The 57,671-nt window shown below is 37.8% G+C and carries 59 protein-coding genes (1 of these 59 running past the window's edge); 48 read left to right on the top strand and 11 right to left on the bottom strand.

Annotated features, from left to right (window positions below; all coding sequences use genetic code 11):
* The 17 genes from T529_RS0103340 to rpsR all read left to right on the top strand — a co-directional run.
* Positions 1–377, top strand: partial view of a replication initiator protein A gene (locus tag T529_RS0103340; protein WP_001205019.1) — the 3' end only. Its footprint begins 418 nt before the window's first position; 377 of the gene's 795 nt are visible here — the last part of the coding sequence; its start codon lies beyond the left edge, outside the window; it ends in the stop codon at positions 375–377.
* Positions 374–1,213: an ATP-binding protein gene (locus T529_RS0103335; RefSeq protein WP_033162204.1), complete on the top strand. Its 840-nt coding sequence runs from the start codon at positions 374–376 to the stop codon at positions 1,211–1,213. The genes T529_RS0103340 and T529_RS0103335 overlap by 4 nt, the downstream gene beginning before the upstream one ends.
* A 14-nt stretch (positions 1,214–1,227) precedes the next feature.
* A complete protein-coding gene (locus T529_RS0103330) occupies positions 1,228–1,416 on the top strand; it encodes a transposon-encoded TnpW family protein (protein WP_000427739.1) in 189 nt (62 codons plus the stop codon).
* Between the two features lie 111 nt (positions 1,417–1,527).
* On the top strand, positions 1,528–3,147 hold the full coding sequence (locus T529_RS0103325) for a recombinase family protein (protein ID WP_000945966.1): 1,620 nt from the start codon (positions 1,528–1,530) through the stop codon (positions 3,145–3,147).
* Between the two features lie 124 nt (positions 3,148–3,271).
* Positions 3,272–4,279 carry a DUF7601 domain-containing protein gene (locus T529_RS0103320; RefSeq protein ID WP_033162203.1) on the top strand — a complete coding sequence of 336 codons (1,008 nt, stop codon included), beginning with the start codon at positions 3,272–3,274 and terminating at the stop codon, positions 4,277–4,279.
* 99 nt (positions 4,280–4,378) lie between these two features.
* Positions 4,379–4,594 (top strand): hypothetical protein, encoded by a 216-nt coding sequence (locus tag T529_RS0103315; RefSeq protein WP_033162202.1) that lies wholly within the window; start codon positions 4,379–4,381, stop codon positions 4,592–4,594.
* A gap of 75 nt (positions 4,595–4,669) precedes the next feature.
* Complete coding sequence (locus T529_RS0103310; RefSeq protein ID WP_033162201.1) at positions 4,670–5,125, top strand: MarR family winged helix-turn-helix transcriptional regulator; 456 nt, start codon at positions 4,670–4,672, stop codon at positions 5,123–5,125.
* Between the two features lie 3 nt (positions 5,126–5,128).
* Positions 5,129–6,040 (top strand): thioredoxin-disulfide reductase, encoded by a 912-nt coding sequence (gene trxB / locus T529_RS0103305; protein ID WP_033162200.1) that lies wholly within the window; start codon positions 5,129–5,131, stop codon positions 6,038–6,040.
* A gap of 84 nt (positions 6,041–6,124) precedes the next feature.
* Positions 6,125–6,973, top strand: a complete 849-nt coding sequence (gene folD, locus T529_RS0103300) for a bifunctional methylenetetrahydrofolate dehydrogenase/methenyltetrahydrofolate cyclohydrolase FolD (protein WP_033162199.1) — start codon at positions 6,125–6,127, stop codon at positions 6,971–6,973.
* Complete coding sequence (locus T529_RS0103295; RefSeq protein WP_033162198.1) at positions 6,973–7,167, top strand: DUF951 domain-containing protein; 195 nt, start codon at positions 6,973–6,975, stop codon at positions 7,165–7,167. Before folD ends, T529_RS0103295 begins: the two co-directional genes overlap by 1 nt.
* A 59-nt stretch (positions 7,168–7,226) precedes the next feature.
* Positions 7,227–8,327, top strand: a complete 1,101-nt coding sequence (ychF, locus tag T529_RS0103290; RefSeq protein WP_033162197.1) for a redox-regulated ATPase YchF — start codon at positions 7,227–7,229, stop codon at positions 8,325–8,327.
* 58 nt (positions 8,328–8,385) lie between these two features.
* Complete coding sequence (locus T529_RS0103285; RefSeq protein ID WP_051646827.1) at positions 8,386–9,459, top strand: CapA family protein; 1,074 nt, start codon at positions 8,386–8,388, stop codon at positions 9,457–9,459.
* A gap of 9 nt (positions 9,460–9,468) precedes the next feature.
* Positions 9,469–10,101, top strand: a complete 633-nt coding sequence (ispD, locus tag T529_RS0103280; protein WP_033162196.1) for a 2-C-methyl-D-erythritol 4-phosphate cytidylyltransferase — start codon at positions 9,469–9,471, stop codon at positions 10,099–10,101.
* A gap of 82 nt (positions 10,102–10,183) precedes the next feature.
* Positions 10,184–11,602 carry a glycoside hydrolase family 1 protein gene (locus T529_RS0103275; protein WP_033162195.1) on the top strand — a complete coding sequence of 473 codons (1,419 nt, stop codon included), beginning with the start codon at positions 10,184–10,186 and terminating at the stop codon, positions 11,600–11,602.
* 446 nt (positions 11,603–12,048) lie between these two features.
* A complete protein-coding gene (gene rpsF / locus T529_RS0103270) occupies positions 12,049–12,342 on the top strand; it encodes a 30S ribosomal protein S6 (protein WP_033162194.1) in 294 nt (97 codons plus the stop codon).
* 13 nt (positions 12,343–12,355) lie between these two features.
* Positions 12,356–12,931 (top strand): single-stranded DNA-binding protein, encoded by a 576-nt coding sequence (locus T529_RS0103265; RefSeq protein ID WP_033162193.1) that lies wholly within the window; start codon positions 12,356–12,358, stop codon positions 12,929–12,931.
* Positions 12,932–12,947: 16 nt separating this feature from the next.
* Entirely contained in the window at positions 12,948–13,178 is a 231-nt protein-coding gene (rpsR, locus tag T529_RS0103260) for a 30S ribosomal protein S18 (protein WP_033162192.1), read from the top strand.
* Between the two features lie 328 nt (positions 13,179–13,506).
* Here rpsR and T529_RS0103255 read toward each other — a convergent pair whose 3' ends face one another.
* Positions 13,507–14,136 (bottom strand): TetR/AcrR family transcriptional regulator, encoded by a 630-nt coding sequence (locus tag T529_RS0103255; RefSeq protein ID WP_033162191.1) that lies wholly within the window; start codon positions 14,134–14,136, stop codon positions 13,507–13,509.
* Positions 14,137–14,203: 67 nt separating this feature from the next.
* On the opposite strand from T529_RS0103255, the gene T529_RS0103250 reads away from it, so the two are divergent.
* The 5 genes from T529_RS0103250 (at position 14,204) to T529_RS0103230 (ending at position 19,975) form a co-directional block, all read left to right on the top strand.
* Positions 14,204–16,129: an oxidoreductase gene (locus tag T529_RS0103250; protein ID WP_033162190.1), complete on the top strand. Its 1,926-nt coding sequence runs from the start codon at positions 14,204–14,206 to the stop codon at positions 16,127–16,129.
* Between the two features lie 608 nt (positions 16,130–16,737).
* Entirely contained in the window at positions 16,738–16,935 is a 198-nt protein-coding gene (locus T529_RS0103245) for a hypothetical protein (protein WP_033162189.1), read from the top strand.
* Positions 16,913–17,326, top strand: a complete 414-nt coding sequence (gene tnpA, locus T529_RS0103240; RefSeq protein WP_033162188.1) for an IS200/IS605 family transposase — start codon at positions 16,913–16,915, stop codon at positions 17,324–17,326. Before T529_RS0103245 ends, tnpA begins: the two co-directional genes overlap by 23 nt.
* Positions 17,319–18,929 carry a hypothetical protein gene (locus tag T529_RS0103235; protein WP_033162187.1) on the top strand — a complete coding sequence of 537 codons (1,611 nt, stop codon included), beginning with the start codon at positions 17,319–17,321 and terminating at the stop codon, positions 18,927–18,929. The genes tnpA and T529_RS0103235 overlap by 8 nt, the downstream gene beginning before the upstream one ends.
* 62 nt (positions 18,930–18,991) lie before the next feature.
* Positions 18,992–19,975, top strand: a complete 984-nt coding sequence (locus T529_RS0103230) for an ADP-ribosylglycohydrolase family protein (protein WP_162172985.1) — start codon at positions 18,992–18,994, stop codon at positions 19,973–19,975.
* A gap of 196 nt (positions 19,976–20,171) precedes the next feature.
* Here the strand turns inward: T529_RS0103230 and treR are convergent, their stop codons facing one another.
* Complete coding sequence (gene treR, locus T529_RS0103225) at positions 20,172–20,897, bottom strand: trehalose operon repressor (protein WP_033162186.1); 726 nt, start codon at positions 20,895–20,897, stop codon at positions 20,172–20,174.
* Between the two features lie 158 nt (positions 20,898–21,055).
* On the opposite strand from treR, the gene treP reads away from it, so the two are divergent.
* Both treP and treC read left to right on the top strand, forming a co-directional pair.
* Positions 21,056–22,993, top strand: a complete 1,938-nt coding sequence (gene treP, locus T529_RS0103220) for a PTS system trehalose-specific EIIBC component (RefSeq protein WP_033162185.1) — start codon at positions 21,056–21,058, stop codon at positions 22,991–22,993.
* Between the two features lie 8 nt (positions 22,994–23,001).
* A complete protein-coding gene (gene treC, locus T529_RS0103215) occupies positions 23,002–24,627 on the top strand; it encodes an alpha,alpha-phosphotrehalase (protein WP_033162184.1) in 1,626 nt (541 codons plus the stop codon).
* Positions 24,628–24,714: 87 nt separating this feature from the next.
* On the opposite strand, the gene T529_RS0103210 is transcribed toward treC, so the two are convergent.
* The 4 genes from T529_RS0103210 to T529_RS0103195 form a co-directional block, all read right to left on the bottom strand.
* Entirely contained in the window at positions 24,715–25,497 is a 783-nt protein-coding gene (locus T529_RS0103210; protein WP_033162183.1) for a PhzF family phenazine biosynthesis protein, read from the bottom strand.
* A gap of 42 nt (positions 25,498–25,539) precedes the next feature.
* Positions 25,540–25,875, bottom strand: a complete 336-nt coding sequence (locus tag T529_RS0103205; RefSeq protein WP_081823048.1) for an AzlD domain-containing protein — start codon at positions 25,873–25,875, stop codon at positions 25,540–25,542.
* Positions 25,872–26,582, bottom strand: coding sequence for an AzlC family ABC transporter permease (locus T529_RS0103200; protein ID WP_033162182.1), 711 nt, complete (start codon positions 26,580–26,582; stop codon positions 25,872–25,874). The genes T529_RS0103205 and T529_RS0103200 overlap by 4 nt, the downstream gene beginning before the upstream one ends.
* Positions 26,583–27,225: 643 nt before the next feature.
* The gene (locus T529_RS0103195) at positions 27,226–27,600 is read right to left on the bottom strand and encodes a winged helix-turn-helix transcriptional regulator (RefSeq protein WP_033162181.1); all 375 of its coding nucleotides are present in this window, start codon (positions 27,598–27,600) and stop codon (positions 27,226–27,228) included.
* 142 nt (positions 27,601–27,742) lie between these two features.
* On the opposite strand from T529_RS0103195, the gene T529_RS0103190 reads away from it, so the two are divergent.
* From T529_RS0103190 to T529_RS0103150, 9 genes are all read left to right on the top strand, one after another.
* Positions 27,743–28,087, top strand: coding sequence for a MoaF-related domain-containing protein (locus T529_RS0103190; protein ID WP_033162180.1), 345 nt, complete (start codon positions 27,743–27,745; stop codon positions 28,085–28,087).
* 13 nt (positions 28,088–28,100) lie between these two features.
* Positions 28,101–28,874 carry a 4,5-DOPA-extradiol-dioxygenase gene (ygiD, locus tag T529_RS0103185; RefSeq protein ID WP_033162179.1) on the top strand — a complete coding sequence of 258 codons (774 nt, stop codon included), beginning with the start codon at positions 28,101–28,103 and terminating at the stop codon, positions 28,872–28,874.
* 293 nt (positions 28,875–29,167) lie between these two features.
* Complete coding sequence (locus tag T529_RS0103180) at positions 29,168–30,079, top strand: DUF2232 domain-containing protein (protein ID WP_033162178.1); 912 nt, start codon at positions 29,168–29,170, stop codon at positions 30,077–30,079.
* A 1-nt stretch (position 30,080) separates the two neighbouring features.
* Positions 30,081–32,042 carry a GGDEF domain-containing protein gene (locus T529_RS0103175; RefSeq protein WP_033162177.1) on the top strand — a complete coding sequence of 654 codons (1,962 nt, stop codon included), beginning with the start codon at positions 30,081–30,083 and terminating at the stop codon, positions 32,040–32,042.
* Between the two features lies 1 nt (position 32,043).
* Positions 32,044–32,490 carry a 50S ribosomal protein L9 gene (gene rplI / locus T529_RS0103170; protein ID WP_033162176.1) on the top strand — a complete coding sequence of 149 codons (447 nt, stop codon included), beginning with the start codon at positions 32,044–32,046 and terminating at the stop codon, positions 32,488–32,490.
* 10 nt (positions 32,491–32,500) lie between these two features.
* Positions 32,501–33,865, top strand: coding sequence for a replicative DNA helicase (dnaB, locus tag T529_RS0103165; protein ID WP_033162175.1), 1,365 nt, complete (start codon positions 32,501–32,503; stop codon positions 33,863–33,865).
* 143 nt (positions 33,866–34,008) lie between these two features.
* Complete coding sequence (locus T529_RS0103160; protein WP_033162174.1) at positions 34,009–34,617, top strand: thymidine kinase; 609 nt, start codon at positions 34,009–34,011, stop codon at positions 34,615–34,617.
* Between the two features lie 356 nt (positions 34,618–34,973).
* Positions 34,974–36,299 carry a 6-phospho-alpha-glucosidase gene (locus tag T529_RS0103155; protein ID WP_033162173.1) on the top strand — a complete coding sequence of 442 codons (1,326 nt, stop codon included), beginning with the start codon at positions 34,974–34,976 and terminating at the stop codon, positions 36,297–36,299.
* 24 nt (positions 36,300–36,323) lie between these two features.
* Positions 36,324–37,847, top strand: coding sequence for a PTS transporter subunit EIIC (locus tag T529_RS0103150; RefSeq protein ID WP_033162172.1), 1,524 nt, complete (start codon positions 36,324–36,326; stop codon positions 37,845–37,847).
* Positions 37,848–37,859: 12 nt separating this feature from the next.
* Here T529_RS0103150 and T529_RS0103145 read toward each other — a convergent pair whose 3' ends face one another.
* Together T529_RS0103145 and T529_RS0103140 are read right to left on the bottom strand one after the other, a co-directional pair.
* The gene (locus T529_RS0103145; RefSeq protein WP_033162171.1) at positions 37,860–38,582 is read right to left on the bottom strand and encodes a MurR/RpiR family transcriptional regulator; all 723 of its coding nucleotides are present in this window, start codon (positions 38,580–38,582) and stop codon (positions 37,860–37,862) included.
* The gene (locus T529_RS0103140; protein WP_033162170.1) at positions 38,575–39,366 is read right to left on the bottom strand and encodes a MurR/RpiR family transcriptional regulator; all 792 of its coding nucleotides are present in this window, start codon (positions 39,364–39,366) and stop codon (positions 38,575–38,577) included. The genes T529_RS0103145 and T529_RS0103140 overlap by 8 nt, the downstream gene beginning before the upstream one ends.
* 83 nt (positions 39,367–39,449) lie before the next feature.
* On the opposite strand from T529_RS0103140, the gene T529_RS0103135 reads away from it, so the two are divergent.
* The 7 genes from T529_RS0103135 (at position 39,450) to T529_RS0103105 (ending at position 46,447) form a co-directional block, all read left to right on the top strand.
* A complete protein-coding gene (locus tag T529_RS0103135) occupies positions 39,450–39,923 on the top strand; it encodes a PTS sugar transporter subunit IIA (RefSeq protein ID WP_033162169.1) in 474 nt (157 codons plus the stop codon).
* Positions 39,924–40,020: 97 nt separating this feature from the next.
* Positions 40,021–40,314: an ArsR/SmtB family transcription factor gene (locus T529_RS0103130; RefSeq protein ID WP_033162208.1), complete on the top strand. Its 294-nt coding sequence runs from the start codon at positions 40,021–40,023 to the stop codon at positions 40,312–40,314.
* Positions 40,315–40,325: 11 nt separating this feature from the next.
* Complete coding sequence (locus T529_RS0103125; RefSeq protein ID WP_033162168.1) at positions 40,326–40,541, top strand: cation transporter; 216 nt, start codon at positions 40,326–40,328, stop codon at positions 40,539–40,541.
* A gap of 14 nt (positions 40,542–40,555) precedes the next feature.
* A complete protein-coding gene (locus tag T529_RS0103120; protein WP_051646826.1) occupies positions 40,556–42,442 on the top strand; it encodes a heavy metal translocating P-type ATPase in 1,887 nt (628 codons plus the stop codon).
* A 133-nt stretch (positions 42,443–42,575) separates the two neighbouring features.
* Positions 42,576–43,112 (top strand): PadR family transcriptional regulator, encoded by a 537-nt coding sequence (locus tag T529_RS0103115; protein WP_033162167.1) that lies wholly within the window; start codon positions 42,576–42,578, stop codon positions 43,110–43,112.
* Positions 43,113–43,265: 153 nt separating this feature from the next.
* Positions 43,266–44,504 (top strand): L-lactate MFS transporter, encoded by a 1,239-nt coding sequence (locus T529_RS0103110; protein WP_033162166.1) that lies wholly within the window; start codon positions 43,266–43,268, stop codon positions 44,502–44,504.
* Positions 44,504–46,447 carry an FAD-dependent oxidoreductase gene (locus T529_RS0103105; protein ID WP_033162165.1) on the top strand — a complete coding sequence of 648 codons (1,944 nt, stop codon included), beginning with the start codon at positions 44,504–44,506 and terminating at the stop codon, positions 46,445–46,447. Before T529_RS0103110 ends, T529_RS0103105 begins: the two co-directional genes overlap by 1 nt.
* Before the next feature lie 104 nt (positions 46,448–46,551).
* Here T529_RS0103105 and T529_RS0103100 read toward each other — a convergent pair whose 3' ends face one another.
* The 3 genes from T529_RS0103100 to T529_RS0103090 all read right to left on the bottom strand — a co-directional run bounded on the left by T529_RS0103100 (position 46,552) and on the right by T529_RS0103090 (position 49,498).
* Positions 46,552–46,863 (bottom strand): hypothetical protein, encoded by a 312-nt coding sequence (locus T529_RS0103100; RefSeq protein ID WP_051646825.1) that lies wholly within the window; start codon positions 46,861–46,863, stop codon positions 46,552–46,554.
* Positions 46,864–47,506: 643 nt separating this feature from the next.
* On the bottom strand, positions 47,507–48,460 hold the full coding sequence (locus T529_RS0103095) for an Abi family protein (RefSeq protein WP_033162164.1): 954 nt from the start codon (positions 48,458–48,460) through the stop codon (positions 47,507–47,509).
* 387 nt (positions 48,461–48,847) lie between these two features.
* On the bottom strand, positions 48,848–49,498 hold the full coding sequence (locus T529_RS0103090; RefSeq protein ID WP_033162163.1) for an HAD family hydrolase: 651 nt from the start codon (positions 49,496–49,498) through the stop codon (positions 48,848–48,850).
* Between the two features lie 123 nt (positions 49,499–49,621).
* Here T529_RS0103090 and prfA point away from each other — a divergent pair, with 123 nt between their 5' ends.
* The 8 genes from prfA to hslO all read left to right on the top strand — a co-directional run bounded on the left by prfA (position 49,622) and on the right by hslO (position 57,445).
* Positions 49,622–50,704 carry a peptide chain release factor 1 gene (gene prfA / locus T529_RS0103085; RefSeq protein ID WP_033162162.1) on the top strand — a complete coding sequence of 361 codons (1,083 nt, stop codon included), beginning with the start codon at positions 49,622–49,624 and terminating at the stop codon, positions 50,702–50,704.
* Positions 50,694–51,554, top strand: coding sequence for a peptide chain release factor N(5)-glutamine methyltransferase (gene prmC, locus T529_RS0103080; protein ID WP_033162161.1), 861 nt, complete (start codon positions 50,694–50,696; stop codon positions 51,552–51,554). Before prfA ends, prmC begins: the two co-directional genes overlap by 11 nt.
* Complete coding sequence (locus tag T529_RS0103075; RefSeq protein ID WP_033162160.1) at positions 51,551–52,054, top strand: GNAT family N-acetyltransferase; 504 nt, start codon at positions 51,551–51,553, stop codon at positions 52,052–52,054. Before prmC ends, T529_RS0103075 begins: the two co-directional genes overlap by 4 nt.
* A 12-nt stretch (positions 52,055–52,066) precedes the next feature.
* Entirely contained in the window at positions 52,067–52,627 is a 561-nt protein-coding gene (locus T529_RS0103070) for an HdeD family acid-resistance protein (protein WP_033162159.1), read from the top strand.
* Positions 52,628–52,663: 36 nt separating this feature from the next.
* Positions 52,664–53,896, top strand: a complete 1,233-nt coding sequence (gene tilS, locus T529_RS0103065; RefSeq protein ID WP_033162158.1) for a tRNA lysidine(34) synthetase TilS — start codon at positions 52,664–52,666, stop codon at positions 53,894–53,896.
* Between the two features lie 22 nt (positions 53,897–53,918).
* Complete coding sequence (gene hpt / locus T529_RS0103060; RefSeq protein WP_033162157.1) at positions 53,919–54,452, top strand: hypoxanthine phosphoribosyltransferase; 534 nt, start codon at positions 53,919–53,921, stop codon at positions 54,450–54,452.
* A 9-nt stretch (positions 54,453–54,461) separates the two neighbouring features.
* Positions 54,462–56,435, top strand: a complete 1,974-nt coding sequence (gene ftsH, locus T529_RS0103055; protein ID WP_033162156.1) for an ATP-dependent zinc metalloprotease FtsH — start codon at positions 54,462–54,464, stop codon at positions 56,433–56,435.
* A 131-nt stretch (positions 56,436–56,566) separates the two neighbouring features.
* Positions 56,567–57,445 (top strand): Hsp33 family molecular chaperone HslO, encoded by an 879-nt coding sequence (hslO, locus tag T529_RS0103050; protein WP_033162155.1) that lies wholly within the window; start codon positions 56,567–56,569, stop codon positions 57,443–57,445.
* Positions 57,446–57,671 lie beyond the last annotated feature (226 nt).

Here is a 57,671-nt window from a genome sequence, read left to right as displayed (position 1 = left end):
CCCTCATACAGTCGGAAAAGCGACCTTATGACGGTCGGAAAACCGACCCTATGATGGTCGGAAAACCGACCCCTAACAAAACTAATATAAACAACTTAATAGAGAACCAAACAATGAGAGCGAGTGGGGAGCCGCCCACAGCTTATGGCCGATATGAGAATATTTTTCTGTCAAAGGACGAATATGACGAGTTACAGGCAGAATACCCGGACAGGCTGGAACGGCTGATTGAGGAAATGAGCCATTACCTTGCCGCCAGCGGGAAAGCCTACCAGAATTATGCCGCCGCCTTGCACAGATGGGCGGCCAATGACAAAAAGGGAGCCGTAAAACAGGGCATCCCCGACTATACCTGTATGGAGGGAGAAAGCTTATGACAAGTGAAATCAAAGATATTTTGGAGAACATGACAACCGCCGCCCCGGAGATGGAGGACTATATCGGCGAGGACGGACTGCTTTACTGCGGAAAGTGCCATACGCCGAAAGAAGCCTACTTCCCGGAGGGTAAGGAGCTGTTTGGCCGTGACCGCCACCCGGCAGAGTGCGACTGCCAGAGAGCCGCCCGTGAGCAGCGGCAGGCCGCCGAGGAACACCGCCGCCATGTGGAAGCCGTGGAAAATCTGAAACAGAGGGCTTTTGCCGACTCAGCCATGCAGCAATGGACATTCGAGAACGACAACGGCAGAAACCCGCAGACCGGGATTGCCCGGCGGTATGCGGAGCATTGGGAAGAAATGCAGGCCGAAAACATCGGCTGCCTGTTCTGGGGGAACGTCGGCAACGGGAAAAGCTACCTTGCGGGCTGTATCGCAAACGCCCTCATGGAGAAAGAAGTCCCCGTATATATGACGAACTTCGCCGTTATCCTGGGCGACCTCTCTCCCGGCTTTACAGGCCGGAATGAGTATATTTCCCGCCTTTGCCGCTATCCGCTGCTTATCATTGACGACTTCGGCATGGAGCGTGGCACCGACTATGGACTGGAACAGGTATTCCGTGTGATTGATACCCGATACCGCAGCAACAAGCCGCTGATCGCCACCACCAACCGCCCGCTGGACGAGTTGAAAAAGCCGACAGACACGGCCCATTCCCGGATTTATGACCGACTGCTGTCCATGTGCGTCCCGATACGCTTTACTGGCGTCAACTTCCGGCAGGAAACCGCAAAGCGGAAAATGGAAACCATGAAGAAACTGCTGGCTGAATGAAAGGAGTATTGCCTATGGAGAATATCAAGCAGCACGACCACCGTACCACCCGCCGCCCCGACTGCGTGACGGAAATCCGCATGGGGAATACCGTTCTTGTCGTGTCCGGCTTTTTCAAGAAAGACACCACCAGCACCGCCGCCGACAAGATGGCGAGGGTACTGGAAGCGGAAGCCGCTGCTACACAAAAAAAGGCGATTTGACAAGCTGTAAAGAAGCAGATTTATCACTTTTACCGCTGTACAGCCGCCCCTGTTCCGTGGTACAATGAAACCACGGAATAGTGGGGCTGGCTGTCGGAAACGGAGGATTTTATGTTAAGACAAGCCACCCAAAACCTCATTACCGCCCTTTATCCGAGATTGTCCCATGAGGACGAATTGCAAGGCGAGAGCAATTCCATTTCCAACCAGAAACGGATTTTGGAAGCCTACGCCAAGCAGAACGGCTTTACCAATCTGCGCTGGTACACCGACGACGGCTACTCAGGTGCGAACTTCCAGCGGCCCGGATTTCAAGCCATGCTTGCAGACATTGAAGCCGGGAAAGTCGGCACCGTCATAGTCAAGGACATGAGCAGGCTGGGGCGTAATTACTTGCAGGTGGGATTTTACACGGAAATGCTGTTCCCTCAAAAGGGCGTGCGTTTTATCGCTGTCAATGACAACGTGGACAGCGCAAACGGCGGCATGGACAATGATTTTACCCCTCTGCGGAACTTATTTAACGAATGGCTGGTGAGAGATACGAGCAAGAAAATCAAGGCAGTAAAGAAAGCAAAAGGCATGAGCGGCAAGCCTGTAACCAGCAAGCCAGTCTATGGCTATCTCATGGACAAGGACGAGAACTATATCGTTGACGAGGAAGCCGCCCCGGTTGTCCGGCAGATTTACCAGCTTTGCCTTGCGGGAAATGGCCCGACCAAGATTGCCCGTATGCTGACGGAGCAGCAAATCCCCACGCCGGGGACGCTGGAATACCGCAGGACGGGCAGCACCCGACGCTACCACCCCGGCTATGAGTGCAAGTGGGCGACAAACACCGTCGTCCATCTGCTGGAAAACCGGGAGTACACTGGCTGTCTGGTAAACTTCAAGACGGAGAAGCCCTCTTACAAGGTCAAGCACAGCGTTGAGAACCCCATCGAGAAGCAGGCTATCTTCCCAAATCACCATGAGCCGATTATCGACACGGAAACATGGGAGCGTGTGCAGGAGTTACGCAAGCAGCGAAAACGCCCGAACCGCTATGATGAAGTGGGGCTGTTCTCTGGTATGCTGTTCTGCGCCGACTGCGGCCATGTGCTGTATCAGCAGCGGTATCAGAACAAGAACCGCAAGCAGGACTGTTATATCTGCGGCAGCTACAAGAAGCGTACCCGTGACTGTACGGCACACTTTATCCGCACCGACCTTTTGACGGCGGGCGTGCTTTCCAATCTCCGGCAAGTGACGGAATACGCCGCCAGGCATGAGAGCCGCTTTGTAAAGCTGCTCATCCAGCAGAACGAAATCGGCGGCAAGAGAAAGACCGCCGCAGCCACGAAGCAGCTTGAACAGGCCCAGACACGCATTGCCGAAGTGAACCGCATTATCAAGCGGCTGTATGAGGACAATGTAAGCGGCAAAATCAGCGACGAGCGTTTCATGGAGCTGTCGGCGGACTATGAGCAGGAGCAGCGGGAACTGAAAGACCGGGCTGCCGCTTTGCAGGAGGAACTTTCCAAGTCGCAGGCCGCCACCGTCAACGCCGAGAAATTCATGGGGATTGTGAGAAAGCACCTTGCTTTTGAAGAATTGACCCCCACCCTCTTGCGGGAAATGATTGAGAAAATCGTCGTGCATGAGTGCAGCTATGACGAGAACGGCACCCGCAGGCAGGACATTGAGATTTATTACAGCTTTGTCGGCAAGATAGACTTGCCGGAAGCCTAACGCCTGACCTATCCGACACAGCCCTAAGTGCCGGATAGGAACGGCAAAATTTTTTACACTTCTATTACTTCTTTATCGCACATTAGCAAAGATTACAGGTGGGAAGACAGCACAGTCTGCTGATATGGTTGATGCTACTAACAACGCTCTTTCTACAGCCTGGGAGAATGTGGACAAGGATGAGAATATCGTTGTGACATTCACAAACAAGCTAGAGTTCTATCAGAACCTAACACTTAAGAAGACAACGAGTGGTAATAAGAGTGATGATAAGTTTGAATTCAATATTAACTTCTCAAATATTCCTAATGAAGGCTTTATGTCAGATTTAGGTATGATTATACCTGATGATAATGGTAAGGCTGTAGTCAATGCTAAGCTTGCAAGTGGTGATGAGGTGACATTTAAGAATGTGCCTGCTACTACAAAATACCAAATTACTGAAAAGGCAAATAGAGGTAAGGCAAGCTATAATCTTGTTGCTGGAAGCTATAAGAAGACGAAAACTAATGATAAAGCTTATGTTGATTTAGCTACTGATGAAGAAGCAGTTGTTGAAGGCAATGATATTGATGTTACATTCAATAATGCATTACCTGAAGCAGCTAATATTGTACTGAAAAACCGTGTTACAGGTTCGTTTGGTGATTATAGTAAGCCATTTACATTTACTGTAACATTTAATAATGTTGCTGATGATGAAGAAATTCAGGTTGATACCTTTAAGGCTTCATCAAAGAACAATCCTAAAGTCATCAAGAAGAGTACGCACTTAAAGCCAAATACAGTAGCACCTCGACGTGCTCCTGCAAGCAACAATACCCTAAGTGCAGAAATTATACTTAAACACAATGAATCTGTTGTCTTTAAGAATGTACCTAAGACAGCATCCTACAGCATTAAAGAAGCAGAAACTGATTATGAGGTTTCTCATAATATTAATGATGGTAATGTGGTTAATGCTGATAGTATGAGTAAGGCTGTTGATAATGATACTATTACATTCATTAATCACAAAGATGGGGTTGTACCTACAGGTACACATTTTGGAATACTAACGATGATATTAGCCTTTGTGGGCTTCTTAGGTTTTGTATTCTATATGCTTTTGAAGACACGTAATGAGCAATAAATATATGTAATATTGAGGTCGAACATTTGTTCGGCCTTTTTGCTGTAATGCTTGTTGAGGGCATATGAGAATGTTAAGCTTTTTATAGGGAGTGGTGGTATGGAGAAGTTAAAGAGAGTGATTTATGGTAAGTATCAATATGTGATTATTGGTATCTATGCTTTCTTTATGTTTTTGGATAAGTGTGTTGTGAAGAATAATGATGTGTTTAATGTTGTGATGAGAGTAGTGAATGATGTGATGTATGTTTATTTATTCTTATTAGCGTTGTGTTTCTTTTATGATATGTGGAAAGAGAAAAGAGATAAGCACTAATGTTGACAGTGATGAATGTTGATGTTAAGGTATAAATGAAATTAAGTTGTACACAACTTAGTGAGGTGACATGATATGAGTTATGATTGTTTAAAGCTAGAGAATCAGCTGTGCTTTCCTCTCTATGCTGCAAGTCATTTAATCACAAAGAAATATAAACCATTATTAGATCAAATAGACCTAACATATACCCAATATATTACGATGATGGTGATGTGGGAGAAGAAGCAGGTGAATGTCAAAGAACTAGGAGAAGCATTGTTTCTAGATTCAGGTACATTAACACCATTATTAAAGCGTTTAGAAGCTAAAGGGCTGATTAAAAGAAAGAGAAGCAAGAAAGATGAGCGTTCTCTTGATGTTACGATTACTGATGCTGGTTTAGCGCTTGAAGAACAAGCAAAGAATATTCCTTATCAGTTAGGGGCATGTGTCAATATTGATAAAGAAGAAGCAGATGAATTATATCGTTTATTATATAAGATATTAGGAAAAGAGGGCGTTGAGCCATCTTTTGAAAGTGAGGAATAGAATATGAAGAAGACTGATGTTGTGATTATTGGGGCAGGGCCAGCGGGCTTAACAGCTGCCTTATATGCATCAAGAGCAGGTGCACAGGTAACAATTGTTGAATCTGGAGCACCTGGTGGAAAACTGAATCTGACAGCTGAGATTGAAAACTACACAGGTATTAAAAAAATTGCAGGTCCACAGTTAGCCTATGATATGTATGAACATGGCTTAAGCTTTGGTGCTTCTTTCGAAATGGCAGAAGTAACAGGTGTTACTGTTGAAGGCGATAAGAAGATTGTGCATTTAGGTGATGATGCGATTGAAGCTAAGGCAGTTATTATTGCTACGGGTACAAAAGAACGTAAGATGAATATTCCTGGTGAAGAAGAAATGACAGGTAGAGGCGTTTCTTATTGTGCTGTATGTGATGGACCTTTCTATCGTGGTAAGGAAGTTGCTGTTATTGGTGGTGGTAATTCTGCTATTGAAGAAGCAACATATCTTTCTACCATTGTGGATAAGGTGCATGTTGTAATGAGAAGAGATGTCTTTAGAGCTGATAAGATTATTTCGGATAAGGCATTAGCTGCTGACAATATTGTCTTCCATTTTAAGAAGAAACCAGCAGAAGTTCTCTCAGAAGACAACAAGGTTGTAGGTTTAAAGGTAACTGATTCTGATACTAATGAACCATCAGTTATTCCTGTAAGTGGTATTTTCCCATTTGTTGGGGCTGATCCAATTACTGGCTTTGTGAAAGACTTAGACATCTTAGATGAACGTGGGTATGTTGTTACAGATGATAACATGGAAACAAGTATCAAAGGCATCTATGCAATTGGTGATGTACGCCAGAAACACTTACGTCAGGTGATTACTGCAGCTAGCGATGGCGCTATTGCCGGACAGCATGTTGCTGATAGTTTAATTTAAGGATATCTCCCTCATAAAGGGAGATATTTTTTCTTTTCTATTCTTGTTGATTCCTTTATAATGGGGAAAAATAGGGGTGAGGATATGAAATTAATAAACGGAAAAGAGATATCTACAAAAACAAAAAATATGATTAAGGCTGAGATTGAAGAAATCAGAAAGACAGGCAAGAGAGTGCCTAAGCTTGCTGTTATTCTTGTGGGGGACAATCAGGCAAGTCAGGTTTATGTACGTAATAAAGAGAAGGCTTGTGCCTATGTTGGCATGGAAAGCTTACGTATTAATAGAGATGCCAATTTCAGTGAAGAGGATTTATTAAAGCTTATTGATGAATTGAATCATGATGAGAGTGTTGATGGTATTCTTGTACAGCTACCATTACCTAAGACAATTGATGAAGAAAAGGTCTTAAAAGCGATTGCGCCGGAGAAGGATGTAGATGGCTTCCATCCAGCTAATATCGCTAAGCTCTTTTTAAATGAAGAGGGCTTTATTCCATGTACACCTTATGGCATGATGGTCATGCTTGAAGAGATTGGATATGACTTAGATGGTAAGGAAGTTGTTGTGGTGGGACGTAGTAATATTGTTGGTAAGCCAGTTGCTTTATTAGCGCTTCATCATAATGCTACAGTGACTATTGCCCATAGTCATACAAAGAATCTTCAAGAAGTCACATCACGTGCTGATGTCCTTATTGCAGCTATTGGTAAGGCTAAGTTCTTTACAGCTGATTATGTTAAAGAAGGTGCTGTTGTTCTTGATGTTGGGATGAATCGTGATGAGAATGGAAAGCTATGTGGTGATGTAGACTTTGATGATGTAAAAGAGAAAGTCTCTGCCATTACACCAGTACCTGGCGGTGTTGGTCCAATGACGATTGCTATGCTCATGAAAAATACATTATTATCATATAAGAGAAGGGTTCAATAATGGAATACGGATTACATGATATTGTTGTAATGAAAAAACCACATCCATGTCATAAGAGTGATCAATGGGAAATCATTCGTATGGGTGCGGATATTAAAATCAAATGTCAGGGTTGTGGTGCTGTTGTCATGTTTAGCAGAAAGGCATTTGAAAAGAAATTAAAGAAAGTTGTTGTACATCAAAGCGAAGAGTAATCTTTGCTTTTTTGTATGGTTTATTATAGAATGAATGGGAATAAAAGGAGTGAATGAAAATGGCATTAACTGCTGGTATCGTAGGTTTACCTAATGTAGGTAAATCAACATTATTTAACGCAATCACAAATTCACAGGTAGAAGCCGCAAACTATCCCTTCGCTACCATTGATCCCAATGTCGGTGTTGTAGAAGTACCCGATCATCGTCTTGATGATCTCGCAAAACTCTTTAATCCAAAGAAAGTCATTCATACAACATTTGAATTTACAGATATTGCCGGTCTTGTAAAAGGGGCAAGCAGAGGTGAAGGCTTAGGTAATAAGTTCTTAGCGAATATTCGTGAAACAGATGCAATCTGTGAAGTTGTAAGATGTTTTAGAGATAAGGATATTACGCATGTAGATGGTTCAGTAGATCCTGTACGTGATGTAGAAACAATTAATCTCGAACTTGTGATGGCGGATTTAGAAACAGTTGATAAACGTATTGAAAAGCTTGAGAGAAAAGCAAAATCAGGTGAAAAGGATGCTCAGGAAGAAATGGCAGTTCTTACACCAATCAAAGAAACACTCGAAGCAGGAAAGTCTGCTCGTGTACTTGAATTCGATAAAGATGAAATGGTTTATGTCAACCAATATAATTTACTTTCTATTAAACCAATCATCTATGTCGCTAATATGGGTGAAGAAGATATTGAAAATCCAGAAGACAACCCATACTATCTACAGCTCAAAGAATATGCGACTAATGAAGGTGCTGATGTTATTCCAATCTGTGCTAAGATTGAAAGTGAACTGGCAGGTTTAGATGAAGAAGACCGTGCAATCTTCATGGAAGACTTAGGTATTGAAGAAAGTGGCTTGGATAAGCTGATTAGAGAAACATATCATTTATTAAATCTCAAGACATTCTTTACTGTTGGACCTGATGAATGTCGTGCCTGGACATTTACTGATGGCATGACAGCACCACAAATGGCTGGTAAGATTCATACGGACTTTGAAAGAGGCTTTATTCGTGCTGAAACTTATTCTTATGATGATATGATGACATATAAGAGTGAGAATGCATTAAGAGAAGCTGGTAAAATCAGACAAGAAGGCAAGACATACGTTGGTAAAGACGGCGATGTCATGTTCTTTAAATTTAATGTATAGGATACCTAGTCATAGGTATCTTTTTTTTGTAAGATGATAAAAGAAGGGAAGGAAAAATATGAAAAAACTTGCATTACTTTTAACAGCTTTCTTGCTTGCAGGCTGCACAAGTACACCTGCTACAAAGAAAGTGAATAAACCAGCAGTCAAAAAAGAAACAAAAACAAAAGAGACAAAAGAAACAACAATCACAATCAGTGCAACAGGTGATGTCACACTTGGTAAAGGTGCTACTGCATCCTATAGCACAAGTATGATTCCATATTATAAACAGTATGGACCAGCTTACTTCTTTAAAAATGTCAAAGACACTTTTACAAAAGATGATTACACTTTAGTTAACTTCGAAGGCACATTAACGAATAGTAATAGTCTTGTGACAAAGACATTTAACTTTAAAGCCGACAAAGACTATATCAAGATTATTCAAGATGGTGGTGTTGATGCAGTGAGCTTTGCGAATAATCATGCCTATGATTATGGTAAAGAAGGCTATGATGATACCATCAACACTTTTAAAGAAAATAAGATGCCATATGCTAGCTATGATGCTGTTTCTTTAGTTGAAGTCAAAGGAAAGAAGATTGGGAATATTGGTGTTGATTTCTCAGGTCTAAATCAAACAAAATTCAATAAGAGTAAGACCTATATTGATGAAGGTATTAAGAAATTAAAGAAGGAAGGGGCTGATCTTATTATTGTCAGCCAGCATGGTGGTATTGAACGCCAATATACCGTTGAACAAATGCAGAAAGATTTAGCCCATTATGCGATAGATAAGGGCGCTAATCTTGTCATTGGGCATCATCCACATGTTGTACAGGGTGTAGAAAAGTATAAGAATGCTTATATTGCTTATTCGCTTGGTAACTTCTGTTTTGGTGGCAATCAGAATCCTGCTGACAAAGATACGATGATTTTCCAGCAGTCTTTTACATTCAAGAATGACAAGCTTGAACACAACGACAATATCAAAATCATTCCAGCATCCATCTCATCCGTTACAAACCGTAATAACTATCAACCAACAATTGCTGAAGGAACAACAAAAAAACGTATTATCAATAAAGTCAACCAATCTTCATCCGTCTTCAAGATTGCCTTTAATGAAGACGGCACTTTAAAGAAATAAGGTGAAAAAATGAATTATAGTGCAATTATTCTCTGTGCTGGGGCAGGTAAACGTACTGGTCTCTCCTACAACAAGATGTTTTATGTCATTGATGGTCAAACCGTCTATGAGAAGACTATGCATGTATTCCTAAATGATCCCCGCTGCCAACAAATCATCGTTGTGACAAAGAAAGAAGAACAAGAAGACTTCCAAAAGCTCATAACCGATTCACGTATTGTCTTTGTAGAAGGTGGAGCTGAGAGACAGGATTCCGTATTCAACGGCTTAAAAGCTGTTAACCAGGACTATGTCATGATACATGATGGAGCACGTTGTTTTATCAAGCCAGACTTGCTTGATCGCTTATGTGCAAGCCTAGAAGAACATGATGCAACACTTGCAATGGTACCTTCAATTGACACAGTCAAACGTGTAATAGATGGTAAAGTTGTTGAAACATTAAAACGTTCCGAACTTTATAACGCCCAGACACCCCAGGCCTTTAAGACATCTTTGATTACAAAGGCCTATCACTATGTCAACGAACATCATCTTGCCGTTACCGATGATGCAAGCTGTGTTGAAGCGCTAAATGAAGATGTCTATGTAGTGATGGGTGACTATAACAATAAGAAAATTACAACCCCACAAGACCTCTAACTATTTATTTTCTAGAACTGAAAATACAACACAATATAAGCGATTTTATGTAAAATAGTCGTGGAAGATATGGAGGAAGAATATGTTAGATAAGAATTTAAAAAAATTCCCAAAAAATTTCTTATGGGGTGCTTCAACATCCGCATATCAGGTAGAAGGTGCAAATCTCTCAGATGGAAAAGGCCCTTCATGCCAGGATGTCAAAGAATTACCAGCTGGGACAGCATCATTGGATATTTGTGCTGATCACTATCATCGCTATGAGGAAGATATTGCATTAATGGCTGAAATGGGCTTTAAAGTCTATCGTTTCTCTATTGCCTGGACAAGAATCTTACCTCAGGGTACGGGTGAAGTAAACCAGGCAGGTATTGATCATTATCATAAAGTTATTGATTGTTGTTTAGAACATCATATTGAACCATTAGTGACAATGTTCCATTTTGATATGCCAGCAGCATTGGATGAAAGAGGTTCATGGTCTAATCCTGAATCAGTTGAATGGTTTGAAAACTATGCCCGTGTATTATTTGAAAACTATGGTTCTAAAGTAAAATACTGGTTGACTATTAATGAACAGAATATGTTGACATTAGTAGGACCATTAATTGGAACATTACATATCCCAGAAGGATGCGAAAATGTCGTAAAAGAAACATATCAGCAGAATCACCATATGTTGGTAGCACAGGCAAAAGCTATGGCCTTATTGCATAAAATGTTCCCAGAAGACAAGATTGGTCCTGCTCCCAATATCTCACTTGTCTATCCAGCAAGTTGTAAGCCTGAAGATATTCTTGCAGCACAGGAATTCAACGCTATTAGAAACTGGCTCTATTTAGATATGGCAGTTTATGGTCGTTATAATAATTTAGTATGGCGTTATCTTGAAGAACATGATGCCACACCTACATTTAGAGAAGGCGATGAAGAAGCCCTAAAAGCAGCACATCCTGATTTCATAGGATTCAACTATTATTCAACAGCAACAGTACAGCATGCTGATGTGAATGAAGTATTAAATCCAGGTGCTGACCAGCAAACTGCAAGAGGAGAAGCAGGTTACTATAAAGGCTTCAACAACCCTTATCTTACAAAGTCTGAATTTGGCTGGGAAATTGACCCACTTGGCTTTAGAGCTAATATGAGAGAAATATATTCCCGTTATCATTTACCAATGATCGTAACGGAAAATGGTTTAGGCGCATATGATACGCTTACAAAAGACGGTAAAGTACATGATGACTATCGTATTGCTTATTTAAGAGCACACATTGAACAATTAAAACTCGCTATTACTGATGGTGTTGAAATGATGGGTTATTGCCCATGGTCTGCTATTGACTTAGTTTCAACACATGAAGGCATTAGAAAGAGATATGGCTTTATCTATGTTGATACAACTGATGAAGAAGTTGGTACATTAAATAGATATAGAAAAGACTCATTCTACTGGTATAAGAAAGTCATTGCTTCTAATGGTGAAGATTTAGCTGACTAATATTCTTTCAGCAATCAAGAGGAGATCTTCTACCCTACATATTTTAAGGACGGAAATGCCATAACAGGTAGTAACCGTCCTTTTTCGCTTTTGAAAAACCACATTCAAAAGAGCTTCTTGATATCACTAGGAAGCATGATGAATTTCCCGCAATCATGACGCTATGAGATATGCAAATATGGAAGATTTAAAAAGGCTCTTGAAGAATAAAGGTTTAAAAGTGCTTAAATGAGAGTATAGAGCGATGAGTGTATTTGCAGGGGTAAGCTCATCGTTTTATTTATGTTTATGAAACTTAGAAAGATGTGTATTGATTTTTTATGATATTTTGGTCACTTTTTGGATTTGTGATTGCTTTTTATAGTGCATCGTGATATGATGTCAAAGCAAGTTGTGACTTGCCCTGTTCCGTTCAGGAACCGTTTAGACCAAAGGAGGTAAAAAGAATGAATAAGTACGAAATTATGATGATCTTCAAACCTGATTTAGAAGAGAATGTGAGAAACAAGACTCTTGAAGATTTAAAAGGTGTCCTCACTTCAAATGGCGGTGTTATTGACAACGTATCTGAAGAAATGGGTATGCGTGAATTAGCTTATGAAATTCAGGATTACAAGAAGGGTTACTATGTAGTTATCGATACTCATACTAACACTGATGATATTGCTGAATTCGAACGTTTATCACGTATCAACGCTAATGTTTTACGTCACTTAACTTTACGTCGTGACGAAAAATAAGAAGGTGCACTAAATGATTAATCGTGTTGTCCTGGTTGGTCGTATGACCAGAGATCCTGAGCTAAGAAGAACTGGTAATGGCACTGCTGTTACGAGCTTCACATTGGCTTTAGATCGTGGATTCACAACTCAAGATGGTCAGTCTGCTGACTTCATTCCATGTGTTGTATGGAATAAAGCTGCAGAAAGCACAGCTCAGTATTGTCATAAGGGCTCACTTGTAGGTGTTGATGGCTCACTTCGTTCAAGAAATTACACAAACAACCAGGGACAGAAAGTCTATGTTGTTGAAGTGATGTGCAATAGTGTAAAGTTCCTCGAATCACGTCGAGAAGCAGAAGCTAGACCACAGGGAAGCTATAACAACCAGTCTTCTTACAATAACAACAACTCTTACAACAATCAGAATGCATTTGGTAATCAACAAAATAACTATTCAAACCAGCAAAATACATTCAATAATCAGTCCAATAATACAAATCGTCAAAACAATTTCTATGATACAAATTCAACACAGGTCGATTTAGATAAAGACTTCAGTGATGATGTTAATGCATATGATATCATGGATGACGACATTCAATTTTAAATAGGAGGAAAAGACTATGGCATTCAGAAGACAGAGAATGGGCAGAAAGAAAGTCTGCTATTTCACTAAGAATAAAATCGAATACATCGATTACAAAGATGTAGAATTATTAAAGAGATTCGTATCAGCTAATGGTAAGATCATCCCTAGACGTGTAACTGGTACTTCAGCTAAGTATCAGAGACAGTTAGCTAGAGCTATCAAGAGAGCTAGACAGATGGCTTTATTACCATACGTTGGTGAATAATACTCAACGATACAAGAACTAAGAAGACCTCGAAGATTTAATCTATCGTGGTCTTTTTTCTTTTAGAGTAAATTAATGTATATACAAAATAGTTAAGTAATTTTATCTTGATTATTATACTGCTGAGCTCTAAAGAGCAGTTTACTAACGAAGGTGAAACGCAAATAGAAAATCATAAAAGGATTAACTATTTTGTTAATCCTTTTATGATTGGTTTTCTTTTATTGCTTGTTTTATATAAAGTAAAAACGAATTAATAGTGGATTTTTGTTTACATACAAGTCCTGTTTCACCATAGCCTTTAACATATTTTATAAAAATGTTAGAGTTATTTTTGGCCCTTCATGATAGCAGTGATTGATTGTTCAAGTCCTGTTTCAACGGTTTGTAAAACAATTTGAATAATCTGATTTCTTTCAAAATTTAAATAGTTTTTATGGTACCATTTAATGGTTGTTAAGATATTATTTGAAATAAGAGATGCATATAGTTTAATTAAATCATCCTGATTAATAGATTTTTTGAAATATGTGCAAAGGTCTGATGTCATGATCGTATGCATATCTTCAAATATATTAATGGGTAGTATTTTTGATTCTAAAATTAAAAGTTCATCTTTATTATCATCAAAGAATTGAATTAAACAATCAATATTATGTACATTGATACCATTTACAAAGTTTGAACTGGCTTTACTAAATAAGGATATATAATCTTTAGAAATCTTTTCAATTAAGTCATATTTATCTGAATAATGACGATAGAATGTTGTTTTATTAATTCGACATTCATCTACCAGCATGGACATAGTAATATCTTTAAATGCATATTTTTTAAGAAGATGAAGCATACTCTTTTTTATATTTTCTTTAGTTTTGATAACACGTAAATCTTCTTTCATATATTTTGCAACTTTCTTTCTGTTTTTGTTGCTTAAGCAACTTTTTTGTTTTTTCATGTGATTTTATTCTTATGAGGATTATATCATAATTTAATCTAGATAAAATAAAATGGAGGAGAATAATATGGAAAACAAATATTATCCTAATTTATTTAAAAAAGGAAAAATTGGTAATGTTGTGCTTAAAAACAGAATTGTTCGTAATTCAATGGGAACTTATTTAGGAAATCCTGACGGTTCAGTAAGTTCACGACAGATTCAAGCATATGTTGACGCGGCTGAAGGTGGTGCTGGCTTAATTTTTATGGATAACGCAACTCCTGTTCCAATGACATCTTGTGGTTTGCGTGCTGATGGTGATGAATTCATTGCAGGTTTATCACAGTTAGCTGATGCTTTAAAAATGCATGGTGCTGCAGCTGGTATGCAGTTAGCTCATCCAGGTCGTGATGCTGGTTTCGTTGGTAGTGCAGACGTTATCGGTGCATCTCCAATCACTTTTGAACCATGGTATGAAGCAGGTGCTAAATTACCAAGAGAATTATCTGTAGATGAAATTCATGACTTAGTTTCAAAATTTGGTGATGCTGCATTAAGATGTAGACATGCAGGCTTTGATATTGTAGAAATTCATGGTGCAGCTGGATGTATTCCAACAAACTTCTTATCACCACATGATAATCATAGAACAGATATGTATGGTGGATCATTACATAATCGTATGCGCTTATTAATTGAAATGGTAAGAGATATGAAGAAAAAATGTGGTCCTGATTTCCCAATTGGTGTTAAATTAAGTACAGTTGACTGGGAACCAGAAGGTATCACATTAGATGAAACAATAGAAGTTGCGAAAGCATTAGAAAAAGAAGGAGTATCTTATATCAACGTTATGGCTGGTACTCATGCAACTGCTGCAATGGAATTCTTAATGCCTAACTGTTTCAATGCTGCTGACTGTAAAAAAATTGCTGATGCAGTTAATATTCCAGTCTTTGTAGGTCATAATATTTTTACACCTGATGAAGCAGAAGAATTGTTGAAAAATGGTTGCGGTGAATTTGTTGCTTTAGGTCGTTCTCAATTAGCAGATCCACATTGGGCTATTAAAGCTGAGTATGGTCAAGCAAGTGAAATTAAACCATGTATTAACTGCTTAATTGGCTGCTTAGATAGAGGTTTATTAAATCATACAACTATTCATTGTACAGTTAATCCAGGTTTATATAAATTTGAAAGAGAAACAATTAATACAACTAATCCAAGAAATGTTGTTGTTATTGGTGCAGGACCCGCTGGATGTGAAGCTGCTTTAACAGCTGCAAATAATGGTCATAAAGTAACAATTTATGAAAAACGCGAATTTGGTGGTGCGATGATTGAAGCAGCAAAACCAGAAAACAAAAAGAATATTCGCCGTTTAATTTCATATTATAAAGATCATATTGACGCACATAAGAATATTACAGTTATTAATAAAGAAGCAACATATGAAGAAATCGTTGCAGGTAATTATGATGTATGTATTGCTGCCACTGGTGGTGTTTCTAGAAAAATTAAAGCCATAAATATTGATAGTCAAATGGTAGTGAATGCAATGGATTATTTAGGTGGAAAAAAAGTTGATGGTAATACAGTTGCTGTTATTGGTGGAGGTATCACTGGTGCAGAAACAGCACTGGAATTAAAAGCTGAAGGTAAAAAAGTAATCATTGTAGAAATGACTGATCATTTCTTAGCACAAAAGTCGAATGCATGCCAAGCATACTCAATTGCAATCTCTCAAACAGATATTGAAATTAAAACAGGTTTAAGATTAATTGAAGTAGGGGATCATACTATTGTCTTAACAGACCGTTATGGTAATGAACAAAATGTAGCTTGTGATAATGTAGTTATTGCAGCAGGTTTTGTTCCAGATAACTCTATCTATACAAAGTTAGAAGAAGAAACAGATATGCAAGTATTTAATGTTGGTGATGCTAAACGTGTACGTCAAATTTTTGATGCTGTACACGAAGGATACATTGCAGCTAAATTAATTCACTAAAAACATATAAAATATAGTATAGGAAACACTATTAACTTTTCCATAATAGGAAGATAATGTTAATTCACACAAGACACATTTATACGTGAAAGTTTCAGAAAATATAATTGACAGTTGCATATGATAATTAAAAATAGCCACAAAATAACGCAGTTTTTCAAATTAAATTAACGATTTTGTTCCAGATAAAACGATAAATAAGTGTTTTACCTTATGTTGGTGAATAATCTGTACTTTGAGTCCTGACTTATGTCAGGGCTTTTTCTTTTATCTCCGATAGTTTGTATTTAGCAATTCTTTGATTGTTTTGTGCGCACAAGACTGACCAGTTTATAAAAAAGTAATAAAATGTTGCTAAGGTGGAGTTGACTTCAAAAAAGGGAGATTGATATGAATAATAATCAAATAATGGGTGGTATGATGAAAGCCGCTTTTCTATGTAAAATTACATTTTTGCTACTTGTCATATACATAGATTTAATATATAATCTATGCATAAATTAATAAAAGTTTCAGCTTATGAGGATATAAACATGTGTGAATCATATAAGGCAATACTTTTTACAATAACAGCACATCATGACGAAAGCATGGAGGTATTATAAATAATGGCACGTTCTAAAAGCAATAATGTACAAATCAATATTTCTATTCCTTCTGAATGGAAGACCCAGCTTGAGAACCTTGCACGCATCTATTCTGTCGAGGAAGGTAAAACCATTACATTCCTTGACCTGATGCGCAGAGGGATTCAGGAAAAATATCAATTAGGTGAAAAAGACAATGAGCGAGGAACAATATCATAGTGCTTCGCATTGTAAATATCTGACGCAGTATCATATCATCTGGTGCCCTGAGTTCAGATTCACTGTATTGCAGAAAGGCGCTGACGATAAACTAAAAAACATCCTTGCTGACATCTGCAATCAATACGGATATGAAATCAAAGCATTGGAAGTGATGCCAGACCATATACATATATTCGTGGATTGCCCGCAGACGGTTGCTCCCTGTGATATAGCAAGGACGCTTAAAAGCATCAGTGCTATTGAGATGCTTAAGGCGTATCCAGAGCTGAAGCAGTTTTACTCCCGTCGTGGGGTATTATGGTCAAGGGGATATTTTGTATCAACGGCAGGACATATAAGCGAAGCTACAGTTAAGAGATATATCGAGGAACAGAAAAATCATGACTGATGAAGAATACAAGAAAATCTTGAAGCAGTTTCATAAACTTTCTGACAGGCACATCCTGGCTGTCGAAACCGATATGCCGTATTCTGATGTGTTAAAAGTCGTGGCTCTGTCAGACAGGATACGCAAGGCCGGGAATGAACTTGTCGGGCTTATGAGAAAGAATTATGACCAGCTTTTACGTACCAAGAGATACCGCAAATTGCTTAAATTATATGGGGATACTCAAGACAAAGATAAACGTAAGGCTTTGGCAAAGCAGCTCAACGAAATGCAGATATCCTACAATATCACATGGGATTATTGCAGAAGATCCATGATACCCATAGGCAAGAAATATGGCATAGATGCTGTTTTTGCTCTTACTAAAGCCGAAGATATCTGGAACGGGATGGAAAAATGTCTTTATGGTGATGGCGGCATTATTCATTTTTCTAAATACGGAGATTTGCCATGCATCAGGGCAAAACAGATAAACCGTGGCATCTCAATGTCTGTTAAGGACAATAAACTGCAATTCAGGCTTGGTAAAACTATGTTTGGAATACAGGCAGATGACAGATTTCAACAAGATGAAGTAGATGCTGTTTTATCTTATCTTGCCGAACCAGAGAACATAGATAATAAAGCTATTAATACACTTATCGAAGATGCCTGCTGCATAGATACATATAGACCATGCTATGCTACTCTCGTGCCTAAGATGATAAGAGGCAAGTACAGACTATATCTTCATCTGACCATCGAAGGGAAAGCGATGCCCAAATATGGCAAGCATGGCAATCCCCGTCACATATACGGCAAGGGCACGATAGGCGCTGATATCGGAACGCAGACGGTTGCATATACATCAGATACCGAGGTTGGCTTAAAGAATCTTTCGGAGCGTGGTAACAGTATCCAGACATCCGAAAGAAAGGAACGACTTCTTTACCGCGCCATGGACAGGTCAAGGCGGGCTACGAATCCTCAGAACTATAATGATGATGGCACGATGAAGAAAGGCCGTAAAATATGGAAATACTCTAATCATTATAAGCAGCTAAAAGCCAAGCACTCTGAATTATGCCGTATCAACGCGGTCAACAGGCAGCTTGCAATAAACGAAGATGCCAACCACTTACGAAGTCTTGGAGATACGTTTGTGACTGAATCTAAAAATGCGAGCAGGCTCATGAGGCGCACAAAAGAAACTACTGTTAACAGTAAAGGCAAGTTCAATAGGAAAAAGCGTTTTGGCAAGTCCATAAAGAACAGATGCCCTTCTGGATTCCAGACTGCGGTAGAAAGGAAATTCAAGGCCACGGGTGGTACGTACATAGAGGTTCCGAACAATTACAGGGCAAGCCAGTATGACCACACTGCCGATGATTACATCAAAAAGAAACTGTCTGACAGGCTGTATAAACTTCGTGATGGCACTGAAGTACAAAGAGACTGGTACTCATCATATCTGCTTTACTGCTACGATTATAGAACACAGAACATAGATAAAGACAAATGCAATGCAGAATTTGAAAGATGCTACAACAAAGAAAAAGCCCTGATCACATGGATTAAAGCTAATAAAATCAAGATACTGAATAGCGGAATTAAAGTAGCTTAACAATTCAATATCAGGGAGATTGACTGTACTCCCTTGCTGCAAGGCAGAAATTTACCGTTAATGTGGTCGTAGGACCGCTTGGTAATAAAAGTCCTGATTCAGACAGATTTACACTTGTAACTCCAAAGCCTGAAAATGGTGTACGATTACAAGCTACCCTTGGCAATCAGAACCCCACGGGCTTGCCCGTGGGAGCAGTCAGTGGCGATGCCCTAGGTGTACCTTATGAATTTAGGAAACGTGATAGCTTTAAGGCAACTGGTATGACATCAGGTGGATATCATAATCAGCCTTTAGGCACATGGTCCGATGATTCCGCATTATTACTAGCACTAGCTGATGGACTAGGACAGGATATGAGCATACAAGAAATTGGCAATCTTTTTGTGAAATGGCGCATGTCAGGTGCTTATACACCTGATGGTGTTGTCTTTGATATTGGAGCAACCACCAATACGGCTATTTACAATATCGCAAATGGCATCTATCCAACTGATGCTGGATTGAAAGGTGTTCATAATAATGGCAATGGAGCCTTAATGCGTATTCTTCCTGTTGCCATTAAATACATAGATGATGATTTTAGAGAAGAGAATGTTGAAGCAGTTGCTTCAATGACCCATGGACATAAGTTATCGATTGATTGTTGTAAGATTTATGTTGAAATGGCTGTAGATTTACTTCATGGGATGAATGCTATTGAAGCATATCAAGATGTCTGTTTAAGATTTAAGCGTGGCTGTGATCGTAAACTCAAGCGTTTTCTCTCAGGCAAACTTTTGACTGCTAGACGTGATCAAATCGATTCCTCAGGCTATGTCCTCAGTACACTAGAAGCAGCCGTCTGGTGCTTACTTCATAATGATAACTACAAAGATACAGTCTTAGCGGCAATCAATCTAGGTGATGATACGGACACAACAGCTTGTGTAGCCGGTGGTCTTGCAGTTATTCTATATGGCTATGATGCCATTCCAGAACTTTGGCTTAAACAGCTACGTGACCGTGACCAGGCTGAAACTATTGCAAGAAAATTATGTCAGTAAGAAAAGGCTTGTTGATTAATTAAGAGATGAATAGTTGAAATAAAGTCTTTAAAGTGCCAGTTAACTAAACTTTTTTGTTATTTATTCAAATTAGTTTAGTTAACTGGCACTTTTGTGGTGTTTTGTAAGTGATTTCTTCTAGATAGGTGCTATGACAAATGATGTGTATGAGAAAAAGGCTTCACGTAGAAGCCTCTTAAACATGTTTTCTAATTGCTGTATCAGCAAAGGCAAAATAGTCAGGACGATGTCTGCTGATAGTGTATTCGAAGAGTTCGCTACCTGCCGTAAAGACATGCCCTCTTATGACAGCCATACAATTATAGTCATTGAGTTCTAGATTTTCTTGATCTTGCTTCGTGACACGCTCGACCGTGAAGAGACGCTTGCTTGTCGCAATATCGATATGTAATTCATTCTCAAAATAGTCATAACAAGACTGCTCAACAATCTCTTTCGTAAGATCGGTAATAATTCTTTTGTTGAAGTAGTTGATATCGAGAATAACAGGTTTGTTATCAATACAACGCACCTTTTTAATATAGTAGAGAGGTGTACCAACTTCAAAACCACTTGTTTCAGCAAGCTTTTGATCACAAATGATATCTTCAAAAGAAATAACGTGTGTACTTGTTGTGATATTATTACGGATTGCAGAGTCTTTAAAAGTTTCAATACCACCAATGAGATAGTTTGTACGATGAATAGGACGATAAAGTGAACGAACCCCAACACCATGCTGGGACTGGACATAGCCTTCTGTCGCTAACATCTTGATAGCTCGTCTTACGGTATTACGTGAACAGTCATAAACTTCAATCAGCTGGTTCTCACTAGGTAATAATTCCATATAGGGATATTCTTCTGATTCGATTTTTTCTTTTAAATCACGATAGATATGTTCGAATTTACTCTTTGGCACAACACGACCTCCTCGTCATAAGAACCATTTTACCTTTTCAAAATAAAACTGCAAATATTTTTATAAAATTGTAAGCGTTATACATTGACTTGTTTAAACAAGATGTTATAATAACTGTGTTAAACATGTTTAAACAAGTACAAAGGAGATTTCGAAAGATGGGAAAGTATATTGAAGATGCCAAAGAGCTACTTACACTTGTTGGCGGACGTACAAATATCAGTGCTGTAACACACTGTATGACAAGAATGCGTTTTGTTTTAGCTGATCCTGCAAAGGCTGAAGTGGATAATATTGAAAAGATGAGTATTGTCAAGGGGACATTTACTCAGGCAGGTCAGTTCCAGGTTATTATTGGTAATGAAGTTAGTGATTTCTATGATGATTTTATTGCGGTTTCTGGTATTGAAGGCGTTGATAAAGCAGCTGTTAAGAAAGCGGCTAAAGCCAACCAGAATGTTTTACAGAGACTTGTTGGTACTTTAGCTGAAATCTTTACGCCATTACTTCCTGCTATTATTTGTGGTGGTTTAATTCTTGGTTTTAGAAATGTTATTGATTCTATTTATATGTTTGATAATGGAACAAAGACATTGGTGCAGATTTCACAGTTCTGGAATGGTGTTGATAGTTTCTTATGGTTAATTGGTGAAGCAGTCTTCCATATTGGTATTCCTCTTGGTATTTGTTGGAGTGTTATGAAGAAGATGGGAGGAACAGAAATACTTGGTATTGTGCTTGGTATTACATTAACTTCTTCACAATTATTAAATGCATATGCAGTTGCTTCAACACCTGCCAGCAAAATTCCTGTATGGAACTTTGGCTTTATCAAGGTGAATATGATTGGTTATCAGGCACAGGTTATTCCTGCTATGCTTGCTGCATTTACACTTGTTTACTTAGAACGCTTCTTTAAGAAGATTACACCTAAAGTTGTTTCTATGATTGTTGTACCATTCTGTTCATTATTACTTGCTGTTATGATGGCACACTTCGTACTTGGTCCTATTGGCTGGAAGATTGGTTCAGCTATCTCAGCAGTCATCTATGCTGGTATTACAGGCCCAGTCAAGGTTTTATTTGGTGCAGTATTTGGTACTTTCTATGCTCCTCTTGTCATTACTGGTTTACATCATATGTCCAATGCCATTGATTTACAGTTAGTTGCTGATTTCAAGGGTACAGGCTTATGGCCAATGATTGCTTTATCTAATATTGCTCAGGGTTCTGCTGTTGTCGGTATGGCTATTCTTCAGAAGAAAAATGCGAAAGCACAGGAAGTCAATATGCCTTCAGCTATCTCTTGTTATTTAGGAGTTACTGAACCAGCTATGTTTGGTGTTAACTTGAAATATCGTTTCCCATTTGTATGTGGCATGATTGGTTCAGGTCTTGCTGGTATGTTATGTACATTAACGAATACAACAGCTAATGGTATTGGTGTTGGTGGTTTACCAGGTATTCTTTCTATTAAACCACAATATTGGGGATCATTCGCATTATGTATGGCTGTCGCAATTGTTGTACCAATTGTTCTTGTATTGATTTTAGGTAAGAAACGCTTAACTGAATCAGAAAAGGGTCTTGTTGCTGATATTGATGATGTAAAAAAAGAAGAAGAATTTACAGTTTCCTCTAAGCAAGTAGACGTATGTGGCTGTGTTGAAGGTAATGTCATCCCACTTAAAGACGTTCATGACAAAGTATTCTCTGAAGGCTTAATGGGTGAAGGTGTTGCGATTGTACCTGATGGTGAAGAAATCAAAGCTCCTTGTGATGCTAAAGTACAGGTTATGATGGAAGAAACAGGACATGCTGTTGGCTTGAAGTTAGAAAATGGTGCGGAATTACTTATTCATATTGGACTCGATACTGTTTATATGAATGGTGAAGGCTTTGAAAACTTAGTGCGTGTTGGTGATGTTGTTAAGAAGGGTACACCTTTAATCAAGTTCTCTAAAGACAAAATCAAAGCAGCCAACCATGAAGATACAGTTATGTGTATCATCACAGATAAAGGACTAGCTAAAGATACAGAACTACATACAGGTATGAAAGCAGATCTCAATACACCAATTATTACAATGAAGTAGGTGAGTCTATGACTGATTTTAAAAACAAAGTCATTTATCAAATCTATCCAAAATCATTCAAAGATACCAATCATGATGGTATTGGTGACTTAAAAGGTATTACACAAAGCTTAGATTATTTAAACGATCTTGGCGTAGACTATTTATGGTTAACACCCTTTGTAGTATCTCCACAAAGAGATAATGGTTATGATATAGCTGACTATTATCATATCAATCCTATGTATGGTACGGATGAAGACTTAGATGAATTGATCAACCAAGCAAATAAAAGAGATATTGGTTTGATGATGGATATGGTCTTTAACCATACTTCAACAGACCATGAATGGTTCCAGAAAGCACTACAGGGAGATCCCTATTACCAGGACTTCTATATCTTCAAAGACTCAAAAGACATCCCTAATAACTGGGTGTCTAAGTTTGGTGGGCCAGCCTGGAACTATGCTCCAGAATTGAAGAAGTGGTATTTATGTCTCTTTGATAAGACACAGGCTGACTTAAACTGGGACAATCCTCATGTACGTGAAGAACTTAAGAATGTCATTCGCTTCTGGAAAGAAAGAGGTATTAAGGGCTTTAGATTTGATGTCATCAATCTAATTTCTAAAGGAAGCTATGACAACGACTATGAAGGTGATGGCCGTCGTTACTATACTGATGGGCCACATGTCCATGAATATATCCATGAATTAGTTCATGATACAGGTATCAAGGATATGATAACTGTGGGAGAAATGAGCTCAACATCACTCGAAGACTGCATCAAGTATTCTAATCGTGAAAGAGAAGAACTCAAAATGACATTTAGCTTCCACCATCTCAAAGTTGACTACAAAGACAACAAGAAATGGGAACTCATGGATCCTGATTATAAGAAACTTAAAGAACTCTTCAAGAACTGGCAGCTTGGTATGCAGGCAGGACATGGCTGGAATGCCTTGTTCTGGTGCAACCATGATCAGCCAAGAATTGTTTCTCGCTTTGGCGATGAAGGGAAGTACTGGAAAGAATCTGCCAAGATGCTTGCGACAATGATTCATATGATGCAAGGTACACCTTATATTTATCAAGGTGAAGAGCTGGGCATGTTGAATAGTCATTATGAAGATATTTCTGAATATCGTGATGTTGAAAGCTTAAATTATTATAAGATATTGCTTGAAGAAGGACATACAAGAGAAGAAGCACTCCATATACTCAGTGCCCGTTCTCGTGATAATAGCCGTTCTGCCATGCAATGGGATGACAGCACTTATGCCGGCTTCTCTGACCATGAACCATGGATCACTATGCCTCATACAGACAAACATATTAATGTCAAAGAAGAAATCAATGACAAGGATTCTATCCTGAATTACTATAAACAGCTTGTCGAACTGAGACATGAACTTCCTGTCATTAGTGAAGGCACAATCAGCTTCCTTTATGATGACCGAGAAGATATTATGAGCTATCAACGTCAATATGAAGATGATGAACTTGTTGTTATTTGTAATATGTGGAATCAGGATACAACAGTTACGCTAGAAGATTGTTATTTAAGCTACACAACACTTCTTTCCAATTACCCAATAACAGTAGAAAAAACACTAAAACTTCCACCTTATGCAACAATTGTATTACGTAAATAAAGGGGCTGCATTTAGCCCCTTTAATATTGTTAATATGTTTCCTATATATGAAAAAGGTATTGAGCATATAGTTATTTCATTTCATAATTAGCCCTCAAGAATTGTTCCTTTTGAAAAGAGTACTGCTTGACCTGCAACTTTCACTCTATCTCCACAAAGCTTTGTAGAGAGAATACCACTTCTTTCTGATGCTTGAAAACATATGAGTTCTTGCTTTCTTAATCGATGACACCAATAAGGCGTAATCATGCAGTGCGTACTGCCAGTAACAGGATCTTCAGGAATACCTAGCTTAGGTGCAAATACACGACTGATACAATCAAAGTCTTCTTGATCAGCGTGTGCTGTAACAGCAACTATTAATCCTTCAAGTTCTTTGATCTTGTTTAGGTTAGGTTTTAGATTTCTTACTGAAGCTGCATCTGGTAATACAAGCATTAAATCTCGATCAATATAGGCTTCTATTGGACGTATGCCAAGAGCTTCTTCCATTTGATCTGTAACTTCAACCTTGTTAAGAGTGTATGCAGGAAAATCCATCTCATAAAGATCATCTTTACGTTTTACAGTTACTTTTCCAACCTGTGTTTTGAAGGATACTTCTTGTTGATCTTTCTCATAATAATTGAGAATGACATAGGATGTACCTAGTGTTGCATGACCACAGAAGTCTATTTCACCACCTGGTGTAAACCAACGTAAATGATACGTATTTCCTTCTTTTACTACAAAGGCTGTTTCTGAGAAATTGTTTTCTTTGGCAATGCTTTGCATTAACTTGTCATCAGGCCACACGTCAAGAATACATACAGCAGCTTGGTTTCCTGCAAATACTTTATTTGTAAAAGCATCAACAATATATTGTTTCATAATAATATCACCTATATTCATATAAATCACTTTAATTGTTTTTTAGAAGAATAATTGAATAAGAAGCATATAAGTCATTGTCCCACCAGCGATTGACAACAACATCTGTTTCTTCCAAAGATGAAGAGCGACAGTTACACCAATGGCAATCAATTCAGGAAGACCATGTGTGCCTGAAAGAATCGATACATCTTTTAAACAATAAACCACTAACATGCCAAAGATGGCACAAGGCAACGCTTTGCCAAGATAGAGAATATATTGTGGTGTTGGTCTTTTATCTGAAAAAATGAGAAAAGGCAAATATCTTGTCAACATTGTTCCTAAAATACACATGGCGATAGTGATAATTTGTTGGGGGATTGTCATTGGACTCATTGTGCATTTTCCTCGCTTTCTGTATAGGCTGTACTGATAGGCTTTTTAAAGAGTGTAAGGAGTATGATGATGGCCATCATAGCAGGAATCATGAAATGATTCTTGCCTAGAAGAATTAAACATAGAGCTGTGGCGATAATGCCAATTAATCCTGTATATTTCTTCTTTTCTTTCATCCATTGATTCATAAAGATTGTCAAAAACATCGCTGTCATGACAAAATCAAGTCCTTTGGTATTAAAGTGGAGATAGGGTCCAATCAGTCCACCAATAGTTGCACCAGACACCCAGTACAAATGATTCAACAATGTCACAAAAAACATAAACCAGCCTCGATCCACGTCTTCAGGAATATCAGCAGTATAATTAATAGAAAATGTTTCATCACACATTCCAAAAATCAAATAATATTTCTTCCAACCCATATCCTTATACTTATCCAACATTGCAATACCATAGAATAAATGTCTTGCCTGGATCAGTAATGTCATTGTAAGTGCAGCTACAGGGGCAAAAGGTGACATTAAGAGGGTAACGGCAATAAACTCTAAAGAACCACCAAAAATCAGTAAACTCATAAAGAATGGATAAACAAATGAGAATCCATTCTTATTCATTAAAATCCCATAAGCCAAGGCAAGAAACCAGAAACCTGCAAAGATGGGTATGGTATAGGGGAAAGCGGCTTTCAATGCTTTTGTTTTCATAGAGATTCTCCTTTTTTATTGCCTCTATTCTAAAATAAACAGTATAAAAAGACAAAGAAAAAAGAAGTTCTTCTTGGGAGGAAAAGGACTTCTTCTTCAATGTCGAAAATGTTTTGTCGAAATATTTTCAAAGGGAAATTTTTTATGTACTTTGGGGAAAGTATTTATGGTGTCAGTTCTCTACTGACAAGCTTAGTATAAGCCTCATTTATGAACACAATGTGTACAATATGTTTTCATAAAGTAATTTGTGTTAAGAAAATATTATTTTATGTATAGAAATGAAAAAGAAGTCTTTCTTGGGAGGAAAAAGGCTTCTCTTTCATATAAAGAATGTTTTGGAAATACTATTAGGGAAAGTATTTATATTGTCAGCTCTTTCTGACACTTATAATATAAGTTTTTAATATGAACATAATATGTACAATAGGATTTAGTTATATAATTATTTCTGAATACAGTATTCTATTCTTGATTATATTGTAGTTTCTAAACAAAAAGAAGTCTTTACTTGGGAGGAGTAGACTTCTTCTTGTTTGTCGAAATTATTTTGTCGAAATATTTCAAAAGGGAAAATTTATGTGGTCAACTCTTGGTTGACGAGGTTAATATATGTGAGTTATATGAACGGAATGTGTACTTTTTAACTGTTTGCGCTTACACTTTTTTCTTTGTTTTTCTCTTTCAAATAATCAATATATTTCATACCCCACTTCTCTATTTCATTAAGCACAGGTGTAAAAGAATAGCCAATATCCGTCAATGCGTATTCTACTCTAGGTGGTATTTCAGGATAAACCTTACGCTTAATTAAACCTTCCTGCTCTAAATACTTTAATTGTGAAGAGAGTGTGGCTTGGGTGATATCAATATTTCTTTGTAGTTCTTTAAAACGTACGGGACCATCAGATAATTCATGTAGAATGAGGATTGCCCACTTGCCTTTAATAAGCTGTTGAGTTGTCACGAAAGGACATTTCCCAAACAAATTCGCCTTTTCACATTGTTCTTTTTTCATAAAAGCCTCCATTACTCAAGTGTTTGATACTAACTTTATAAAATAATCCTACTTGTTTTTCTTTAGTTCTATTATATGATAGAGGAAAAGAAATTCAAGAAAATATAGTGAGTATGAAATAAATACTAATGGAGGTTAAACTATGAGTGTATTTGAAAAATATCAAGGTAAGAGAGTCGATGTCAATTATGAGACAGGTTATCATTTTGTGATTGAATATTTATCAGAAAATGAATTAAAGTGGACAGCCTTGGCAAAGCGTGCCGAAGGTGCCCCTGAAGTTGAAAAGGAACTTTATGATTCATATGAAATAGGAGAAGATGAGTATATGATTAACTGGATTGAAGAAACAGGATTAGTTGTATCTCAGATTGCGAATTTTAGAGAAGGAACTGCTTATGCCTTTATGACATGGCCTGATGAAAATGCCCATGGTCATCGTGCAAAGCTTCTTCATAAAGGAACACTTACAGTATTAGAAGATTAGGAGGAATGATGATATGAGAATGCCAGTTATATTTTCAGGACATGGAAGTCCAATGGTTGCCTTAGAAGATAATGAAATCACCCATGGAATGCAAAAAGTAGGTGAAGATGTCTTAAAGAAATATGGTAAACCAAAAGCTATCTTAGCTATTTCTGCCCATTGGTATATTGGTGAAACAGCTATTCAGTCCGCTAATCCCCCAAAGCAGGTCTATGACATGTATGGCTTTCCAAAAGAACTCTATGAATTAAAATATCCAGTACAAGGAAGTCAGGAACTGACAAACGAAGTCTTAAAGACATTAGGGCCTGAAGTCAAGGTTAATGATGACTGGGGTATTGATCATGGAACTTGGTCCGTTCTTGTTCATATGTTCCCTGAGGCAAATATTCCTGTTGTACAATTATCAGTGAATAAATACTTTACACCTCGTAAGGCTTATGAAATTGGTCAGAAGCTTGCGAAACTGAGAGATGAAGGCTATTTGATCTTTGCGAGTGGTAATGTTGTTCATAACTTAATGCGTGTCGAATGGGATAATCCCCATGGCACTGAAATGACGGATAGATTTAATAGCTATATTGTAGATAAAGTAAGTCAGCGTGATGATGAAGCTGTACTGAACTTCACAACACACCCTGATGCAGCCTATGCTGTACCAACACCGGACCACTTCATGCCACTCTTCTATATCCTAGGCGCAACACAAAATGAAGTCCCACAAGTCTTCAACAATGTTGCCAACTTAGGATCGATGGCAATGACGGGATTTATCTTTGGGATGTAAACACAAAAGAATATTGAAGAGAGGACATATGCATAAGTGCTAATGTCCTCTTTTTTTCAAAGATATTTCTGCTTAATCTTTCTTCTTTGTATTTAAAATACTTGTACGTAGGAATGGAGTTGTGCATATCTTTTAAATTTCTTATTACTCGTGAACGACATATCAACTAAAGGATGGGAATCATTTGTGAGAATGCAATGATCTAATTCAAAAAACTATGAGGAAGACTTATGCTTCACTCTTTTCGTTTCCATGATAAAAGTGTAAACTGAGAGTTAAATGGAGAGATGTCTATGAAAACGAATAAATTAGTACAGGGTGCTATGATTGCGGCTATGTTTGGCGTCATGAGTATTCTTAATACAATGAGTGGAACAATGTTTGATACGTTAATCGGCTATTTTATGGTTGTGCCTTTTGTCTACTATAGCTACCACAGCCGATTAAGAGAGAGTCTTATTGTAGCTCTTGTATCCCTCTTTATTGTCTTTTTACAAGGACAGCTGATGTTTAGCTTAATTGCCCTAGAGACATGTGGCTTTGGGATCGTTATTGGCGAGTGCTTGAAGCGTAAGAAGAGTGGTGGTGTCATGCTTTTTTCAAGCTTTATCGTATCCTTTATTATTAATATCTTGATCTATGAAGTCTTTGCAGGGGTCTTAGGTATATCAATGCATAGAGAGATGGTGGAAATGTATGACATGATTGTCAAACAAGTACCAACTATGAAACAAAGATTATCTGTTACAACATTTACAAGCCTTATTCCCCTTGCCATACTCTTTATGAGTGTCTTAGAAAGTTATGTTGTGATCTTATTGACACAGGTGGTTTTAATGCGTGTTGTCAAAAACAAAATTCAGTTCCCAGCTTTCTTCCATATCGCTTATTTCAAGCTTAATCGTGTTGTCGGTTATATTGTCTTAGTTGTTTATCTCGTCTGTCAGGCACTCTTAGCTCGCAATAATAATATCGTATTACGTTATCTTGATGTCATTGCGATGGTGATTATTATGGTTGATGGGATGAGTGTGGTGAGTTTCTATTTGTTGGAACATCATCCTAAGCTTGCTGGAATAAGCATTATCTTGTTGTTTATTCCACCTATTAATATGGCTTTATTGCTTGTGGGGATCATTGACATAATAAGTGATTTAAAAGCGAAAATTATGTATAATAGGAAGGTCAAAGAAGGAGGGATGTAAGATGACGAAGAAGGTCGCATTAGTACGTAATATTATTATTGCGCTATTGTTTTTAGAAATCATTATCTTTTATGGATTATATGGCATTTTTTCAATGATCAATATGTTACCCTTTTCCCTCTATGTCACAATTCGTAATGGTATTCTGATTGCTTTACTCTTTTATTTAGGATATGTGTTGAATAGTAATGCGGTGAGTGTTGCGGAAGCATTAAATGAAGATAGTAATAATGCTTTGATCTTTGGTGGTGTAGGTATTATTCAATATGATGAAAGTCGTAATATTACCTGGATCTCTGATCTCTTATCTGCCATGGGATTAAAAATTATCGGTCTGAAATTACTGGACTGGCAACCTACATTAGCTGGTTTATTTGAAAGTGATGATATACGTATTATTGATGTTAAAGGTAAGAAGTTTGAATGTTATAATTCTGAAGAAACACGCATGATCTTCTTAAAAGATATTACCCAATACTATTCATTGGAACAGGATTATGATGATGGTCAGATCTGTATGGCCTATATTACCATTGATAACTTTGATGAGACATTGGAGAATGCTGATGAATCTAAGGCTGCACAAATACAATCGACAAGTCGTAAGGTGATTGTTGACTGGGCTTATGAGAATGGTATGATTATTAGACGTTTTAAGTCCGGTGGTTATATGGCTTTCTTTAATGAACGTATCTATAAGAAGCTTGTTGAAGATAAGTTCTCTATTCTTGATGAATTCAAGAAAAAAAGCATGGAGCTCGATGAAGTCATTACGCTTTCCATTGGGATTGGTCGAGGGACAAGAGTTTTAAGAGAGCTAGAAGAGAATGCCACAGCTGCCTTACGTCTGACCTATAGTCGTGGTGGTGATCAGGTTGTTATTAAGAGTGGTAAGGATAATATTCGTTTCTTTGGTGGTACTACGGATACTTATGAAAAGTCATCCAAGGTCCGTGCCCGTGTTATTGCGACAAGCTTATCAGGCGTAATAAAACGTTCCAGCAATGTCTTTGTCATGGGACATAAGTTCTCTGATCTTGATTCATTAGGTGGATCATTGGCTATGGCAAGACTTGTTGAGGCCTATGATAAGAAAGTAAAGATTGTCATAGATTTTAATTCACTTGAAGAAAAAACACGTTATGTTGCGATGAAGATGCGTGAAGATGATCGCTATGAAGACTTGCTTTGTAGCTATAATGAAGCATTGGAGATGGTCAATAAAGATAGTTTATTGGTCCTTGTCGATCATCATAAGTCATCACTCTCAATTGCCTCTGGTTTATTAGATGTGGTTAAGAATAAGGTTGTCATTGATCACCATCGTCGTGGTGAAGACTTCATTGAAATGCCTATTCTTACATATTTAGAGCCTTCTGCTTCATCAACAGTAGAACTTATTGTAGAATTATGTGGGTATCAGAATGTTGATGTGAAATTCAATGAAATGGATGCGACAATCATGTATGCTGGTATGTTGGTTGATACAAACTACTTCAAGCAGCGTGTGGGTGTCCGTACATTCCAGTCAGCAGCACGTTTAAAAGAGCTGAATGCGAATGTTGTACAAGCCTATGAATTATTGGAAGATTCTTTTGAAAAGACAAAGGAAATCCTTGATATCACCAAGACTGCTGTACGATATCGTGATCATATTCTTATTGCTCATGGTGAAGAAAATGAAGAACATCAGTCATCAGCTCTTGCCAAGGCAAGCAATCAGCTGCTTAGTGTACAGGATGTTCTTGCCACCTTTACAGTGGGACGTTTAAATAAGAATACAGTTGCGATTTCAGGACGATCAAGTCGTGATATTAATGTCCAGATGATTATGGAAAAGCTTGGTGGTGGTGGTCATTTTACGATGGCTGCCTGCCAGATTACTGATAAGTCCATTGATGAAGTGATTGAAATGCTTCATAATGCGATTGATGCTTATTTTAATGAAAGAGGAGATGTTTAATATGAAAGTTATTTTATTAGAAGATGTAAGAAAAGTGGGTAAAAAGAATGAGATTGTTGATGTGGCAGATGGTTATGGCCAGAACTTCCTCATTAAGAATCATAAAGCCGTTCTTGCAACAGCAGGTGAACGTCGTAATCTTGATCGTTTAAAAGCCCAGGAAGCAGCTAATCAGGAAGTATTGAAGGAAGAAGCAGAAGCAACTGCTAAAAGACTTGAAACAATAGTCTTAAAATTTAATGCATCAGTTGGCAAGGATGGTCTTTCTACTTCTTATGTTTCAACGAAACAGATTGTTAAGGAATTAAGAGAAAAATATGATATTAGAGTGGATAAGAGAAAGATTATTAATCCACATCCAATTGCTGCTTTTGGTAAGACAGAAGTAGAAGTTGAATTGTTTAAAGGTGTTATTGGTAAGATTACTGTTGAATTGATTGCGAAGTAAGGGAGAATCTATGGAAAGAGAATTACCCCATGACCAACAAGCTGAACAGGCTTTACTAGGGGCTATGTTGATTGACAAGGATGCTTGTTCAGAAGTTATCAATATCGCTATTCCTGATGATTTCTTCTATGATAGCCATAAGATAATCTTTGCGGCTATGAAAGCTTTGCAGGAAGAACGTCAGCCGGTTGATGTTACGACACTTACAACTTACCTGATGGACAAAAAGGAGCTTGATCGTATTGGTGGGGTGAACTACTTATTAACCCTTTCCCAGTCCGTTCCTACAACTGCCCATACACAATATTATCTTAAGATTCTTAATGATAAAGCATTGTTGAGACGTCTTATTAAGGAATCAACTGATATCATTACAAAGAGCTATGATGATATTGGAAATATGAATGATTTTATTAATGATGTTGAAAGAGATTTCTTGGCGGTGACAAGAGATCGTAATGCGGGTGAATTTAAGAATATTGATGAAGTCGTTGATAATGTCACAAAGCGCTTAAACATTCTTCAGAAGAATGGTGGTATCGTATCAGGTGTTAAGACGGGTTATCGTGATCTTGACAAACTAACATCAGGGTTCCAAAAAGGTGACTTGGTCATACTTGCAGCCCGTCCTTCCGTCGGAAAAACAGCCTTTGCCCTCAATGTTGCGAATAACTCGTCATATAATTCAAAAGAAGCAGTGGCTGTCTTTTCGCTTGAAATGCCTGCAGAACAGCTTGTAACGAGATTAATCTGTTGTGCTGGATCCATCAACAATGATTCCCTTAAAACTGGTTCCATTCTCAAGGAAAATCCTAACAAGTACTATGCGGCAGCTGATAAAGTCATGCATGATAATCTTTATATCGATGATACACCAGGTATTAAAGTTGGGGAGATAGCAGCTAAATGTCGTCGTCTTAAACAGGATGTTGGCTTAAAGCTCGTCATCATTGACTACTTACAGCTCATTTCAGGACCAAACAATTCGAAAGAAAGCCGACAACAAGAAGTATCCGATATCTCAAGAAGCTTGAAGGCTATGGCAAGAGAACTTGAATGTCCTGTTATTGCCTTATCACAGTTATCACGTGCCGTTGAACAGCGTAAAGGTAAGCCAATGCTTTCGGATTTACGTGAATCCGGTGCCATTGAACAGGATGCTGATATCGTCGCATTTTTGCATCGTGAAGACTATCAGAATAAAGAAAAAGAAGCGGAAACAAATGGCTTAACAGAAATCGTTGTGGCCAAACATCGTAATGGTGCAACAGCCGATATTCCTGTTGTCTTTGAAAAGCAATATTCACGCTTCTCTGACTATACTACTGAACAAGTTCCTGAAGCTAGTGATGGTGTAAGAGACTTAAGACTGTAGATGATATTTCAAAAGAACGGATAACCATAAAGGTATAATCCGTTCTTTTTTTTATGCGAGTTAAGATCTTATATGATAAAGTTTGTTGTACATGTTTGTGGGAAGTTCATGTATAATAGAAAAGCTGAAGGGAGATTTGTGGAATGTATAATCAATATAGTGAAGGCTGGCTTGAAGTGATTTGTGGATGTATGTTTGCAGGCAAGACAGAGGAACTCATTCGTAGAATTAATGTTCTTACATTCGCTAAAAAGAAAATCATCGTTTTCAAACCTAAAATAGATAATCGTTATTCAGAAACAGAAATTGTATCCCATGCGGGGGCCCATGTACCATGTGTTGTTGTCAGTAAAGCAACAGATATTTTAGAAAATATTCAACCTGATACTGATGTTGTTGCGATTGATGAAGTACAGTTCTTTGATCAGGATGTTGTAGATGTTTGTGAATACTTAGCTGATAGTGGTTTGCGTGTTATGGTGGCGGGATTGGATAAGGATTTCCGTGGTGAACCATTTGGTGTTTTACCAGATTTACTAACACGTGCTGAATTTGTCACAAAACTTACAGCAGTATGTGCTAAATGTGGTGCTCCAGCAACGAGAACACAGCGTATTGTCAATGGCAAGCCTGCTAGCTTTGATGACCCCATTGTCTTGGTGGGAGCTAAGGAAGCTTATGAGCCAAGATGCCGTCATTGTCATGAAGTCCTTGATAAACCATTTAAATTCAAGAAAATCAAACATCGTTAATACAAAGTTCATATTCATTCAATAACATATAGAATGTCGAGAGAAATAACATCATAGTTCTCTCCTATTCCCCTTAAAGGTACCTTTTCCCCAGGTATCTTTTTTTGTCATTTCTCTGAGGGACATCCGAAAGACATGTCAGGATAATGTATTCTAGTGAGCGTTGGTGTATCATTAGAATCTTTTTATTTATATGTAAAAAATTCCAATAAATGATATTAAATACTAAATTGGGAATGAATACCAACAATGGCTAGAAATATTTACATTGAAATGAAAGCGGTTTAGAATCTTAAGTGTAAGAAAAAGAGATAAGAAAACCGGTTCATAGATCTCAAATTAGGAGGATAAGAATTATGGAAAAGTTTAATGTTTGTATTGTTGGTGGTGGAAGTACTTATACACTTGGTTTCTTAAAGTCATTTGTTAGATTAAAAGAAGAATTTCCTATTAAAAAATTAGTCTTATTTGATATTGATGGTGATCGTCAAAGACCAATAGGTGAATATGGAAAAATTTTATTCAAAGAAAGATTCCCAGAATTAGATTTCTCTTATACAACAGATCCTGCTGAAGCTTATCCAGAAATGGATTTCATCTTTATGCAGATGAGAGCTGGCGGTTTACCAATGCGTAGAAAAGATGAACATATTCCATTAAGCATGGGTAAGATTGGACAGGAAACTGTCGGTGCTGGGGGCATGGCTTATGGCTTACGTTCATGTGTGGATATGATTGAAGCTGTTCATCAAATTAGAGAATATTCTCCAAATGCATGGATTCTCAATTATTCAAATCCTGCTGCTATCGTAGCCGAAGCTCTTCGTAGAGAATTCCCTGATGATCAAAGAATTCTGAATATCTGTGATCAACCTGAAAATATTATTCGTTCTGTATCAAGATTACTTAATGTTGATTGGAACTCTTTAGATCCTGTATATTTTGGATTGAATCACTATGGATGGTTCACACATATTTATGATAAGAAGACAGGTGAAGATTTATTACCTCTTATCCGTAAAACAGTTCATGAAAAAGGCTTCTTACCTCAGGATGCAGAGCAGCGTGATAAGAGCTGGTTAGATACTTATGGATTCGTTCAAACAATGATGGAAGATTTCCCTGACTATATTCCAAATACATATGATGGATATTATCTCTATCCGGAATATAAATGTTCTCATTTGAATCCAGAATATACACGTGCAGATGAAGTTATTGATGGTCGTGAAAAGAGAGTCTTTGCCGAAGCAGCAGAAGTCATTAAAGAAGGTAAAGTTGGTGATCGATTCCATGCCATTTCTGATGCACATGCTGAAATGATGATTAAAGTTGCTGAAGCCATTGCTTTTAATACAAATCAGAGATTTATTGTCATTGTTAAGAATGATGGTGCAATCGCAAACTTACAGAATGATGCAATGGTTGAGGTAGTCGCAGAACTTGGTATTAATGGACCTCGTCCAATGCGTGTTGGCACTATTCCACAGTTCTATTATGGCTTACTTGCTCAGCAGGTTTCATGCGAAAAACTTATTGTAGATGCATATTATGAGCATTCTTATCAGAAAGCCTTAGAAGCCTTCACGCTTAATAGACTCATCAATGATGCAAAGAAAGCACGTGAACTTCTTGATGCACTTGTTGAAGCAAATAAAGGTCAGTGGCCTGAATTAAAATAGCCGAAAGGTAAAAGGGAGATTTGTATGAAGAAAAGTAAAGTGATGGACTTCTTCTCTGCCCTAGGTAGAAGTCTTATGATGCCAATCGCTGCATTAGCAGCGTGCGGTATCGTTCTTGGGTTATCTTCTGCATTGATGAAGCCTCAGGTTGTGGCTGCATTACCATGGCTTGGCACAGGCGTTGTGGGTTTCATCATCATGATGCTCAACAAAGTATCAGGTGTTGTCTTTACGCTTTTACCTGTTCTCTTTGCTATTTCAATTGCCATGGGATTAGCTAAGGAGGATAAGGAAGTTGCAGCCTTCGCCGGTTTTATTGGCTATTATACATTCCTTGTTGCAAGCTCTTTAGTGATTTCAACAAAGATTATCAATTTCTCAGCCATGAAGATTTCGCCAATCCTAGGTGTTGAGACAGTAGATATGGGGGCTGTTGCCGGTATCTTGGTCGGATGTCTGACAGCATACCTTCATAATAAATACCATAAAGTTGTTTTCCCTGCGGCTGTAGCGTTCTATGGTGGTAAAAGATTTGTTGCCCTGGTTGTTACATTGGGGTGTGCACTTCTTGGTATTGTTATGCCATTTGTCTGGAATCCTCTTTCAATGGGAATAGATACAATTGGTACGTTAATTAACGCGAGTGGATCATTCGGGGTATTCTTGTTTGGTTTCTTAGAAAGACTGTTAATTCCTACAGGTCTTCATCATGTCCTAAATGGCTTATTCCGTACGACATCACTTGGTGGTACATTCAATGGTGTTGAAGGCTGTTTGAATATTTTCTTACAAAATGTAGATAAAGTACCTTTAAAGACATTGGAACCTTATACAAGATTCCTTGGCCAAGGGAAAATGCCATTTATGATGTTTGGTTTACCTGCTGCAGCACTTGCCATTTATAGAACATCACCTGATGAAAAGAAACCTAAGGTGAAAGCATTAATGATTGCTGGTGTTGCTGCATCCTTCGTGTCTGGTATTACTGAACCTATTGAATTTGCATTCTTATTTGTTGCTCCAGCATTATTTGTATTCCATGCTGTGATGGGTGGTATTTCATTTATGTTGATGAGTGTTCTACATGTCATTATTGGTAATACTGGTGGTGGTTTAATTGATTTCTTTATTTGGGGTGTCTTCCAGCCCGGTTCACACTGGTATTGGGTCATTGTTGTAGGTGCAGTCTATGCGGTCATTTATTATTCGGTATTCAAATGGTATCTTGCTAAGAAACAAATATCAATTGATGTTGCTGCGGATGATGATTCAGATGATGAAGGTGAGATGACTGTTGATGAAAAAATGCAGAATGTTGCTGCAAATGTTATTGAAGGTCTAGGTGGCTTTAAGAATATTGTTGCAGTGAATAATTGTATTTCAAGACTCCGTGTAGATGTAAAGGATATGAGTAAGACAAATGACAATATTCTTAAGAAAACAGGTTCTCTAGGTATTGTTAGACCAAGTGAAACGCATATACAGGTTATTTATGGACCTAAGGTAGAAGTGGTAGCTGATGCCGTTAGACAGGTTTTAAAATATTAGAAAAGCTCCCAATTAGGGAGCTTTCGTATTTGTGAGAAGATCAATAACGATTTGTATGATCAGGAATGTTGATAGTTTGTTATGAACTTCATCATGCTGACCTGTATAGATAGGAATATTAATGTATTTATTAAGTTCATTAGGGATTGGTGAACTACAAATCCAGCTAACAATTGCACCACGGTCATGTAGATTTTCAAGAATATTTTGGTATTCTGGGTGCGCATGTTCAGTGAGTAAAAGAATAAAAGAATTTTCAGGAATTGTCTTTGATAGCGAAGCAAGAGTATCAATCCAATTTATTGATATGCAAGGGATATCCAATGTTGTAAGAATATCATACATATATTGAGCAGGTATTGAAGAAATGTTACGGCCGTAAATATAGAATGGCTGACATGTTTTGACGTAAGTGACAATCTGTCTAAGCTGATTCTCATTTATTGTAGAAAGACAATCATCGAGCTGAGCTTTCATGACAGGAATGATTCTTGCATAAGGATCATTTGTAACATTATTTGCTGAACGGAGTTTAAGCTTGAATTCTGAAAATCCACGACATCCAAGCTTTTGACAAAAACGAACGATACTTGCATTAGAAACAAAGAGCTCATTACACAAGTCTGATATTTTCATCCAACTGACTTTTTGACGATTTTCTTGAACATAATGAAGAATGGTTTGATCGGTATAAGTTAATTTATTTTCATCTATTGTATCAAGGAAATCACTCATGTTGATCATCTCCCTTCTTAAATGTATCAAGATATTGAGCAAGTGCATCAATAATATAGAAGATGGCAACACGTGATGTGAATTCAGCACCATCTCTCATTCTTTCCTCAGTAAAGAAGCGCAAATTATAATCAGAATATTTCGCAATTTCACTTTCCGTATATGGTGTAAAACTAATGATTTTCATACCATGCATATGGGCAAGCTTAGCGAGTTCAATTGTTTTTGCCCATTTTCCTGAAGCGCTAATAAGAACAAGAATGCTATCTGAAGATAATGAAGATATTTTGTGTTTAGCCATTTTTGTGGAATGAAGGGGATAGACATATTGTCGTCCTCTTCTCATGAGTACTTGAACGAAGTAATTGGCAATATTATCAGTAATGCCGCCTGGCATAAATACAAAAACAGGGATATTTGAATGAAGTATTTCTGAAGTTCTGACTAACTCTTCTGAGCTAACTAAAGAAAGAGATCCTTTGATATCTTTTTTCAGGTTTCTAATAATTTCATCAAAAGAAAGTATCTCTCCATTACCTGTTTTATTGTTGACTGAAGTTGTTTTCTCTTGCTTTAAGAAAAACTTGAGTTCTGGGAAACCAGAAAAGCCAATTTTCTTACACAAACGAATAACTGATGATGGCGAACAAGGAATGGATGAGGCAAGTGTCTTAACATCCATTGTGATAACTTCATCAATATGTTGATAGATATAATTGAGAATATTCATATCACTATTAGTGAGATTACGAAGTGTTTCATCAGATAAGTTCAGATTAATCATATATTCACCAATCCTCTGTTTGATTTAATAATATTATAGTGTTAGCTCATGATATATTCAATGATGTGAAAAGAGGTAAATTTATGTTTCATTTATTTAATAGAAAGAAAGAAGATTTGATTGTAGCTCCATTTGATGGTGAGATGTTTTCCATAACAAAAGTAAATGATCCAGTATTTGCGCAGAAGATGATGGGTGATGGTATTGCTCTGAAGTCAACTAAAGACAAACTCACAGTTTGTGCACCTGCAACTGGTCAACTCGAAGTGCTCTTTAATACAGGTCATGCCTTTGGTATTGCATTAGAAAGTGGTGTCAAAGTACTTGTTCACATTGGTTTGGACACTGTTAATGCGCAGGGGGATGGGTTTAAAGTGCTCAATAAAAAACAGGGTGACTTTGTTAAAGCACTAGATCCAATTGTCGAAGTAGATCTTGCTAAGCTTTCTAAAGACTATGATACAACAGTTATGGTAGTCGTAACAGAAGCAGCGGGAAAACAAATAACATTCAAAAAGCCTATGCATGTGGCCTTAGGAGATTCTCTTATACAGTAAACAAAGAACCATCACAAGTTGATGGTTTTTTCTTGCATTATAATGAATATATGATAATATATACATATGAAGAGACAAACATATGAAAGGAGTATTCATGAAGCCTATACAGGAAGAAGAAATTACTGATTTAGCCGATTTATTTAAGATTTTTAGTGATTCTACACGATTAAGAATTCTCTTCTCCCTCATGGATGGAGAAAAGAACGTTACTGAACTTACACAAGATCTTGACATGACCCAATCCAATGTTAGCCATAGCCTAAGCATACTTAAGACGAATAAACTCGTAAAGCCAAGAAGAGATGGCAAAGCCATTTATTATTCACTTGCGGATGATCATGTAAAGACAATTATTGCAATGGGAAGAGACCATATTGAAGAGGAATAGGAGACATTATTATGAAAAAGAAATTTAAGATCTATGTTGATTGTGCAAACTGTGCTGCCAAGATGGAAGATGCAGCAAAGAAAGTTGATGGCGTTATTGATGCCAAAGTAACTTTCATGACACAAAAGATGATGGTTGAAGCAGAAGATGCAAGAATGGATGAAGTTTTAGAAAATGTTCAGAAAGCTTGTAAAAAAGTAGAACCTGATTGTGAATTCTATCTTTAGAAGGGGGAATCTCTATGAGTTCTTTGAACCCAAGACAGAAAAGAAATCTACGTGATATTCTTGTGAGTTTGGTATTATTCTTTGGCCTTATTGCCATTGAAAAACTTGTACCGCAAGTAGGGAATAATCGCTTATATATGTTTTTATTATTCTTAGTGCCTTATTTTATTGTTGGACATAATGTTGTAAGAAAGGCGTTGCTGGCTATTAAGAATTTTCAGGGTTTTGATGAATCATTCTTAATGACATTAGCAACAGTAGGTGCCTTTGCGACAGGTGAAAATGCCGAAGCCGTAGCTGTTATGTTGTTCTACCAGGTTGGTGAATGGTTCCAGGATTATGCCGTTGATAAGAGCAGACGTTCGATTACTGCTTTAATGGATATTATGCCGGATGAAGCTCATGTTGAAGTAAATGGTGAAATTGAGACGATGGATCCTGATGATGTAGAAGTAGGTAGTATTGTTGTTGTAAAGGCTGGGGAAAAGATTCCTCTTGATGGTAAGGTTGTCGAAGGACACTCGATGGTGAATACGGCTGCTATTACTGGTGAAAGTGTGCCTAGAAGTGTAACCCTGGGAGATGAAATCTATTCTGGTAGTATTAATGGCGAAGGCTTGCTGAAGATTCAGACGACCAAGGCTTATGAAGATTCTACAGTCTCTAAAATCCTAGAAATGGTTGAAAATGCGGCCGAAAAGAAATCCAAGACAGAGAACTTCATTACGAAGTTTGCCCGTATCTATACGCCAGCCGTCGTTATTGGGGCAATTGTACTGGCTATTGTACCATCACTGATTACAGGTGAATGGCTCAAATGGCTTTATCGTGCTTGTACATTCCTTGTCATATCATGCCCATGTGCCATTGTTGTATCGGTGCCACTTTCTTTCTTTGGTGGGATTGGTGCTGCAAGTAAGCAAGGGATCCTTGTCAAGGGCTCAAACTATCTAGAAGCTATTAATGATGTAACAACGATTGTCACAGATAAGACGGGTACATTGACAAAGGGGACATTCTCAGTTGTTGATATTATTCCTAATAGTATTCTTACAAAGAAACAAGTCTTACGTGAAGCAGCATTAATTGAATCACTTTCAACCCACCCAATAGCTTCTTCCATAAAAGAAGCAGCAGTGATCTATGGCTTAAATATCAATCCGAATCAGGTAACGGATATTCAGAATATCACTGGTATGGGTATGAGTGGTCAAGTGAATGGCAAAACAATCTATGTCGGTAATGCCAAGCTCATGAAAGAACAAGATATTCCTTATATTGAAAATACGAATGAGAGCTCTACAGTTGTTTATGTTGGTGCTGATCATGATTTCCTTGGAACAATCCTGATAGCTGATGAAATCAAGGATAATGCCGTAAGTGCCTTAAGACATCTTAAGAACAGTGGTATTGAAAAGATAGTCATGTTGACAGGGGACAAGAAAAGTGTCGCTGAAAGTGTCGCCAAGAAGTTGGGTGTAGATGAAGTACGTGCTGAGCTTCTGCCTGGTGATAAAGTCAATGCCGTTGAAGAAATCCTTAAAACATCTTCAGACAAACATCGTGTTGCATATGTTGGTGATGGTATTAATGATGCGCCTGTCTTAACGCGCTGTGATGTAGGTATTGCGATGGGTTCAATGGGCAGTGATGCTGCTATTGAAGCTGCGGATATTGTTTTAATGGATGACAATATCGATAAACTGGCTACGACAAAGCGCATAGCCCATAAGACTGTAAGTATTGCGAAAGTGAATATTATCTTTGCGATTGCCGTTAAGATACTGACACTGATCTTTGGTGCTGTAGGTATTGCGAATATGTGGTGGGCAGTATTTGCGGATGTTGGCGTTGCTTTCATCTGTGTCCTCAATTCTATGCGTACGCTTAAAGCAAAATAGAGGTGAAAAGCAGGTATGTAAACATGCCTGTTTTTACTTGCATATCACTTCTATAAAATAGAGCTTTGTTTCTATTGTTGCATTCAAAGATGAATTGTGGCACTATAAATCTAGAAGTACATCGAGGTGAAACATGCGCACTTTAAAATATGCAATACTAGGAATGCTAGCACAAAAACCAATGACAGGATATGATCTCATGCAAGAGTTCGAATCAACTTTGAATGAATTCTGGTCAGCCAATCATAGCCAGATTTATCCTGAACTCAAAAAACTTACAAATGAGGGATCCATTACCTATACAATGAAACAATCAGAAAAAGGCCCTGATAGTAAGCTTTATTCTATTACTGAAGCTGGTGAAAAAGACTTCTTAGAGTGGCTTAATGATGATGAAGATATTATTAAGACACCAAAAGATCCTTTCCGCTTGCGCGTCTTTTTCTCAAAAAGCATGAAGGAAGAAGATCGCTTGGACTTCTTCATGGATCACCGTTTAAAACATCGCAAGCGTTTAAAGCACCTCCAAAAGCAACTCCAGAAATTTACTCATATTCCTACAAAAGATGAAGATGCATTTGGTGATTATCTTGTCTTAATGTCTGCAATTATACGCGAAGAGAGTACGATTGAATGGATTGAAAAGTGTATAGAATTATTAGAAGCATAGAGAGATACAGAAGCAATATCTGTATCTTTTTTCATGTTTAAATATGTTAGAAAATTCACTATGTATATATTGACATATTAAAACATACATAGTAGAATTGCCTCGTCAACCATTGTGCAAAATATCACAATGTATAATTAAAGGGAGAAAAGTATGAATCTTACAAGAAAACGATGGTTTTATTTAGTGCTATGCTGTTTGATCAATTTGTGCTTGGGATCAATCTATGCATGGAGTGTATTTGCGTCACCAATGGCAACTTATTTATCGCAGTTCGCAGGAAAAACACTAACAACTGGTGATCTCGCAATTGTTTATACAATTGCGAATGCCGTAGGGCCAATCACAATGATTAGTGGTGGTTTCTTCAATGATAAGATTGGGCCTAAAGCAGTTATCTTTACTGGTGGCTTGATGTTTGGTTTAGGTCTTATTGCATCGGGCTTTGCTCATTCTGTGGGTATGTTGATTGTAACTTATGGCCTTATTAGTGGTCTTGGACTAGGTATGGCTTATGGCAGTACGATTTCTACAGCTGTCAAGTATTTCCAGGATAAACGTGGTTTGATTGGTGGCATTACAACAGGAATCTATGGCCTAAGTTCAGTTATTTTACCACCTATTGTGACAGCTATTGTTGCAACAACGGATGTCACAATGGCATTTAAGATTGTTGGTGCAGTATTCTTAGTGATTGTTTGTGTTTCCGCATTATTCTTAAAGCCTTGTCCTGCTGACTTTGTGCCTGAAGGATGGACACCTCCAGTAGCAGTAAAGAGTAATGGCAATGACAAAAACTGGAAAGAAATGCTTCAAACACCTATTTTCTATATCATGATTTTAACTTTAACTTGTGGGGCTTTCTCGGGCATGATGATTATTTCTCAGGCGAGTGGTGTGGCTATCAATATGATTGGTATGACAGCAGCCAGTGCCGCTATTGCCGTATCTGTATTGGCTTTATTCAATGCTTTAGGACGTATTGTTGCTGGGTTTATTTCTGATAAGATTGGTCGTATTAATACATTAACAGGTGCTTTAGTCCTTTCGATGGCAGGATTATGTGCGCTTTATTTCTGTAAGGTTGGAGCTGTTGCTTTATTCTATTGTGGTATTGCCGTAGTCGGTATTTGCTTTGGTTCCTTTATGGGTGTTTTCCCAGGATTTACTGTTGACCGCTTTGGGGCAAAAAATAATTCTGTGAACTATGGCATTATGTTTATTGGTTTTGCGCTTGCTGGATACTTTGGACCTTCAGTGATGCGTCAAGTCTTTGCCACTGATGGTGCCTATCAGAGAGCATTCCTGATCGCTCTCGCATTTGATGTCGCAGGGATTATTCTTACATTCTGTTATCGTGTTGTTTTAAAGAAAAGTGAGGGAGAAAAATAATGGAAAGACAGTATAAACATTTATCTAGTCCGATTACAATTGGACGAAAAACATTTAGAAATCGCATGTTCTCAGCACCAATGGGAGGTACTGATATTACAAATGATGGTTGTATCGGACCTAAGTCTACAGCTTTTTATGAATTAAGAGCTAAGGGCGGTGCGGCAGCCGTTACTGTATCAGAATGTATGGTTCATAAAACAGATGGCTCACATGCCTATCGTTTAGATGAATCTATTTTAAACTCTTTAGCAGGCGCAACATATGCTGCTGATGCAATCAGAAGACATGGCGCAATTCCATCACTTGAGCTTTCTCATTCAGGCATGTTTGCAGGCACATATATGACTGATAAAACAAAACAACATGAACTTGTACAATATGGTCCATGCGATACAGTGAGAGCTGATGGCGTAAAGGTTAAAGCACTGGATGAAGAATTGATTACAGAAATTGTTCATGCCTATGGTCATGTCGCAAGTCTAGCAAAAAGAGCTGGTTTTGAAATGGTAATGATTCATGGCGGACATGGCTGGTTAATTAACCAGTTCCTTTCACCACTTTTCAATCATCGTGAAGATGAATATGGAGGATCTTTAGAAAATCGTTGTCGTTTTGCGATTCGCGTTTTGAAATCAGTAAGAGAAGCTGTTGGTCCTGATTTCCTCATTGAATTCCGTATGAGTGGCAGTGAGTTTACTGAAGGTGGATATGGTTTAGAAGATGGTGTTGAGATAGCTAAAATGATTGAACCCTATGTTGATATTATTCATGTCTCAGCAGGTACTTATCAAAAGACATTTGGTATTACACATCCTTCAATGTTTGAAGAACATGGCCGTAATGTGTTCTTGGCAGCCGAAATTAAGAAACATGTCTCTAAACCAGTAGCGACTATTGGTGGTCTTAATGATCCTGAACAATTAGAAGAGATTATTGCTTCTGGTAAAGCCGATATTGTTTATATGGCAAGAGCACTTTTGGCTGATCCATTCCTACCACGTAAAGTTGTAGAAAACCGTCCTGAAGAAATCGTAAAGTGCTTAAGATGCTTTACATGTATGGCAGAAAGAGCAGCAACTTCAACACGTCGTTGTACTGTCAATCCATTAATTGGCCGTGAAATGGAAGGCGATGAAATTCAAAAAGCTCCAACAAAACGTAAGGTTGTTATTGTAGGTGGTGGTCCTGGTGGACTCTATGCTGCTTATACAGCTGCAAGACGTGGCCATGATGTTACTCTATATGAAAAGGAAAATGAGCTTGGTGGTATTCTTAAGAGTGAACAAGCTATTTCATTTAAGCATGAGATGTATGAACTATCAGGCACTTATGCCTTGCTGGCAAAAAGAGCAGGTGTCACTTTCAAAATGAATACTGAAGCGACAAAGGAATTAATTGAAAAAGAAAACCCATATGCCGTTATCATTGCCACAGGATCAACACCACTCGTACCACCTATTCCAGGCTTAAAGGGTGATAATGTCATTGTTGTTAATAATTATTATAAAGAAAAAGATAAAGTAACTGATCATGTTGTTGTCTTTGGTGGTGGCTTAGCGGGATGTGAATGTGCTATTCATCTAGGCATGGAAGGAAAGCATGTTGAGCTTGTGGAAATGCGCGATCAGCTTGCTCCTGATGCCAATATCCGTCATCGTCCATTGCTTTTAGCTCAGGTGGATAAGTATGTGCAGGCACATACAGGCTTAAAGGGCTTAGAAGTCACACCAAATGGTATTCTTTGCGAAGACAAAGATGGCAATAAAGTGACTATTGAAGGTACAACAGTCATCTGTGCCTTAGGCCAGCGCTCTACTACAAAGACAGTAGAAGAATTGCAGGATACAGCTCCATTTGTACGAGTTATTGGTGATGCAGCAAAAGTATCAACAATCACAAATGCTGTATATTGGGGATATCATGCAGCCTTAGATATCTAAATACTTAGAAAAGAACGAATTTTGATATGCCCCCTGTCAAGTAGACAGTGAAAATTATTTAAAATAACTACCAAGCAAGGTCAATTAGATTTGGCCTTGTTTTTTTATTGTTGTGCTTGCGCCTGGTGTTTTGCTTTGCTCTTCTCAATCCCTTCCCAGAATCGTTCTATTCTTCTGTTTGGTGCAATTGGATATTGTTTTGGTGTAACTGCAGTCAGTACATCCTGTCTTACCTGATTTGCAGTCTTCTCATGAAAACGTTTCTGTGGATATCTGTAGATATAGTATTCATATATCCTATAAATGATCTCTGCAGCTTCTTCATAGGTATGTGCCTTGCCAAACAGAACCTTGGCCATATCCTTGATGAATCCCTGAAAGGATTCTACTGGTCTATTATCGATACAGTGTCCCACCCGTCCTGATAAAGATGGGTATTCCAATCATCGTGTTTATTGTGCTTCAGGCTATGTATAACATTGTGGACAGCATGTTTGTTTCCAGGATGCCGGAAATCCTTAATCTCGAGGAAACTGGTGAATATGTGGTTAATGCGCTTACGTTGGCATTCCCGATTCAAATGCAGATGGCTGCCTATACATAGGCAGCAGTGTTGGTGTGGGAGGGATGCTTTCCAGACTTTTAGGGATGAAAGACACAGGGGGGAGTGGCAAAAATAGCTGAAAAATGCGAGTTCAGGGCAATCGTGAGTTTGTATCGAAAGCAGACCTAATATAGTAAAATTTTGGGGAAAACAAGCAATCGCTTCCAGCTTTCGTAATAAGTCTTGCTAATACTGCCAGTAATAAATTGAAACACACTCTATTTGCTAGACAATTCTGATAAATAGGACGCTTTTTCGTAGCTTCATAATGTCCATTGATGTTTAGGTAGCACATTCGCCGATAGATTAATCAATCGTGTGACAGTTTCGTGACGCTAAAAAAACTCCAGGTGCAACGATAGTGCCCTGAAGGATATTTGAGGCAGAAAAATAGGGCCCGATCTTTCGATAGAGCCCTTACAAAAGCATTTCTGCTTTTTCGACGTACACCTAGTTTAGCCGATGGAGAACCAGCTGTCAATAACCAGTTTCAAAAAATCAAAATTTGCAGTGATCAACTGATTTGAATTATAGTACTCAGTGTGCTTCATCATACGTTCTTTAAACGCATGTAATTTTTGGGCAGCTTTATTATGAACTCCCTTACTGGTTACAATGTCATTATGGATGTAGAGAACATATATTAGTTCCTGAATCCGCTCATTTCCCATACGATTCATACGGGAATCACGTGAAAGCGATTGAATTTTTGATAATTCTTTATTCACTGTATACTTAGCCGGATATGCTGCCGTATTTTTGTGGAGATCATTGATGAAGCAGTCATTGTGAGCGCAGGCATTCCGTACATTTTTGCATCGTAGCATAATGTAAAAGCGATTGTTCATCTGTTTAGATTGATAACGTTTAGCACAGAAGTGATAAAAATCAAGGATTGCACCAAAAGGAAGAAGTTCCAGAAAAACCCAAACAGGGAAATCAGACGAATACTTATTATAGATGTCTTTTGTGTAATTACTACTTTGATTTTGACGTAATTCGGATTCAATATGTTCTCTTCTGTTGTGGCTGAGAGAATTTAGAAAATCCGAAACAATTTGATAGCCATCTTCGTTATGATTTTCAATCGCTTTCAGAAGGTCCATTTTTGCAAAATGTTCAACATCAAGTGTAAGTTGGATAAATGTATAACTCAGTTCCATATCAATAATAGCAAGATCCTGAAGATATCCAAAATCCAAATTTATATATTTGTCTACTGGCTTTTGATTTGAATCAAGCTGCTTATTATAATTCTTGCGGTAAGATGCCACACGGAAATAGTTATTATTATCTTCCATGTACCGAACAGCATTTTCTGGAGAAACAATATTGAACGTGATTCCTTTGCTTTTCATATGTTCAATAAGATCCTGGGCGGACTTCATTGGCTTGGAAATTTTACTCATAAAACGATTAGACTCCTTCATTTAAAATGATTCCATGTATGTATAAGCCAACGTAGACTTACCAACCCGGATGAAAAGTTAATTTTATTGTAACGATATTGCCTTAGTCAGTCAATGAAAATGGGCTGCTAATAGATAAGTAACCAGGCCATATTTTATTGATATTATGCGCTGGATTTAATGTAGCATCACTTTTGACTATCTTCATTCTATTGTTTTTACCAAATGTCGTCGTAACCCCCTTGCTTTAGCTATGGGGATATAAGGCGATTGCTATTTAGAGGCAATATAAAATGGCACGAATAGAAGAACAGTGAAAACTGTTCTTTTTGATACACTAAAAAGTAGGTAGATATGTTCTAAAAAAACGCTGACAAAGCATTATTGTCAACGTTCTAAAATATCAATAACATCATCAAGTGTTTCTACAATCTTATAACACTTTGATGCATATTGTGCTTCTGGATATTTCATATCAGGAACACAAATGACTTTAATATTTGCTGAATAAGCAGCCATAATACCACTTTCACTATCTTCAAGTACATAAGCTTCATCACTCTTGACACCTAGCTTCTCACAGCTTTTCAGAAAGACTTCAGGATTTGGCTTACCTTTAGTGACTTCATCCCCACAAATAGAATCATCAAAGTAATCAGTAATATGAGCCTGCTTTAAAATCTTATCAACACGATCACGGGTACTGCTTGTCGCTACAATGGTTTTATAGTGATGTTCTTTTTTGAGATATGACAGTAAGTGAAGTAATCCTGGCTTGAGGGGGACGCCTTCTTGTTCAAAGCGTTTAGCCATCACTTCATGACATTTTGTTATGACTTGATCAAAAGGGAAATCATGTCCATAGGCATCATAGAACTGCTTGGCAATGCCTTCCTTTGTACGCCCTAGAAGTGATACATAGAATGTTCGATCCATCGTTAAGTTCATATCTTTTAAGACTTCTTGATAGCTTTCAAAAGTCACTCTTTCACTATCAATCATCAGTCCATCCATATCAAATATTATTGCTCTAATCATACTTTTTCCTCCAACATATGTAAGTATAAGAAAAAAGCAAAAGAGTATCAATATAAGGCATGAATTTATTTTGCTTATTGAGGTTGGTTATATTATAATAGGGACGATTACAAGGAGGTTTTCATGAACACTTTATTAGAAAGACTTGAAACAGTAGAAAAAAGATATGATGAATTAACACAGATTCTCATGGACCCTTCCATTGCGAATGATGTCAGTAAAATGACAGCCGCTTCTAAAGAACAGGCTTCTTTAGAAAAAGCTTACAATATGTGTCAGGAATATAAAAGTTTATTAGACGGTATTGAAGAAGCTAAGGAGCTCTTAAAAGAATCCGATCCTGAAATTAGAGAAATGGCGAAAGAAGAGTATGAAACTCTTACAAAACGTCAGCCAGAACTTGAACAGGAAATCCAGTTAGAACTTATTCCAAAAGATCCAAATGATGACAAGGATGTTATCATGGAAATCCGTGGTGCAGCCGGTGGCGATGAAGGAAATATCTTTGCCGGGGACTTATTTAGAATGTATTCTAAATATGCAGAAAGCCAGGGCTGGAAGATTGAAGTCAACGAAGCACAGACATCAGAAGCGGGTGGTTATTCTTTAATTGCCTTTACCGTTTCTGGTGACCATGTCTATTCGAAGTTAAAATATGAATCAGGCTCACATCGTGTACAGCGTGTTCCTAAGACAGAATCACAGGGACGTATTCAGACTTCAACGGCAACAGTTCTCGTTATGCCAGAAGTAGATGAAGTTGAAGTTCATATTGATCCAAAAGACTTACGTATTGATACATATCGTTCATCAGGGGCTGGTGGACAGCATATCAATAAGACTGACTCTGCCGTACGTATTACCCATTTGCCTACTGGTATTGTAGCGACAAGCCAGGATGGTCGAAGCCAGCATGACAACCGTGATAAAGCCATGCAGACATTACGTGCCCGTGTTTATCAGCACTTCCAGGATCAGCAGGCATCAGCAATAGAAAGTGAACGTAAAAGCAAGGTTGGTAGTGGGGATCGTTCAGAAAAAATCAGAACATATAACTACCCACAAAACCGTGTCACAGACCATCGTATTGGCTTAACAATCCAGCAGTTAGATAAGATTATGGATGGTAAGCTAGATGATATTATTCAGGCTTTGATTAACGAAGATCAGCGTTTGAAGTTACTAGGTGAACAGAATGACAATTAGAGAACTCATTAATGAAGCTGAAGAAAGAATGGATGAAGCCAACAAAGACAGCAATGTCCCTAAAGTGCTCTTCTATCATGTTTCCAATATGCAACCTCATGAGCTCTATTTAAAGATGGATGAAGAAGTTGATGAAGAAACATTAAGAACCTTTAATGAAGACTTACAGCGTTATCTTAATGGTGAACCTGTCCAGTATATTAAAGGTAAGGAATATTTCTTTAATTATGAATTTACAGTCAATGAAGATGTTCTTATTCCACGTTATGAAACAGAAGAACTTGTTGAGAATATTCTTTATGCGATTGATGATTATTTTAAAGACTATAAGACGATTGATTTATGTGATGTAGGAACGGGTAGTGGGGCAATCGCTATTTCCCTTGCCCTAGAAGAACCAAAGCTCAATGTATGTGCAACTGACATTAGTGAAAAAGCATTAGTTGTTGCCAAAAAGAATGCTCATGACTTAGGTGCTCATGTGACATTCTATCAAGGGGATATGGTTCAGCCACTCATTGATGCAAAGAAGAAAGTGGATATCTTTGTATCCAATCCGCCTTATATCCCTGTTCACCAGGATATTGATCCCCGTGTTAAGGATAATGAACCTCATGTTGCTCTTTTTGGTGGTGAAGATGGTCTTTATTTCTATCGCAAGATTTTTGAAACAGTGCGTCCTATTCTTAAAGATCGAGCTATTCTCGCCTTTGAAATGGGATTTGACCAGCGTGACATCATGGAAGAAGCACTCCAACAGTACTTCCCGGATTGTCCACATCGCTTCTTAAAGGATATTAATGGAAAGAATAGAATGTTGTTCATCTATTACAATATTGAACCAAAATGATAGAAACAGAAAGACTCACTATTCGCTATCTTCAAGAAGAAGATCTTGAAAGAATGCTTGAATATCGTAATAAAAAAGAAGTTGCGAAGTATCAAAGCTGGAAACATTATTCGGAAAGAGAAGCAAGAAGTCGTATTCACTATGTGCAAAAACATCCTTTTGTCGGTGGAGCGAAGGACAATACGCAATTTGCGATTGTTCTCAAGGATGGCACATTAATCGGTGATCTCCATTTAGAGGCACTCAGTTCAAGTTGTATTACGATTGGCTATACACTTGACTCTACTTATTGGAAGCAAGGTTATGGACGAGAAAGCGTGCGTGCTTTACTAGATTATATTTATACACATTATGAATATACGAAATGTATTGCCTATATTTATAAAGCGAATGAAGCATCACGAAGATTACTACTTGATTTAGGCTTTAAGAAGTTTGATGAGAGTTATCTCTATCGTGATGAAGGTTATGTAGTAAGACTTGATGAAGTCATTAAGTAAAGGTGATAGAAAATGTTAAGTGATTATTTAAGAAGATATGAAATCATGAGTATCGTTACAGCACTATTAATGGTTGTTGTAGGGGTATTACAGATTGTTATTCCTGTGAAAATGATTAATTTGGTATTTACCATTTTTGCGGCAGGTCTTGGTATTAAAGGTATTATTGATGTATTTGCATTTATCTTTATGGATAATAATGCAAGAAGATATTCTAATGGTTTATTAGATGGTTTCTTATGTATTATTGGTGGGGTCTTATTGTATTTAAATATGGATTTCTTTAAGACTTTCTTGCCTTTGATTATTGGTGTTTTTGTGATTTTTGAAGCCATCATGAAGATGCAGGTATCCTTCCTCTTTTTAACAGCACTAAGCTCTTCAGGCTGGATTCTTGTCTTCTTGTCTTCAATTCTTGAGATTGTTCTTGGTTTCTTGCTTCTTGTCTACCCTGCTAACGCACTTGTCTCTGTGACAATTGCGAGTGGGATCATCTTGATTGTCTCAGCAATCTTAGAGATTATTGAAACTGTTGTCATGATCAAGAAAATCAGATATTACAGTATTTATTAAGCCCTTCTATTAGGGCTTTTTTTATGAGAGGGAGCTATGAATGAAAAGTATTTAAGTCATCAAAAACGTTATGTCATTGGCGTATCTGGGGGGTGTGACTCGATGGCCTTACTGGACATGATGGTCAAGAAGAATTACATCGTCGCTATTGCTCATGTCAATTACAATCTTCGAGAAGATACGGATGAGGACTATAAAGTTGTCCATGATTATGCTTTACAGCATAACATTCCATTCTACTACAAAGTCTTCACCAAAGAAGATTATCAACAAGGTAACTTCCAGGCCGTAGCCCGTCAAATGCGTTATAATTTCTATCATGAAGTCTTAGATCAAGGCTATGATGCTGTATTACTAGCCCATCATCTTGATGATGAACTAGAAACAATCTATATGTATCTCGAGCGTGGCAGTCAAACCAATTATCTGGGTATTGAGCCTATTACAACCATCCAGCAGATGACCATTATTCGCCCATTACTCGATACCAAAAAACAAGAGCTACGTGATTATTGCTTACAAAATCATATTGCTTTTCATGATGACTACACAAACTTTCAAACCCACTTCAAACGTGATCAGGTCAGAAATCTTGTTCTCAACACCTATACTGATCAACAAAAAGAAGCATTGTTGTTGAAAGCAAAAGCTTATAATCTGAACAAGCAACATATTCAAGACCAGCTTAAGCCATTACTTGAAAAGTATCATGCACAAAATAAAATTAACTATCATGAAGTACCAGAAGCACTTTATAGTGACTTTCTCTTTGCTTTGTTGGCAGAGAAAATCCCGGTAGAGAAATTGAGCGGGCATCTTATTCATGAAATCATTCATCAGATGACTTCAACAAAGCCCAATATCACCCTCCAATTACCACTTCATCAGCAGTTCATAAAGGCATATGATAATATTACCGTTACAACACTACCTTCAAGTGAGGGATATGCATATACAATAACATCGCTTAAAGAGCAGGATTATGACGATTTTTCTATTCGCCAGAAAGGTGAAATGAAAGATGGTATTTATGTCACTGAGGCTGATTTCCCACTCACTATCCGTTCGATATTACCTGGTGATGTGATTAAGACAAGTGGTGGGCAAAAGAAGGTGGCAAGACTTTTTATCAACAATAAAATTCCTTCTCATGAAAGAGCCCATTATCCGATTGTTGTAAGAAATGATGGACAAATTATTTTGATTCCAGGAATTGCCAAAAGATATGAGTATTTGTCTACAAATCCCAATCTTTTTGTGATAAAATAAGCGCATTATAGGAGGTTTACGTATGCATAAGGATACGCGTGAAATTTTATATACTGAAGAACAAATTAGAGATAGAAGTGCTGAATTAGGAAAGCAGATTTCTGCTGACTATGAAGGCAAGGATGTACTGATGGTTGGCTTATTAAAGGGAAGTGTTCCTTTCTTTGCTGAACTTGCAAAGCATGTGACATTGGATGTTGAGTTTGATTTTATGCGTGTTTCTAGCTATGAAGGCACAGAGTCTACTGGTAATGTTATTGTGAAAAAGGATATTGATGTTGACTTTAAAGGCAAAGATATTCTCTTAGTTGAAGATATTCTTGATACGGGTAAGACATTATATACAGTCAGACAGATGCTTCTTGAAAAAGGTGCTGCTAGTGTTGAAATCGCAACCCTTTTGAATAAGCAGGAACGCCGCGAATTCCCTATTCAAGCAAAGTATGTAGGATTCGAAATTCCTAATGCATTTGTCATTGGATATGGTATGGATTACAATGAGAAGTATCGTAACCTTCCCTATGTAGGAATATTAAAAGAAGAAGTCTATATGTAAGGAGACAGTATGAACAAGAAGAATAAAAGTTTATTAAAAGCTATTCTTCCTTGGGTTTTAGTATTGGTGATCATTGGTAGTATTATTCCGGTTCTTACAAACCGTAATGCTGGTAATGAAACCTTAACTTACTCTGAATTTACAAAGGCATTAGAAGATGAAAAGATTAAAGAAGTGACTGTTAAGCCACAAAGCTATGTCGTTGATGTTACAGGTAAGTATACTAAGAAGGTGGATGGCAAAAACAAAACAGTCTCATTCTCTACTTTAGTACCAGCTACTGATGAAGAAGTAGATTCATTAATGCAGGTTATTAAAGATCAGGGTGTGAAAGCGAAAGTTGCAGATGCATCTGATGATAATATGGTCATCAATATTATCATGAATCTTATTCCATACATCATCTTAATTGGTGGTATGGTATTCCTCTTCAAATATATGAATGCTGCTGGTGGTGGAAATGCGAAAGCATTTGAATTTGGTAATTCTAGAGCTAAGCTTGAAAAGAATGAAAAGACACGTTTTAGTGATGTTGCCGGAGCGGATGAAGAGAAAGAAGAAGTTAAGGAATTGGTTGACTTCTTAAAGAATCCTAAGCGTTTTGCGGATATGGGAGCAAAAATTCCTAGAGGTGTCCTTCTAGTAGGTCCTCCAGGTACAGGTAAAACATTACTTGCCCGTGCCGTTGCTGGTGAAGCTAATGTACCTTTCTATTCTATTTCTGGTTCTGAATTCGTAGAAATGTTCGTCGGTGTTGGTGCTGGACGTGTACGTGACATGTTCAAGACAGCTAAACAGAATGCGCCATGTATCATCTTTATCGATGAAATTGATGCCGTTGGTAGACAGCGTGGTACTGGTGTTGGTGGCGGACATGATGAACGTGAACAGACATTGAACCAGTTGCTTGTCGAAATGGATGGTTTCGAAGGTAATGAAGGTGTCATCGTACTGGCTGCTACAAACCGTGCTGATGTCCTTGACCCAGCCTTATTAAGACCTGGTCGTTTCGATAGACAAATTCATGTATCTAACCCAGACCGTCGTGCAAGAGCACAGATTCTTGCCGTTCATGCAAGAAATAAGAAATTAGCACCGGATGTTGACTTTGACAACATTGCACGCCGTACACCTGGCTTCTCAGGTGCGCAGTTAGCCAACGTTTTAAATGAAGCTGCTTTATTAGCTGTACGTTTAGGACATAGTGTGATTACTCTTGAAGATGTTGATGAAGCAATCGACAGAGTCATTGGTGGCCCAGCTAAGAAGAGTAGAAAGTATACAGAAAAAGAAAGAAAGCTTGTTGCTTATCATGAATCTGGACATGCGATTGTTGGTTTAACACTTGAAGATGCTAACCAGGTACAAAAAGTTACAATCGTTCCTCGTGGTGATGCGGGTGGTTATAACTTAATGACACCTAAGGACGAAACATATTTTGAAACAAAACAGCAGCTATTAGCTGAAATAGCTGGTTTCATGGGTGGTCGTGTAGCGGAAGAAATCTTCTTTGGCGATATCTCATCAGGTGCTGCCAACGATATCCAGCAGGCTACAAGAATTGCCCGAATGATGGTTACTGAACTCGGTATGTCAGAACTTGGCCCAATCAAGTATGATAGTGGTGAAAATGCTGTATTCTTAGGCCGTGACTATTCACAGCTTTCTAATACACATTCAGGTCAGATTGCTTTTGAAATTGATCAGCAGGTGAGAAAGATTATTGATGATGCCCATCAGGAAGCAACTGATATCATCAATGCCAATAAAGACAAGCTTGAAACAATTGCGAATGCATTATTAGAATATGAAACACTGAATGCAGAACAAATTCAGTCATTATATGAAACAGGAAAAATGCCTGAAACATTCAATGGCAATGATGAAGTTGTAACACCGGATAATGATGACAATACTCCATCAGCACCAGAAACTAAGGATAATGCAAATCCTGAAGATGATTTATTAGATGAAATGAAGTAGGGCATTGCCTTACTTCATTTTTAAGGAGAATGAAAATGAGTAGACGTGTTATGATCAGAATATTTGTAGGCATAATTGTCTTAAGTATGATTATACCTCTCATTAGTTATTTTGCGATTTAGGAGAAAAGTATGAAAGATTATTTAGTTAGAGGTCTTGTAAATAAAAGAAATGCTCGTGTCTTTGCCGTTAATACGACAAATCTCACAAACAAGGCAAGAGAAGAATTAGGGCTATGGCCATGTGCATCAGCAGCCCTTGGTAGAACAATGGCAGTCACATTAATGATGGGTGCCATGAATAAAGATCAGGAAAAACTCACAGTGAATATCAATGGTGGTGGTGAAATGGGTACTGTCCTTGCCACAACACATTGCGATGGCAAAATTAAAGGCTTTGTTGCTAATCCTGAAGTCCACTATGAATATAACAGTACAAAGAAATTAGCTGTTGGTATGTGCGTAGGCAATAATGGTACTTTACAGGTTATTAGAGATATGGGCTTAAAGCAGCCAATGACATCAGAAGTACAGCTTCAGACAGGTGAAATTGGTGATGACTTTGCTTACTATTTCTATGTTTCAGAACAAGTACCTTCAGTTGTCTCAGTTGGCGTTCTAGTCGATACGGATAATAGTGTATTATCTGCAGGCGGCTTTATCATTCAGCTATTACCAGAAGCAACAGACGAAGACATCACATTTATTGAAAATAAGATGAAGGGTTTCCCTCCTGTTTCAGACCTGATTCATCAAGGTAAAACACCAGAAGAAATCTTAGAAATGATTTTTGATGATGAAGTAGAAATATTAGCACATCAGGATGTCTTCTATGAATGTGATTGTTCGAGAGAAAAGATGGCTGAAGCTTTAGCAGCATTACCAGACTCTGAATTAGAAGCCATTATTAATGAAGATCATGGTGCTGATTTAAAATGCCAGTTCTGTCATAAGTCCTATCACTTCAGTGAGGATGACTTAAAACAAATCCAAGAAAATAAACATCAATAAGAGGCACATGCCTCTTTTTTTCATACAAACAAAAATGACAATCATTCATGATTGTCATCATTGAGGAAGTTATGTGGATATGACATAACTTCATTTTATAAAGTTCCCGACAGAAAACCCACGCGCCTTTAGGCCGTGGGATGAATGTCGGTTAGGAATATGATATAATATACATACAGGAAATCCTATTTCCGAGTCTTTAGAAAGGAGAAAGCTGTATGCATCT

This window comes from Sharpea azabuensis DSM 18934, assembly GCF_000702165.1.
GTDB lineage: Bacteria > Bacillota_I > Bacilli_A > Erysipelotrichales > Coprobacillaceae > Sharpea > Sharpea azabuensis.
This window is presented reverse-complemented; position numbering and strand designations above follow the sequence as displayed.

Bases quoted from the DNA above. Each gene is read 5' to 3' on its own strand.
- T529_RS0103115 (WP_033162167.1), top strand. From the start codon at position 42,576: ATGCGCACTTTAAAATATGCAATACTAGGAATGCTAGCACAAAAACCA.
- rpsR (WP_033162192.1), top strand. From the start codon at position 12,948: ATGGCATTCAGAAGACAGAGAATGGGCAGAAAGAAAGTCTGCTATTTC.
- T529_RS0103150 (WP_033162172.1), top strand. From the start codon at position 36,324: ATGAAGAAAAGTAAAGTGATGGACTTCTTCTCTGCCCTAGGTAGAAGT.
- T529_RS0103130 (WP_033162208.1), top strand. From the start codon at position 40,021: ATGAAGCCTATACAGGAAGAAGAAATTACTGATTTAGCCGATTTATTT.
- hslO (WP_033162155.1), top strand. From the start codon at position 56,567: ATGAAAGATTATTTAGTTAGAGGTCTTGTAAATAAAAGAAATGCTCGT.
- T529_RS0103245 (WP_033162189.1), top strand. From the start codon at position 16,738: ATGGCACGTTCTAAAAGCAATAATGTACAAATCAATATTTCTATTCCT.
- tnpA (WP_033162188.1), top strand. From the start codon at position 16,913: ATGAGCGAGGAACAATATCATAGTGCTTCGCATTGTAAATATCTGACG.
- T529_RS0103070 (WP_033162159.1), top strand. From the start codon at position 52,067: ATGTTAAGTGATTATTTAAGAAGATATGAAATCATGAGTATCGTTACA.
- T529_RS0103320 (WP_033162203.1), top strand. From the start codon at position 3,272: ATGGTTGATGCTACTAACAACGCTCTTTCTACAGCCTGGGAGAATGTG.
- T529_RS0103175 (WP_033162177.1), top strand. From the start codon at position 30,081: ATGACGAAGAAGGTCGCATTAGTACGTAATATTATTATTGCGCTATTG.
- dnaB (WP_033162175.1), top strand. From the start codon at position 32,501: ATGGAAAGAGAATTACCCCATGACCAACAAGCTGAACAGGCTTTACTA.
- T529_RS0103330 (WP_000427739.1), top strand. From the start codon at position 1,228: ATGGAGAATATCAAGCAGCACGACCACCGTACCACCCGCCGCCCCGAC.
- T529_RS0103155 (WP_033162173.1), top strand. From the start codon at position 34,974: ATGGAAAAGTTTAATGTTTGTATTGTTGGTGGTGGAAGTACTTATACA.
- folD (WP_033162199.1), top strand. From the start codon at position 6,125: ATGAAATTAATAAACGGAAAAGAGATATCTACAAAAACAAAAAATATG.
- T529_RS0103325 (WP_000945966.1), top strand. From the start codon at position 1,528: ATGTTAAGACAAGCCACCCAAAACCTCATTACCGCCCTTTATCCGAGA.
- T529_RS0103315 (WP_033162202.1), top strand. From the start codon at position 4,379: ATGGAGAAGTTAAAGAGAGTGATTTATGGTAAGTATCAATATGTGATT.
- rpsF (WP_033162194.1), top strand. From the start codon at position 12,049: ATGAATAAGTACGAAATTATGATGATCTTCAAACCTGATTTAGAAGAG.
- ispD (WP_033162196.1), top strand. From the start codon at position 9,469: ATGAATTATAGTGCAATTATTCTCTGTGCTGGGGCAGGTAAACGTACT.
- ftsH (WP_033162156.1), top strand. From the start codon at position 54,462: ATGAACAAGAAGAATAAAAGTTTATTAAAAGCTATTCTTCCTTGGGTT.
- T529_RS0103105 (WP_033162165.1), top strand. From the start codon at position 44,504: ATGGAAAGACAGTATAAACATTTATCTAGTCCGATTACAATTGGACGA.
- trxB (WP_033162200.1), top strand. From the start codon at position 5,129: ATGAAGAAGACTGATGTTGTGATTATTGGGGCAGGGCCAGCGGGCTTA.
- T529_RS0103250 (WP_033162190.1), top strand. From the start codon at position 14,204: ATGGAAAACAAATATTATCCTAATTTATTTAAAAAAGGAAAAATTGGT.
- T529_RS0103310 (WP_033162201.1), top strand. From the start codon at position 4,670: ATGAGTTATGATTGTTTAAAGCTAGAGAATCAGCTGTGCTTTCCTCTC.
- rplI (WP_033162176.1), top strand. From the start codon at position 32,044: ATGAAAGTTATTTTATTAGAAGATGTAAGAAAAGTGGGTAAAAAGAAT.
- T529_RS0103160 (WP_033162174.1), top strand. From the start codon at position 34,009: ATGTATAATCAATATAGTGAAGGCTGGCTTGAAGTGATTTGTGGATGT.
- hpt (WP_033162157.1), top strand. From the start codon at position 53,919: ATGCATAAGGATACGCGTGAAATTTTATATACTGAAGAACAAATTAGA.
- prfA (WP_033162162.1), top strand. From the start codon at position 49,622: ATGAACACTTTATTAGAAAGACTTGAAACAGTAGAAAAAAGATATGAT.
- T529_RS0103140 (WP_033162170.1), bottom strand. From the start codon at position 39,366: ATGATTAATCTGAACTTATCTGATGAAACACTTCGTAATCTCACTAAT.
- T529_RS0103125 (WP_033162168.1), top strand. From the start codon at position 40,326: ATGAAAAAGAAATTTAAGATCTATGTTGATTGTGCAAACTGTGCTGCC.
- treP (WP_033162185.1), top strand. From the start codon at position 21,056: ATGGGAAAGTATATTGAAGATGCCAAAGAGCTACTTACACTTGTTGGC.
- T529_RS0103135 (WP_033162169.1), top strand. From the start codon at position 39,450: ATGTTTCATTTATTTAATAGAAAGAAAGAAGATTTGATTGTAGCTCCA.
- T529_RS0103120 (WP_051646826.1), top strand. From the start codon at position 40,556: ATGAGTTCTTTGAACCCAAGACAGAAAAGAAATCTACGTGATATTCTT.
- T529_RS0103285 (WP_051646827.1), top strand. From the start codon at position 8,386: ATGAAAAAACTTGCATTACTTTTAACAGCTTTCTTGCTTGCAGGCTGC.
- T529_RS0103235 (WP_033162187.1), top strand. From the start codon at position 17,319: ATGACTGATGAAGAATACAAGAAAATCTTGAAGCAGTTTCATAAACTT.
- T529_RS0103265 (WP_033162193.1), top strand. From the start codon at position 12,356: ATGATTAATCGTGTTGTCCTGGTTGGTCGTATGACCAGAGATCCTGAG.
- T529_RS0103180 (WP_033162178.1), top strand. From the start codon at position 29,168: ATGAAAACGAATAAATTAGTACAGGGTGCTATGATTGCGGCTATGTTT.
- T529_RS0103190 (WP_033162180.1), top strand. From the start codon at position 27,743: ATGAGTGTATTTGAAAAATATCAAGGTAAGAGAGTCGATGTCAATTAT.
- T529_RS0103090 (WP_033162163.1), bottom strand. From the start codon at position 49,498: ATGATTAGAGCAATAATATTTGATATGGATGGACTGATGATTGATAGT.
- prmC (WP_033162161.1), top strand. From the start codon at position 50,694: ATGACAATTAGAGAACTCATTAATGAAGCTGAAGAAAGAATGGATGAA.
- T529_RS0103075 (WP_033162160.1), top strand. From the start codon at position 51,551: ATGATAGAAACAGAAAGACTCACTATTCGCTATCTTCAAGAAGAAGAT.
- T529_RS0103210 (WP_033162183.1), bottom strand. From the start codon at position 25,497: ATGAAACAATATATTGTTGATGCTTTTACAAATAAAGTATTTGCAGGA.
- T529_RS0103335 (WP_033162204.1), top strand. From the start codon at position 374: ATGACAAGTGAAATCAAAGATATTTTGGAGAACATGACAACCGCCGCC.
- ychF (WP_033162197.1), top strand. From the start codon at position 7,227: ATGGCATTAACTGCTGGTATCGTAGGTTTACCTAATGTAGGTAAATCA.
- T529_RS0103145 (WP_033162171.1), bottom strand. From the start codon at position 38,582: ATGAGTGATTTCCTTGATACAATAGATGAAAATAAATTAACTTATACC.
- tilS (WP_033162158.1), top strand. From the start codon at position 52,664: ATGAATGAAAAGTATTTAAGTCATCAAAAACGTTATGTCATTGGCGTA.
- T529_RS0103295 (WP_033162198.1), top strand. From the start codon at position 6,973: ATGGAATACGGATTACATGATATTGTTGTAATGAAAAAACCACATCCA.
- T529_RS0103255 (WP_033162191.1), bottom strand. From the start codon at position 14,136: ATGAAAAAACAAAAAAGTTGCTTAAGCAACAAAAACAGAAAGAAAGTT.
- T529_RS0103195 (WP_033162181.1), bottom strand. From the start codon at position 27,600: ATGAAAAAAGAACAATGTGAAAAGGCGAATTTGTTTGGGAAATGTCCT.
- treC (WP_033162184.1), top strand. From the start codon at position 23,002: ATGACTGATTTTAAAAACAAAGTCATTTATCAAATCTATCCAAAATCA.
- T529_RS0103275 (WP_033162195.1), top strand. From the start codon at position 10,184: ATGTTAGATAAGAATTTAAAAAAATTCCCAAAAAATTTCTTATGGGGT.
- ygiD (WP_033162179.1), top strand. From the start codon at position 28,101: ATGAGAATGCCAGTTATATTTTCAGGACATGGAAGTCCAATGGTTGCC.
- T529_RS0103200 (WP_033162182.1), bottom strand. From the start codon at position 26,582: ATGAAAACAAAAGCATTGAAAGCCGCTTTCCCCTATACCATACCCATC.
- T529_RS0103110 (WP_033162166.1), top strand. From the start codon at position 43,266: ATGAATCTTACAAGAAAACGATGGTTTTATTTAGTGCTATGCTGTTTG.
- T529_RS0103095 (WP_033162164.1), bottom strand. From the start codon at position 48,460: ATGAGTAAAATTTCCAAGCCAATGAAGTCCGCCCAGGATCTTATTGAA.
- T529_RS0103205 (WP_081823048.1), bottom strand. From the start codon at position 25,875: ATGAGTCCAATGACAATCCCCCAACAAATTATCACTATCGCCATGTGT.